Source organism: Foliimonas ilicis, from assembly GCF_039939195.1.
GTDB classification, from domain to species: domain Bacteria; phylum Pseudomonadota; class Alphaproteobacteria; order Rhizobiales; family Rhizobiaceae; genus Foliimonas; species Foliimonas ilicis.
Genome location: NZ_JBDUUH010000005.1, coordinates 287,667 through 345,337 on the forward strand (window position 1 = coordinate 287,667; position 57,671 = coordinate 345,337).

The 57,671-nt window shown below is 58.4% G+C and carries 50 protein-coding genes (2 of these 50 cut by a window edge); 29 read left to right on the forward strand and 21 right to left on the reverse strand.

What is annotated here, in order from left to right:
• The 6 genes from ABFT80_RS13670 to ABFT80_RS13695 form a co-directional block, all read left to right on the forward strand.
• A protein-coding gene (locus ABFT80_RS13670) for a 5-oxoprolinase subunit C family protein (RefSeq protein ID WP_347972476.1) crosses the window boundary here: on the forward strand, positions 1-60 show its end. The gene continues 912 nt to the left of window position 1, outside the view; the window shows 60 of its 972 coding nt (coding positions 913-972); its start codon lies beyond the left edge, outside the window; it ends in the stop codon at positions 58-60.
• A gap of 251 nt (positions 61-311) precedes the next feature.
• On the forward strand, positions 312-1,064 hold the full coding sequence (locus ABFT80_RS13675) for an ABC transporter ATP-binding protein (RefSeq protein WP_347972477.1): 753 nt from the start codon (positions 312-314) through the stop codon (positions 1,062-1,064).
• On the forward strand, positions 1,061-1,795 hold the full coding sequence (locus tag ABFT80_RS13680) for an ABC transporter ATP-binding protein (protein WP_347972478.1): 735 nt from the start codon (positions 1,061-1,063) through the stop codon (positions 1,793-1,795). Before ABFT80_RS13675 ends, ABFT80_RS13680 begins: the two co-directional genes overlap by 4 nt.
• A 1-nt stretch (position 1,796) precedes the next feature.
• Positions 1,797-2,702: a branched-chain amino acid ABC transporter permease gene (locus ABFT80_RS13685; RefSeq protein ID WP_347972479.1), complete on the forward strand. Its 906-nt coding sequence runs from the start codon at positions 1,797-1,799 to the stop codon at positions 2,700-2,702.
• A 3-nt stretch (positions 2,703-2,705) separates the two neighbouring features.
• Positions 2,706-3,794 carry a branched-chain amino acid ABC transporter permease gene (locus tag ABFT80_RS13690; RefSeq protein WP_347972480.1) on the forward strand — a complete coding sequence of 363 codons (1,089 nt, stop codon included), beginning with the start codon at positions 2,706-2,708 and terminating at the stop codon, positions 3,792-3,794.
• Positions 3,795-3,836: 42 nt separating this feature from the next.
• Positions 3,837-5,030: an ABC transporter substrate-binding protein gene (locus ABFT80_RS13695; protein ID WP_347972481.1), complete on the forward strand. Its 1,194-nt coding sequence runs from the start codon at positions 3,837-3,839 to the stop codon at positions 5,028-5,030.
• A 105-nt stretch (positions 5,031-5,135) separates the two neighbouring features.
• Here ABFT80_RS13695 and ABFT80_RS13700 read toward each other — a convergent pair whose 3' ends face one another.
• The 9 genes from ABFT80_RS13700 to ABFT80_RS13740 form a co-directional block, all read right to left on the reverse strand.
• Positions 5,136-5,801, reverse strand: a complete 666-nt coding sequence (locus ABFT80_RS13700; RefSeq protein ID WP_347972482.1) for a nuclear transport factor 2 family protein — start codon at positions 5,799-5,801, stop codon at positions 5,136-5,138.
• Complete coding sequence (locus ABFT80_RS13705) at positions 5,798-7,180, reverse strand: aspartate aminotransferase family protein (protein ID WP_347972483.1); 1,383 nt, start codon at positions 7,178-7,180, stop codon at positions 5,798-5,800. Before ABFT80_RS13705 ends, ABFT80_RS13700 begins: the two co-directional genes overlap by 4 nt.
• A 34-nt stretch (positions 7,181-7,214) precedes the next feature.
• A complete protein-coding gene (locus ABFT80_RS13710; RefSeq protein WP_347972484.1) occupies positions 7,215-7,934 on the reverse strand; it encodes a LamB/YcsF family protein in 720 nt (239 codons plus the stop codon).
• 12 nt (positions 7,935-7,946) lie between these two features.
• Positions 7,947-10,295 carry a xanthine dehydrogenase family protein molybdopterin-binding subunit gene (locus ABFT80_RS13715; RefSeq protein WP_347972485.1) on the reverse strand — a complete coding sequence of 783 codons (2,349 nt, stop codon included), beginning with the start codon at positions 10,293-10,295 and terminating at the stop codon, positions 7,947-7,949.
• Positions 10,288-10,785, reverse strand: coding sequence for a (2Fe-2S)-binding protein (locus tag ABFT80_RS13720; protein ID WP_347972486.1), 498 nt, complete (start codon positions 10,783-10,785; stop codon positions 10,288-10,290). The genes ABFT80_RS13715 and ABFT80_RS13720 overlap by 8 nt, the downstream gene beginning before the upstream one ends.
• On the reverse strand, positions 10,782-11,636 hold the full coding sequence (locus tag ABFT80_RS13725) for an FAD binding domain-containing protein (protein ID WP_347972487.1): 855 nt from the start codon (positions 11,634-11,636) through the stop codon (positions 10,782-10,784). The genes ABFT80_RS13720 and ABFT80_RS13725 overlap by 4 nt, the downstream gene beginning before the upstream one ends.
• A 171-nt stretch (positions 11,637-11,807) precedes the next feature.
• Positions 11,808-13,775 carry a hydantoinase B/oxoprolinase family protein gene (locus ABFT80_RS13730; RefSeq protein WP_347972488.1) on the reverse strand — a complete coding sequence of 656 codons (1,968 nt, stop codon included), beginning with the start codon at positions 13,773-13,775 and terminating at the stop codon, positions 11,808-11,810.
• Between the two features lie 3 nt (positions 13,776-13,778).
• On the reverse strand, positions 13,779-15,806 hold the full coding sequence (locus tag ABFT80_RS13735) for a hydantoinase/oxoprolinase family protein (RefSeq protein ID WP_347972489.1): 2,028 nt from the start codon (positions 15,804-15,806) through the stop codon (positions 13,779-13,781).
• Between the two features lie 112 nt (positions 15,807-15,918).
• Positions 15,919-16,899 (reverse strand): AraC-like ligand-binding domain-containing protein, encoded by a 981-nt coding sequence (locus ABFT80_RS13740; RefSeq protein ID WP_347972490.1) that lies wholly within the window; start codon positions 16,897-16,899, stop codon positions 15,919-15,921.
• Between the two features lie 349 nt (positions 16,900-17,248).
• On the opposite strand from ABFT80_RS13740, the gene ABFT80_RS13745 reads away from it, so the two are divergent.
• From ABFT80_RS13745 to ABFT80_RS13835, 19 genes are all read left to right on the forward strand, one after another.
• Positions 17,249-17,941 carry a GntR family transcriptional regulator gene (locus ABFT80_RS13745; RefSeq protein WP_347972491.1) on the forward strand — a complete coding sequence of 231 codons (693 nt, stop codon included), beginning with the start codon at positions 17,249-17,251 and terminating at the stop codon, positions 17,939-17,941.
• Positions 17,942-18,100: 159 nt separating this feature from the next.
• The gene (locus ABFT80_RS13750; RefSeq protein WP_347972492.1) at positions 18,101-18,703 is read left to right on the forward strand and encodes an amino acid synthesis family protein; all 603 of its coding nucleotides are present in this window, start codon (positions 18,101-18,103) and stop codon (positions 18,701-18,703) included.
• Positions 18,704-18,714: 11 nt separating this feature from the next.
• On the forward strand, positions 18,715-19,548 hold the full coding sequence (locus ABFT80_RS13755) for an alpha/beta fold hydrolase (RefSeq protein ID WP_347972493.1): 834 nt from the start codon (positions 18,715-18,717) through the stop codon (positions 19,546-19,548).
• Complete coding sequence (locus ABFT80_RS13760; protein ID WP_347972494.1) at positions 19,545-20,480, forward strand: flavin reductase family protein; 936 nt, start codon at positions 19,545-19,547, stop codon at positions 20,478-20,480. The genes ABFT80_RS13755 and ABFT80_RS13760 overlap by 4 nt, the downstream gene beginning before the upstream one ends.
• Positions 20,477-21,517 (forward strand): LLM class flavin-dependent oxidoreductase, encoded by a 1,041-nt coding sequence (locus ABFT80_RS13765; RefSeq protein ID WP_347972495.1) that lies wholly within the window; start codon positions 20,477-20,479, stop codon positions 21,515-21,517. The genes ABFT80_RS13760 and ABFT80_RS13765 overlap by 4 nt, the downstream gene beginning before the upstream one ends.
• A 5-nt stretch (positions 21,518-21,522) precedes the next feature.
• Entirely contained in the window at positions 21,523-22,989 is a 1,467-nt protein-coding gene (locus ABFT80_RS13770) for an aldehyde dehydrogenase (RefSeq protein WP_347972496.1), read from the forward strand.
• A 103-nt stretch (positions 22,990-23,092) separates the two neighbouring features.
• The gene (locus ABFT80_RS13775; protein WP_347972497.1) at positions 23,093-24,103 is read left to right on the forward strand and encodes an ABC transporter substrate-binding protein; all 1,011 of its coding nucleotides are present in this window, start codon (positions 23,093-23,095) and stop codon (positions 24,101-24,103) included.
• Between the two features lie 58 nt (positions 24,104-24,161).
• Entirely contained in the window at positions 24,162-25,034 is an 873-nt protein-coding gene (locus ABFT80_RS13780; protein ID WP_347972498.1) for an ABC transporter permease, read from the forward strand.
• A 1-nt stretch (position 25,035) separates the two neighbouring features.
• Positions 25,036-25,836, forward strand: coding sequence for an ABC transporter permease (locus ABFT80_RS13785; protein ID WP_347972499.1), 801 nt, complete (start codon positions 25,036-25,038; stop codon positions 25,834-25,836).
• The gene (locus ABFT80_RS13790; RefSeq protein ID WP_347972500.1) at positions 25,833-26,912 is read left to right on the forward strand and encodes an ABC transporter ATP-binding protein; all 1,080 of its coding nucleotides are present in this window, start codon (positions 25,833-25,835) and stop codon (positions 26,910-26,912) included. Before ABFT80_RS13785 ends, ABFT80_RS13790 begins: the two co-directional genes overlap by 4 nt.
• A gap of 300 nt (positions 26,913-27,212) precedes the next feature.
• Positions 27,213-28,424 (forward strand): MFS transporter, encoded by a 1,212-nt coding sequence (locus ABFT80_RS13795; RefSeq protein ID WP_347972501.1) that lies wholly within the window; start codon positions 27,213-27,215, stop codon positions 28,422-28,424.
• Between the two features lie 201 nt (positions 28,425-28,625).
• Positions 28,626-29,723, forward strand: coding sequence for an Ldh family oxidoreductase (locus ABFT80_RS13800; protein WP_347972502.1), 1,098 nt, complete (start codon positions 28,626-28,628; stop codon positions 29,721-29,723).
• Positions 29,724-29,748: 25 nt separating this feature from the next.
• A complete protein-coding gene (locus ABFT80_RS13805; protein ID WP_347972503.1) occupies positions 29,749-30,417 on the forward strand; it encodes a GntR family transcriptional regulator in 669 nt (222 codons plus the stop codon).
• A gap of 40 nt (positions 30,418-30,457) precedes the next feature.
• Complete coding sequence (locus tag ABFT80_RS13810; protein ID WP_347972504.1) at positions 30,458-31,630, forward strand: mandelate racemase/muconate lactonizing enzyme family protein; 1,173 nt, start codon at positions 30,458-30,460, stop codon at positions 31,628-31,630.
• Between the two features lie 85 nt (positions 31,631-31,715).
• Positions 31,716-32,696, forward strand: a complete 981-nt coding sequence (locus ABFT80_RS13815; protein ID WP_347972505.1) for a tripartite tricarboxylate transporter substrate binding protein — start codon at positions 31,716-31,718, stop codon at positions 32,694-32,696.
• A gap of 61 nt (positions 32,697-32,757) precedes the next feature.
• The gene (locus ABFT80_RS13820; protein ID WP_347972506.1) at positions 32,758-33,225 is read left to right on the forward strand and encodes a tripartite tricarboxylate transporter TctB family protein; all 468 of its coding nucleotides are present in this window, start codon (positions 32,758-32,760) and stop codon (positions 33,223-33,225) included.
• A gap of 29 nt (positions 33,226-33,254) precedes the next feature.
• Positions 33,255-34,763, forward strand: coding sequence for a tripartite tricarboxylate transporter permease (locus ABFT80_RS13825; RefSeq protein ID WP_347972507.1), 1,509 nt, complete (start codon positions 33,255-33,257; stop codon positions 34,761-34,763).
• A gap of 22 nt (positions 34,764-34,785) precedes the next feature.
• Positions 34,786-35,988: an L-2-hydroxyglutarate oxidase gene (gene lhgO / locus ABFT80_RS13830; RefSeq protein ID WP_347972508.1), complete on the forward strand. Its 1,203-nt coding sequence runs from the start codon at positions 34,786-34,788 to the stop codon at positions 35,986-35,988.
• Between the two features lie 64 nt (positions 35,989-36,052).
• On the forward strand, positions 36,053-36,928 hold the full coding sequence (locus tag ABFT80_RS13835) for a LysR family transcriptional regulator (RefSeq protein WP_347972509.1): 876 nt from the start codon (positions 36,053-36,055) through the stop codon (positions 36,926-36,928).
• A 48-nt stretch (positions 36,929-36,976) separates the two neighbouring features.
• Here the strand turns inward: ABFT80_RS13835 and ABFT80_RS13840 are convergent, their stop codons facing one another.
• The 5 genes from ABFT80_RS13840 to ABFT80_RS13860 all read right to left on the reverse strand — a co-directional run bounded on the left by ABFT80_RS13840 (position 36,977) and on the right by ABFT80_RS13860 (position 43,530).
• The gene (locus tag ABFT80_RS13840; protein WP_347972510.1) at positions 36,977-38,095 is read right to left on the reverse strand and encodes an ABC transporter ATP-binding protein; all 1,119 of its coding nucleotides are present in this window, start codon (positions 38,093-38,095) and stop codon (positions 36,977-36,979) included.
• 55 nt (positions 38,096-38,150) lie between these two features.
• The gene (gene bglA / locus ABFT80_RS13845) at positions 38,151-39,836 is read right to left on the reverse strand and encodes a beta-galactosidase BglA (RefSeq protein ID WP_455189931.1); all 1,686 of its coding nucleotides are present in this window, start codon (positions 39,834-39,836) and stop codon (positions 38,151-38,153) included.
• A complete protein-coding gene (locus ABFT80_RS13850) occupies positions 39,836-40,990 on the reverse strand; it encodes a carbohydrate ABC transporter permease (protein WP_347972511.1) in 1,155 nt (384 codons plus the stop codon). The genes bglA and ABFT80_RS13850 overlap by 1 nt, the downstream gene beginning before the upstream one ends.
• A 1-nt stretch (position 40,991) precedes the next feature.
• Positions 40,992-42,005 carry a carbohydrate ABC transporter permease gene (locus tag ABFT80_RS13855; protein WP_347972512.1) on the reverse strand — a complete coding sequence of 338 codons (1,014 nt, stop codon included), beginning with the start codon at positions 42,003-42,005 and terminating at the stop codon, positions 40,992-40,994.
• Between the two features lie 169 nt (positions 42,006-42,174).
• Entirely contained in the window at positions 42,175-43,530 is a 1,356-nt protein-coding gene (locus ABFT80_RS13860; RefSeq protein ID WP_347972513.1) for an ABC transporter substrate-binding protein, read from the reverse strand.
• 332 nt (positions 43,531-43,862) lie between these two features.
• Here ABFT80_RS13860 and ABFT80_RS13865 point away from each other — a divergent pair, with 332 nt between their 5' ends.
• Complete coding sequence (locus ABFT80_RS13865) at positions 43,863-44,891, forward strand: substrate-binding domain-containing protein (protein WP_347972514.1); 1,029 nt, start codon at positions 43,863-43,865, stop codon at positions 44,889-44,891.
• Positions 44,892-45,213: 322 nt separating this feature from the next.
• Complete coding sequence (locus tag ABFT80_RS13870; RefSeq protein WP_347972515.1) at positions 45,214-46,188, forward strand: SdiA-regulated domain-containing protein; 975 nt, start codon at positions 45,214-45,216, stop codon at positions 46,186-46,188.
• Positions 46,189-46,835: 647 nt separating this feature from the next.
• Here ABFT80_RS13870 and ABFT80_RS13875 read toward each other — a convergent pair.
• The 3 genes from ABFT80_RS13875 to ABFT80_RS13885 form a co-directional block, all read right to left on the reverse strand.
• Positions 46,836-47,147: an Atu4866 domain-containing protein gene (locus ABFT80_RS13875; RefSeq protein ID WP_347972516.1), complete on the reverse strand. Its 312-nt coding sequence runs from the start codon at positions 47,145-47,147 to the stop codon at positions 46,836-46,838.
• A 62-nt stretch (positions 47,148-47,209) separates the two neighbouring features.
• The gene (locus tag ABFT80_RS13880; protein WP_455189932.1) at positions 47,210-47,746 is read right to left on the reverse strand and encodes a nuclear transport factor 2 family protein; all 537 of its coding nucleotides are present in this window, start codon (positions 47,744-47,746) and stop codon (positions 47,210-47,212) included.
• Positions 47,747-47,805: 59 nt separating this feature from the next.
• The gene (locus tag ABFT80_RS13885) at positions 47,806-48,528 is read right to left on the reverse strand and encodes an SDR family oxidoreductase (protein ID WP_347972517.1); all 723 of its coding nucleotides are present in this window, start codon (positions 48,526-48,528) and stop codon (positions 47,806-47,808) included.
• Positions 48,529-48,625: 97 nt separating this feature from the next.
• Here ABFT80_RS13885 and ABFT80_RS13890 point away from each other — a divergent pair, with 97 nt between their 5' ends.
• Both ABFT80_RS13890 and ABFT80_RS13895 read left to right on the forward strand, forming a co-directional pair.
• A complete protein-coding gene (locus tag ABFT80_RS13890) occupies positions 48,626-49,513 on the forward strand; it encodes a LysR family transcriptional regulator (protein ID WP_347972518.1) in 888 nt (295 codons plus the stop codon).
• A gap of 183 nt (positions 49,514-49,696) precedes the next feature.
• Positions 49,697-50,836, forward strand: a complete 1,140-nt coding sequence (locus ABFT80_RS13895; RefSeq protein WP_347972519.1) for a polysaccharide biosynthesis/export family protein — start codon at positions 49,697-49,699, stop codon at positions 50,834-50,836.
• On the opposite strand, the gene ABFT80_RS13900 is transcribed toward ABFT80_RS13895, so the two are convergent.
• The 4 genes in view from ABFT80_RS13900 to tssL are tightly spaced (at most 11 nt apart) and all read right to left on the reverse strand, a layout consistent with a single transcriptional unit that may run on beyond the window.
• Entirely contained in the window at positions 50,833-51,747 is a 915-nt protein-coding gene (locus ABFT80_RS13900) for a protein kinase domain-containing protein (RefSeq protein WP_347972520.1), read from the reverse strand. The genes ABFT80_RS13895 and ABFT80_RS13900 overlap by 4 nt on opposite strands.
• Positions 51,744-53,123 carry a type VI secretion system-associated protein TagF gene (tagF, locus tag ABFT80_RS13905; RefSeq protein ID WP_347972521.1) on the reverse strand — a complete coding sequence of 460 codons (1,380 nt, stop codon included), beginning with the start codon at positions 53,121-53,123 and terminating at the stop codon, positions 51,744-51,746. The genes ABFT80_RS13900 and tagF overlap by 4 nt, the downstream gene beginning before the upstream one ends.
• Positions 53,124-53,134: 11 nt before the next feature.
• Positions 53,135-56,629: a type VI secretion system membrane subunit TssM gene (gene tssM / locus ABFT80_RS13910; protein WP_347972522.1), complete on the reverse strand. Its 3,495-nt coding sequence runs from the start codon at positions 56,627-56,629 to the stop codon at positions 53,135-53,137.
• A protein-coding gene (gene tssL, locus ABFT80_RS13915) for a type VI secretion system protein TssL, long form (RefSeq protein WP_347972523.1) crosses the window boundary here: on the reverse strand, positions 56,626-57,671 show its 3' portion. It continues 469 nt past the right edge of the window; 1,046 of the gene's 1,515 nt are visible here — the last part of the coding sequence; its start codon lies beyond the right edge, outside the window — the gene reads right to left on this strand; the stop codon is at positions 56,626-56,628. The genes tssM and tssL overlap by 4 nt, the downstream gene beginning before the upstream one ends.

Consider the following 57,671-nt stretch of genomic DNA (forward strand, 5'->3'; position numbering starts at 1 on the left):
GCGGCTCGTGCGGAGGGCAACGCGACATTGGTTCGCGCTGAAGAGTATCTGGCCGGTTGATACCGGCCAGGGGACTGCCGGCAGAGGAGCCGGAAGGGAGGGGATCGGTCGGCCAAAACCGGCCCCAGCGTGCCAGAAGACAAAATCCGGCGCGCGAAACGACAAGACGATGCCAGAAAATGGCGTGAATTTGGCCATCCGAGCGATCCGCTAGAGATTGCCGGAACCGACAGGGGAAGACACTCGCAACTTGGCCGGCCGCAAGGCCGGACGCTGCGCGCCTTTCCGTCGGCAACAAGAAGGAAAGGGACATGAGTCATCTGAGCGCGGAGAACGTCTCGGTGGCATTTGCAGGGCTAAAAGCCCTGTCGGCTGTCGATCTCCGAATTATGCCGGGCCGCATCAGTGGCCTCATCGGTCCGAACGGCGCGGGCAAAACCACACTCGTCAATGTAATGACGGGTTTCCAGACGCCGACGGAAGGCGCCGTGAAGCTCGGTGAAGAGCACCTGACCGGCCTCAAGCCTCATCAGGTCAGGCGGCGCGGCATTGCGCGAACCTTTCAGGGCGGTCGCCTTTTCCGCGATCTGCCAGTGGTGGATAACCTCGAAGTGACAGGCGTGGGGCTCGGAATGAGCCGGCGTGCCGCCATTGCCGAGGCTGAAGCGATGCTCGACTGGATCGGCATTACTTCCCTCGGTTCGCGTATCGCGGGAACCTTGCCCTATACGGACGAGCGGCGGGTGGCTATCGGCCGTGCTCTTATGGGCCGGCCCGCTTACATCCTGCTCGACGAACCTGCGGCTGGTATGAGCGGACCGGAATCGAAGGAGCTTTCGGCACTCATTCGCCGTATCGCCACCGATCTCGGCTGCGGCGTCCTGCTCATCGAGCACAATGTCGGGCTCGTGCTCGGCCTTTGCGAACATATTGTCGTGCTCGATTCGGGAGCCATTATCGAGGAAGGCACGCCGGGGTCGATCCGCGACAGCGAGAAGGTGCGCCACGCCTATATGGGCACGGCCGCGGATACTGATCTGCCGGTGCTGGAGGTGATGGAATGAGCCTGCTTGCCCTTTCCGACATCACCATCCGCTACAGTAGGCTCACCGCCGTCCGTGATGTTTCCTTCTCTATGGATGAAGGAGAAATCCTGTTCATTACCGGTCCGAATGGAGCCGGAAAATCGTCGCTTCTGCGAGCGATCGCCGGTGTCACCCCGGTGGCGGGCGGGCGGATTGATCTCGCCGGTCAGGAGATAACCAGTCAGCCGCCGGAAAACATCGCACGGCTTGGCTTTTCCATGGTGCCGGAGGGTCGCGAAGTCTTCGGCTCTCTGACCATCGAGGAAAATCTTATGATTGGGACCGGCATGCATGCCCGTGATCGCGGCTGGCGTGTGCGTGCGGCTGCCGAATTGGAAGCCGTCTACGCGACCTTCCCGATCCTGAAAGACCGACGCAATGGACAGGCAGGACTCCTTTCGGGCGGTCAGCAGCAGATGCTGGTGATCGGCCGCGCGCTGATGACCAATCCGAAGCTTATAGCCATCGACGAGCCTTCGCTTGGTCTTGCTCCAAACATTACCGACCAGGTCTATGAGCGGCTGATCGCGCTGCGCGCCCAACGCCAGCTCACGCTGCTCATCGTCGAGCAGAGTTCGGCCCGCGCAATGATGGTGGGCGGGCGGATGATCCTGATGCGCGGCGGTCAGATCGTGCTCGACGGCGATGCCCGCACGCTGGGTAACGGCGAGGCTATCCAGGCTGCCTATTTCGGCTACGAGGACCACTGAGATGCTTCAGATTCTGTTCGACGCACTTTCGCTCGGTTCGCTATATGCGCTCGGCGCGCTCGGCATCGCCCTTATCTTCGGCGTCATGCGGCTGGTGAACTTCGCCCATGGCGATGTCATTGCCTTCTGCGTCTTCGCCTTGTTGTGGCCGTCCACGAACGCAATGGCCATTGTCTTTGCCGGTCAATTGCCCTGGTATCTACTGGTACCCTTCGTCCTCCTATGCGGGGCGGGTCTGTCGGTACTTTGTGAAATCGTCGTCTTCCGCCGGTTCCGAAAGGCAAATCCGGCGACAATGATGATCATCTCCTTCGCACTTGGCTTCGTCATTCGCTACTTCCTGCTGATGCTGTACAGCAGCCGGCCGAAATCCATCTCGCTGTTGCCAAAACTTTCTCAGCCCGTCGAAATCTTCGGCGCCCGGCTGCCGCTCCTTCAGCTGATAACGATCGTCGCCACCATGGCCATCCTGATCGGTCTGACGCTGTTCCTGCGTCAGACGCGTTTCGGCCTGGAAATGCGGGCGGCGGCGGAAAACTTCTCGATGGCGCGCATGCTCGGCGTTCGTGCCAACCGGGTGATCATGGGCGCGTTCGCGCTGTCTGGTGCACTTGCAGGTGCCATCGCACTGATCTTCGGCAGCCAGACCGGGACTGCCGATATCCAGATGGGCGCCTCGATCATGCTGATGGCTTTCATAGCCACTGTCATCGGCGGTCTGGGCAGCCTTGGAGGGGCGGTACTTGCAGGCTTCCTGCTGGGTGCAGCTTCGGTGGTCATGCAAGTTACGCTGCCTGTCGATGCCCGGCCTTTCCGCGATGCCTTCGTTTATGGAGCCGTCATTCTCGTGCTCCTCTTCCGTCCTCAGGGGCTCATTGCCGCCCGCGGCACCAAGGAAAGGGTCTGACCCATGTCCGCTGTTTATTCCGTATCGGGAACTCCGCTCGCCAGCGGTGTGGCGGCTACTAAAAAGCCGGCGCGTTTCTCGCTGGCGCGCCGCACGATCATAACGCCGGTCCTGCTCTCGCTCCTGCTGATCGCCATTACTTTGATCACCGTGATGACGGGATCACGCCCCTTCAACCAGACTGTGATCGACGTTCTTGTCCGCGTCATCTTCGTCGTGGGGCTCTACATCTTCATCGGCAACTCGGGTGTGCTCAGCTTCGGGCATATCGGCTTCACCTGCCTTGGTGCCTATGCCGCCGCCTGGCTGACCATAAACCCCATCATGAAAAGCAGTGCATTGCCGGGGTTACCCGAATGGCTGCTACAGACGCGGCTTCCTTATTGGCAGGCAGCGGTTCTTGCCTCGCTCTTTGCCGGTGTGGCGGCACTGATATTCGGCAGGGTATTGATGCGGCTTTCCGGCATCGCCGCATCGATTGCCACCTTTGCCGTCCTTGCGATGATCAATACCATCTATTCCAACTGGGACAGCGTTACAGGCGGAACTTCATCGGTCGTCGGCATTCCCATCATCCGCACGATCTGGCCATATCTGATCGGTGCCGTCGTCGCCATCTTCATTGCCTGGGCACATGCAATTTCGCGCTCCGGCCTTGCGCTGCGTGCGGCACGCGACGAACCCATCGCAGCGTCGGCATCGGGCGTCGACATTCCCAAGGAACGGCTCGTTGCCTTTGTGGTTTCGGGTGCGGTGATGGGTTTGGGCGGCGCGCTCATGGCGCACTCAATCGGTGTCGTTACACCCGACACCTTCTATCTCAGCCTGACTTTCACAACCCTTTCCATGCTGGTCGTCGGCGGTATGGGCAGTCTCTCAGGCGGAGTGATCGGCGTCGTGCTTCTGTCCGCTCTCATCCAGGCCTTGCGCTGGCTTGAGGCGGGCGTGCCGATAGGCGAGTCGACTTTCGCAATGCCGAAGGGGCTTCAGGAAATAGCCCTCGGCATCATCATGATCGTGATTCTCGCGCTTCGCCCATCCGGCCTCATGGGCAATCGCGAAGTCACCTTACCCCGCAGAAACCGTGGCTAACCGGCGGCCGGAAGCCGCCCGGATATCAACAAGGAGAAGTCAATGGCGTACAAGTTGAGAATTGCGACGACAGCTTTGGCTGTATTGTCGATTGCGTACCCTGCACTGGCCGATGACGACAGGATCGTCGTTGGTTTCGCCACGGCGGAATCGGGTTTCATGGAAGCTTATGACAAGCCCGCCCAGGAAGCGGCAATGATCCGCATCGAGGAGATCAACGCAGCGGGTGGTCTGCTCGGCAAGCAGATCGAGGTGGTCAAGGCCGACACCAAGTCCGACCGCGCCGAAGGTGCCAAGGCCGGTCTTTCGGTGCTCGACGAGGGTGCGGATATTGTGGTCGTGTCATGCGACTATGACTTCGGGTCCCCGGCGGCACTGGCGGCCGAGGACGCAGGGCAGGTCTCTTTCTTCCTCTGCGCGGAATCGATCAAGGCCGGTATCCAGGGTGTTGGCCCGCACAGCTTCTCGGCTTCGGTTCTGGCACCGGTTCAAGGTGCGACCATGGCCGAATGGGCCTTCAAGGAGAAGGGCGCAAAGGATTTCTACCGCCTGCTCGACACCTGGACGGTTTACAACAAAGGTATCTGCGACGGCTTCGATTGGATGATGCCGAAGCTCGAGGCCCAGGGTGCAAAGCTTGTCGGTGAAGACACCTTCAAGAACGAGGACGCGTCCATCGCCGCGCAGATCACCCGCATCAAGTCTCTGCCGAAGGAGCCCGATGCGATCATGTTATGCACCATGATGCCGGGCGCTGTTTCGGCCATCAAGCAGCTTCGCGCCGCTGGTATCAACTCAATGATCCTGAACGGCTCGGGCGTCGATGGCAGCTACTGGCTTTCTGCGGTGCCAGACCTGTCGAATTTCTTCGTTCCTGTTCAGGGTTCGATCTATGGCGACGATCCAAGTGCCGACGTCAACAAGTTCAATGCCACCTATAAAGCAAAGACCGGCGCCGATCCGTCCAGCCAGTATGTTTATCCCGGTTACGTCATGATTGATGTCTGGGCCAAGGCGGTTGAACGCGCAGGCACCACAGAGGCCGACGCGGTTGTGGCGGAGCTGGAGAAGATGAAGGACGAGCCGACGCTGTTTGGTACCCGCACCTTTACGCCAGAGCTTCATCACCAGAACAAGGCACGCTACCTGATCGTCGAAACCAAGGCCGGAAAGCCCGGCGTGGTCGGCGAATGGACGCTTTCCGAGCCGGTACCGATGGAAGCCCTGCTGAAGTAAAGAACAGAAGAAGTGCAAAAAGGCCCGGTCATGTTGCCGGGCCTTTTTCTTTCTGTGGGCGGATTTTGGACTAAAGAGGCCACGTTTGGGCGATTGAGATATGCGCTACCCGCGCGCCTTGCGGTAGGAATCCTTCAGCGAGATAAGGTCGCCTGAAAAAGCGAAGATATCGCAGCCGTCGACTTCGACCCGCTGCCCCGCTGTCGTGGTGCCGACGAAGCGCCAGGACGAGAGGCCGGTGTCGCCTGACACGACGTGGCGCCCCTTGGTCCAGGTGGCTTCGGGGAAGGCATCGAACAACGCCGCATAGGCACCGCGCACGGCGTTGCGCTCCAAATACTTGCGCCCTTCCGCGTCAGGACCGGCAGAGCCGTGGAAGGCGCAATCCTCGGCCATGCAGTCCATCAGCGCGTCCACGTCGCGAGCATTCCATGCCGCCAGGAAACGGTCGAGAACCGCAAGCCTGCGCGCGGAGAGGTCGCTGTCCACTACCTCGACTTCGAGGAAAGCGAGAGGCGCATCGCCCGCATTGATGACATTATGGGCCACGCCAGTCCGCCGCGAATAGGGAACGCCTTGGGTGAGTGCTGCCTGTGATTGCGCGCCGTCAGGGCCTTCGAGACCGAGTTTTCCATTGGTAAGCGGCACGATGACGTAATCATGGCCGTGAATGTGCCATCCGGTCTCGGCCCCGGCGGCAAAGAGCCATTCGGTCACCCGGAAACGCTCGTCGTCGATATGGGTAACAGGTTCAGCTTTCGGGCGGCTCATTCCAATCCCTCCGCTGCAACGGCACCGGTCAGGCGATCGAGCGTCCGGCCCATGCGCGTAATGATCTCGCTCATATCATCTTCCGTCAGAATCAGTGGCGGGCAGAGCGCCAGCTGGTCGCCGATGGCACGGAAGATGAGGCCTTCCTCGTGTCCGATCCGTGACGCGATGGCACCGGCACGCCCAACTGTGGCGAAGGGGCGCTTGGTGGCCTTGTCGGCCACCAGTTCGACGGCTCCGATAAGACCCGTGCCACGCGCGTCGCCGACCAGCGGGTGATCGACAAAGGAACGGATACCGGACTGGAACGAAGCTTCAAGCCGGGCTGCGTTGCCGATCAGATCATGTTCCTCGAAAATGGCGAGGTTTTCCAGCGCCACCGCGGTTGCTACCGGATGGCCCGAGGCCGTGAAGCCGTGGCCGAAATTGCCGATGGTTGCTGTGTTATCGGCGATCGCCTGATAGATTTCTTCCGAAAACACCACTGCGGCCAGCGGCATGTAGGAAGAGGTGATCTGCTTGGACAGTGTCATGATATCGGGTGTGAAGCCGAATTTCTGGCAGCCGAACGGCGTGCCGAGACGGCCAAACCCACAGATCACCTCATCGGCGATCAGAATGATGTCGTTTGCCCGGCAGATTTTTTCAACACCTTCCCAATACCCAGCCGGCGGCGGCAGAACGCCGCCAGCAGCTATCAGCGGCTCTCCGATGAAGGCGGCGATGGTGTCCGCGCCTTCTTCCGCGATTACCGTTTCCAGTTCGGCAAGGAGGCGAGCGGTAAAGGCCGCTTCGTCCTCGCCTTCCATGCCGAACCGGTAGAAGTGCGGGCAGGTCAAATGCCGAACCGGGATCGCAGGCAGGTCGAAGTCGCGATGGTTGATCGGCAGGCCCGTCAGGCTGCCGGACGCGACGGTGATGCCATGATAGCCTTTGGTGCGAGCCAGGAATTTCTTCTTTTTGGGGCGGCCGAGGGCGTTGTTCATGAACCACATCATCTTGACGATGGTGTCGTTGGCTTCCGAGCCCGATGACGTGAAGAACACGCGCGTCAGGTTCTTGGGCGTCATCTCCACGAGCTTCTCGGCGAGCCGGATTGAGGGCTCATGCGCCTTCGAGGAAAAGGTGTGGTAGTAGGGCAGCTTGAGCATCTGCTGATAGGCGGCATCGGCCAACCGCTTTTCCGAGAAGCCGACTGCCACGGACCAGAGCCCCGCGAGACCCTCGATATATTCCTTACCGTGCTCGTCATAGACGCGGATGCCGTCGCCGCGGCTAATGACCAAGGGGCCGGTTTTCTCGTGCTGGCGCAAATTGGTATAGGGATGCATCGTGGTGGCGATGTCGGCTGCGGCGAGAGAGTTGGATAGCGTGTCCATGAAAGTCCTCAGCGGCTTGGGGAAATGATGTATCTCAGGAATGCGAGTCTATGACCCGTCGCATCAGCGCGGCGACATCGCGTGCGTTGGGCGGATCGGAGTGAATGCAGACGGTGCCGAAGGATATCGGGCGGATCGTGCCATCCGTCGTCACCAGTTCGTTGCGGGTAAGCGCTTGCGCCATACGCTCTTCGGCAAGCGGCAAATCGATGGCCGACTGGACGCGAGGGATGATCAGGCTGCCATCCGGCGCATAGGTGAGGTCGGGGAAGAATTCACCGACGAATTCCACGCCGAGTTCGCTGGCTGCTGTCTCGTGACAGGTTCCCGCCATGCCGAAAAGCGGTACGCCGAACGGCTTGACGGCTGCGGCAATGGCCCTGGCGGTGTCCATGTCGCGCGCGGCCATGCCGTAGACGATGCCATGCGGTTTCACATGGCTGAGCTGGCCGCCCTCGGCCACCAGCATCCCGGTCAGAGCGCCGATCTGGTATAGGAAGGCCGCAGTCAGTTCTTCCGGTTGCAGTTTCATTTCGCGCCGGCCAAACCCCTCGCGATCCGGGAGGGAAGGGTGCGCACCGACTTTCTTGCCATACGACAGCGCCAGCCGGACCGTCTTCAGCATCGTCCACGGGTCGGATGCGTGAAAGCCGCAGGCGATATTGGCGCAGTCGATATGCGGCATGATGCCTGCATCGTCGCCGAATCGCCAATTGCCGTAACTTTCCCCCATGTCGCAGTTCAGGGTGACCATCGTTTGCGTACCTCAGCCTAATGTGTTTGCTGCCCAGCGGGGGGCGATGTGCGGGAATTCTGGCTGTTGTTCGCGCTCATGGAGCAGCCGAAGTACGCGTGGCGGCGTCAGCGGCAACTGTCGCACCGGCTTGCCTATGGCGCGTGCCACCGCGCAAGCGATCGCTGCACCTACCGCCAGGATCGGTACCTCGCCCGCACCCTTGGTGCCGAGCGGTCCCATTGATGGAGCACCTTCATAGAGGTCGGCAACGACCGGAACCACGTCGCCAGCCAACGGCAGGCGATAGGTCTCGAAATTGTCTTGGGCGATGCGCCCGTCGGCTGTGATCGTCACCTCTTCGTGCAAGGCGTAGCCCAACCCTTGCACGACACCGCCCTGTATCTGGCCCATGATGGCACGCGGGTTGAGCGCGCGTCCGACATCCTGCACAACGCGATAAGCCAGCACCTCGACATGACCTGTGTCGGGATCGACCGCCACTTCCGCCTCGTGAACGACGAAGACCGGGATATCGAGTGCATCGATGAAATGGCCCATGGCGCAGCCGGACATTGCCGGAGTGTTCTTGGCCGTGAACGCTCCGCTGCCGGATATCGGACCGGTGGTGGCCTGCGCATGGGCAACGACAGCAGGAATCGCCACGCCAGAGCCGGGACGCCCCGAGATTTCCACCCGTCCATTATGCAGTATCAAATCGTCCGGCCGGACCTGCAGCATCTCACCAGCGTTCCGAAGCAGCTTCTCGCGGACTTCGGCGCAGGCGGCGACGCTGGCCGCACCAATGGATACTGTGGTGCGGCCACCGCCAACGCCCACATCGAGGCCGGCGGCGTCGGTATCGGCCTCGCGCACGATCACCTGGTCTGGCGTCATGCCAAGCTGTCCCGCTACGATCTGCGGCAGGGACTGCATCATCGTGCCTGAGCCGATCTCGACGCCTGACGTTACCAATGTCGCGCTGCCGTCGGCGTTCAGGTTCACCGTCGCAGCCGATGGCCCAACGAAGACGAACCATGTGCCGACAGTCGTGGCAGTACCGTAGAGCCTACCGTCGGCCTTGGCCTCCGAGGTGCCGGTCTTTGCCCGCAAGGTCTCCATGCGATCAAGCATCGGACCCAGAACGTCGGCCTCGAAGACCTGACCGGTGGCGCCGAGATCGCCGTCTTGGAGGACGTTTTTCTTGCGGAACTCCATCGGATCGATGCCAAGGGCATCACAGATTTCGTCGGTATGCCGCTCCAGCGCAAACGTGTTGTAGACACCGTTGCAGGCACGAAAAGCACCATTGGGCGGGGTGTTGGTGTAGATGGCGCGGCTGACAAGCCGGGTTGCGCCGACCCTGTAATTGCCGCCCAGCGTGTGCGCGGTCATCGTGGTCAGAAAGACCTGTTCGCCGCCATAGGCCCCGCAATCCATCAGAACGACTGCCTCGCGTCCGACGATTTCTCCCGCGGCGGTGATTGCTGAACGGATACGGATTTCCGCATTTTCGCGGCAGAGGCAGGTGGCCATTTCTTCCTGTCTGCTGTTTTCCAGCACCACCGTGCGCCCCGTCATCCTCGCCAGAAGTGCAGTGATCGGCTCGATGGAGGCATCGAATTTCAAGCCGAAGCCGCCGCCGACAGGCGGCACCGTGACCCGCACGCGGCCAGGCGGAAGCTGCATGACCTTTCCGGTAACATTGCGAACCGTCCAGGGCACTTGCGTTGAAGTCTGGATGTGAGCGCGTCCGTCTTCCCAGGAGCCGATGGCAACGCGCGGCTCGAAGGGGATGTGGCTTTGGCGCCCGACGATGAAGCTGCTCTCGATGATCCGAACGTCGGGACGGGCGAAGGCAGCATCGACGTCGCCACGAGAGGATTTGGCTTCCCAGGCAATGTTACCGGCACGAGCGCCGCCTTCGGTGATTATTTCATAGTTGCGCCAGTCTTCGTGAACGAGCCGAGTGTCCGGGTGCAGCGCTTCGGTCATGGTGAACACCGGTGCTAGCGGTTCGACCTCCAGCACGATTGCCGCAAGGGCTGCTCGCGCCTGCTCTTCCGTCTCGGCTGCGACGACGGCGATGGGTTCGCCGTGATAGCGGATCGTATCGATGGCAAGCAGCGGATGGTCGGCAATGCCGATGCCGTAGAGACCGGGTGCGTCGGCTCCGGTCGCTACCGCGCGGACGCCGGGACAGTCGTGTGCCGCCGAAACGTCGAGCCGCCGGATACGTCCTGCCGCCACCGTCGAGCGCAAAAGCACGGCGTGCAGCATGTCGGGGCGAACACGGTCGTTGGTGTACTTTGTCCTTCCGCGCAGCTTGTCCTGCGCATCGCGGCGGGGAAGATTCATCACAGTGGCAGACAGCTCAGACATTGATGACCCCTGCCGTCTCAGTGGTTTTGCGATGCTTGTCGAGACAGTCGACGACTGTATCGATGATCCGCTCGTAACCGGTGCAGCGGCAGATGTTACCGACCATGGCGGATCTGATTTCAGGACGGCCCGCGCCGGGATTGTCGCGCATGAAGGCTGAAAGGCTCATGACCATTCCCGGAAAACACATGCCGCATTGCACGGCATCCGCCGCCTCGAATGCGGCCTGAAGCGGATGCAATGCTTCGTTGCCGGAACTCAACCCTTCGATAGTGGTGACTTCACATCCGTCCACGAGACCGACCGGCTTCAGGCAGGAAGGCACGGCCTCGCCATCGACATGGACCGTGCAGGCGCCACAAAAGCCTTCGCGGCAGACAGCCTTCGTGCCCGTCAGGAAGCGTTCCTGCCGCAATATGTCGACGAGCGGTGTCATAGGATCGTTGCGAAAGCGATAGTCTTCGCCATTCAGCCGGAATGTCACCGTCATGCCAGATCCTCTGTCTTGAGAAGTGCGGCCATGCCGCGCTTGACCAGTACCGGAAGAACCTGACGCCGATACCAACCCTCAGCGTCCGTGCCGTCGCGCCCGTGAAAGTCGTTGTGTTCCGATGCCAGCTCGGCAACGTGCGCAGGATTGGGCGGAAAACCATTCGGCTCGGCAGCCACTGCTTCTTCCAGTGCGGTCCAGCGCCGCGCTACCTGTTCCACCGAGCCGACCGCGATACGAAACCGTTTGTCGTTACCTAGCGCGACAGAGACGATTGCAACCGGGTAGTCACCAGCCTTGCGAAGCGGCAGTCGGATATGGGCGCTTGCGATCAGGTCGCGGCGCAGATGAATCTTTGTCAGGATCGCATCAGTCAGTAAAGTCGGCCGGTCTCTCAGGAAGTCCGAAATGCCGATGAGCTTCGGGCCTTCGATAGTCTCTATCTCCACCATTGCTTCGCAGACAAGAAGGGCAGGGGCGAGGTCTGCGGCAGCAAAATCCAAGGTACAGAGGTTGCCGCCAACGGTCGCAACCCTGCGGATGCCGGGGTTGGCTGCGCCCTCGGCTGCTGCAACCAGAGCCTCGAAACCTGCAAGCCCTCGCAACATGCGGCCAAGGACCGCGTGAGTAACCGCAGCACCGATAACGGCATGGTCCGGGTCGATTTCGGCCTTGGATAAGGTCGGAATCCGGTGGAGCGTGACGACCGCCTCGGGAAGACCGACCCCGCGCCGGAGATCGCGCATCATCCATGTGCCGCCTGCAAGCACTGCCGCGCCCTGCTGGCGGGCGACCAATGCTTCGTCAATACTGCTGGCCACGGTGAATGATCGTTCCAGGCTTTGCGCCATTTTTGTTACCCCTCGGAAACTGCCATCTTCTTGTGGCACTGCAGCATTGTTGCTCCAGCTTTGGGATCTTGTGAAATAGTAGTTCTTGGAATGTGATATCAAAAAAACAGATAATTCCAGTTGATGGCGAGCGCCCGCATGATTTCGCGGCGCTCGCCCTTCGCCAGAGGGTCAGCCCCAGTGGGCGACAGTGCGCTTTTCATAACTTTCGCGGAACTGCGCCGTGGTTTTTGGGAGGACTTCGCCCGTCTCCCAGTCCAGGATCACGGCATAGTGCCGAACCACATCAAGGGTATTTATCTCGCCGGACAGGTATTTGCGTGCGACCTCGGCTGGATCCATCCGCGCTCGATCCTTGCGGGTTGCCCGAATGTCGGCACGACAGGCTTCGGTGGCCGCTGCGTCGATTTCATATTGGCAAAGATCGCGGTCGATTTCGAGGATCACTACGCCATAGTCGGTTTTTGCGCGTTCCAGAGAAACGTAATCGTCGATGACGTCCTCCATCACTTTGGCGGGATCGCGCTCCAGGGGATCGCCGAAGCCGCCACCGCCAGCCGTTGGCCGTGCGAACTCATCGCCGGTATGAACGGCATGGTCGGAGAACACGGAGCCGAGCCATGTCGCCGTGTCTTCTCCGGCCCGCTTGAGCGTTAGGCCGTGCGGCATGGAAGGCAGGCCGCCTTCGACGCCCCAGACCACGGCGCGCTCGCGGTCGCAGATATAGGACATGACGGCATTCTCCGCTTCGAGCAGCACGGAGGTCTTCTGCACGCCGACGCCGCCACGCCATTTGCCGGGGCCTGCCGAATCCTGCTTGATCTGGAACTCCGTGGTCCGTGTCGGGTTCACCCGCTCGTTGCCCTCGTTCGGCTGCGACATGAGGCCCGTGCCGAAGCAGGCGGTGGTGACGTCGGCACCATCCTTGCCATTGCGTCCGCCCCAGCCGCCGGGCAGCCATTCGTAGAACATGAAGATCGGCTTTTCGGGTTTGCGTGCATCGCGACCGCCCGCCAGCAGATATTCGAGGTTGAAAGCGCAGGCGATGGCGCGTTCGGGCATGATTTTGGACCACATTTCGAAGATCGCGTTCATGATCTTCTCGAATGGCATCAGGAACCCGGTCACCGCGACAGGCCATTCCGCGCTAACCACGCTGTTCTTCGGCGCGGTCACCTCGATCATGCGATAAAATCCGCTGTTGAGCGGAAGATCAGGGAAAAAGGTCTTCATGCCAGCGACCACCGCCGAGAAGGTCGCGCCCGGCGCGGAATTGTACATCGAGGCAATGGTCGAATGGCTTCCGGTGAAGTCGTAGTGGATCGTGTCGCCCTTGATCGTCATTTTGATTCGGATCGGGATCATTCCTTCGCCGGCGCCGAGATCCCGGTCGATGTAGTCGACCGTCTCCCAGGTGCCGTCGGGCAATTCGGCCAGACGCTTTCGCACGGCACGTTCGACGTAGTCCTGTACCTCCTCCATGCCACGCGTTACCTGATCGCGCCCGTATTTCTTGACGAGCCTCAGCAGTTCGCGCTCGGCCGCCTGTGTTGCCTGCGCCTGGGAATGGATGTCCCCGATGATCGATGCCGGATCGCGCGTATTGGCGGCGATCATGTTTGCCACGTCGGAGCAGAAGCGACCGCGTTGAAAAAGGCGTATCGGCGTGATCCGCAGGCCTTCACGGAACATGTCGCGGGCCGTAACGTCGAAAGAACCGGGCACGGAGCCACCGAGATCCGACCAATGACCGTTCGACTGCGAAAAGCCGATCAGCTTGTCCTCGTCGAAAATCGGCCGGACGAGCCGAACGTCGTTGAAATGCGTTCCGCCGGCATAAGGATCGTTGATGGCATAAACGTCGCCGGGCGCCATGTCGCCTTCGAAGACGCGGATGACGTCCTTGCAGGTGTTGTGCAGCGTGCCGACATGGACCGCGATGTCGTAATTGCCCTGGGCGACCGAATTTCCGTCGGCATCGTGCAGGGCATTGGAAAAGTCGCGATTGTAGATGACGAAGGAGTAGCAGGTACGCAGCATCTGCTCGGCCATCTGATCGACGGTGGTGATGAAGGAGTTCTTCAAAACCTCGAAAGTTACCGGATCGAGGCCGGCGGAGGGTTCAACCATCTTTGTCATGTCTCAGCCTTTCGTTCCAATGAGGATGTTGAGGAAACCGTCGACGGTCGCACTCATTCCCGGCGGAACCACTGTGGTGGAATCGAACTGTTCGACGATTGCGGGACCGGCAAAGGCCGCGCCCGCGCTCAGCCGCTCACGCTCATAGACCGCGGCATCATGGGCAACGCCGTCAAACCAGACGCTGCGGCGCCCAACCGGTTCGGGCTTGTGAGGCGAAACGTCGTATTTCGGTATCTCGGCTTTCGGAACAATGCCAACCGCCTTCACTGCAATGCGGAAGATGGAGACGGGCGCTTCTTCGCGACGGTAGTTGAACTCGCGCTCGTGCTCGTTGTGGAATGCCTCGATCAGAGAGCAGATGCTGTCGATCTGCGCGGGCGCAGAGACGGCAAGCGAACGCCACTGGCCCTGATACATCATCTCGACCGTGCGCTGCAGCGCCATGTCTTCCTGCGCCACGCCCTCATGGGCAAGGCGCTCGACGGCCTGTTCCTCCATTCGGACGAAGGCCTTCTGCATCTCGGCAGGTGAAACGGTTGAAGCGTCGGCCATGAAGCTTTCCGAGAAATCGTGCTGCACGTCGACGAGAAGACAGCCAAGCGCGGAGGTGACGCCCGGATTGAGCGGAACGATTACGGTCGGGATCGACAGTTCCTTGGCAACTGCAGCGCCATGCAAGGCACCAGCACCGCCGAAGGCGACGAGCGCGAAGTCGCGCGGATCATAGCCGCGGCTGATGGAAAGCAGTCGGACAGCATTGGCCATATTGGCGTTGGCCACGGCGATGATCGCCTCGGCTGCCTTGTGCGGTTCCATGCCGAAAGGAGTTGCCACGGTTTCCTGCACGGCCTCCGTCGCGAGGGCAGGGTCAAGCGTGATTTTGCCACCGGCAAGGCTGGTGCCGAGACGGCCAAGCATGACGTTGGCGTCGGTGTTCGTGGCCGTGCGGTTGCCGTTCTTGTAACAGGCGGGGCCAGGATAGGCACCGGCCGATTGTGGTCCATTGCGCAGGCTGCCGCCTTCGTCCTGCCAGGCGAGTGACCCGCCGCCCGCACCGATCGTCAGCACCTCGATCGAGGGGAAGCGGATCGGGTAACCATATTCGATGTACCAGTCCTTCGTAATGCGCGATTCGCCGTTCCAGGCGAGTGAAACGTCGGTGCTCGTGCCGCCCATATCGAAGCCGATCGAGTTGGGGAAACCGCAGAGATTACCGATGAAGCGGCTGGCGATCGCGCCTGCGGCAATGCCCGACCCGGCAAGCCGGGCGGAAAAATCCTTGACGCTTGCGGGTGTCATGACGCCGCCGCCCGAATGGAGCAGCAGCAGGTCGCGCTTGTAACCTGCAGCGGCAAGCTTTTCGCCCAAACGCGAGACATAATCGACCACGACCGGCGCGCAGACGGCGTTCGCCATTGTGGTAGAAAAGCGTTCGTGCTCAAAGATTTCCGGCATCACCTCGGACGAGACCGAGACCGGCACGTCGGGCATGACTTCCTTGAGGATATCGCGCATGCGGCGTTCGTTGGCGCCGTTGACGTAAGAGTTCATGAAGCAGACGGCGATGGACTTGACCTCGCGCTTTTTCAGCACGTCGGCCGCACGGCGGGCGTCTGCCTCGTTCAGCGTTTCGAGGATCGTACCTTCCGCATCGATCCGTTCCCGAACGGTCAGCCGATCGCGACGCGGGATGTATGGTTTGGCGACGTCCTTGTAGGTGTCCCAGAGGTCTTCCTTGTTGGCACGGCGGATTTCGACGACGTCACGAAACCCTTCGGTGCAGACCATGGCGGTGCGCGGCAGGCGGCGGGTAATCAGCGCATTGGTCGCGACCGTGGTGCCATGCGAGAACATCGTCACCTCCGACAGGTCGATGCGGCCTTGTTCCACACCATTCATGATTGCCTGCATAGGATCGTCGGGGGTGGACGCGGTCTTTTCGATGCGGATCGCGCCGCTGTCTTCGTCCATGATGCAAATGTCGGTAAAGGTTCCCCCGACATCTACGGCAACTCTGGTTCTGCTCATAATGTTTCCTTCGCAGGCTTGAAATGTTTCGGGCATGACCCGTCAGTCGCCGCCCCGGCGGGAACGGCGTTAATAAAATTCGATCGGGAAAGCGGCTAAGATGCCGCGCGCTTTAGTGTCGTCCGCGTAAGGTCGACGGGCGTCCTGCCCGGATGGCCGCCTCACGGCGGGTATCGGTGGGCGCGCAACCGAAACGCGACCGGTAGTGCTTGCAGAATTGCGACTGGTCGGCAAAACCCCAGCGATAGGCGATTTCGGCGATGCTGCTGGAGTTGGTCAACAGCATCAATTCCTCCGCGCAGCGGTCAAGGCGATTATCCCGGATAAAGCCGTTGATCGATTTGTTGCTGTCCTGGAAAAGTCCCTGCAGATAGCGCAGGGAAATTCCGCAGGCATCTGCCACGGCCTGTGGTCCAAGATCGAAACTCTTCAGATTGTCGCGGATATACTGCTCGGCACGGTGTAGATGACCAGCCCGGATCGGCGAGATGCTGCTGTCGAGCACGCGGTCATCGCTGACGATAGACAGGCACAACATTTCCAGAATGTGCCGGCCCGCCATCTCGCATGCGGCTTCACCGATATTGTCGGCATGGCCGATCGTGGTGCGGACCGTATCGATAAAGAGCGCGGCCACGCCTTGTGTGGCATCGAAGCTGAGTGCGCTGAGCCGCTCGGCCGATCCTATCCGCGCCCGCACGCTCGACGATGGCACCTTGAGAACCCAAAGCGCGTTCGGCTTGCCGTGCCAGAATTCGTAAGGGGCATCGCCGCGTTCGAGGAGGAAGCCGCCCGGCGCGCATTTCACGGTGCGCGACCCTTGTGAGAAATTCACCTCCGACATTTCCGGAATGGTGATAAGAAGACTTGCATCGCGTTCGTTGAGGAAATGGCGGCGGTGCCGGCGATAGCTGACGGCGTTGCAGCGCATTTTCGAAACGCTGACGGGGCCTAGCGAGAAGATTTCGAGCGACCCGGAAAATTCTCGACGATTTTGATATTCCGTGTCGAGCGGAAAATAAGCTTCGGTCACTGCGGCCTGCCAGGCGTCTCCGCCCGTGGGGCCGCCGATCGTATCGACGACGTATTTCATTCCCCGACCTTTCTATTTGGTCCCCGGTTTTCCCGGTGTTTTTTGCAGAGTACAGGAAATCGACGGCGCGTATTGTTCAAAAACGAATAAATTTATGTTGCTAGTAAGTCTGGTACGCGAACGCCAAGACGCTTGAATCGTCGGACTGAAAACTCAGATCAGCGTGTGCGGCAGCCCTGAAAAGCGGCAAGCGGAATTTATATGCGACCGGAAATTTGGGTGATCAGCATCAGCGTCGATGATCTGAACGCAATGCTGAAGTTTGATACGGCGGCGCGGCTATTGGCATGCCGTAATACCGTATGCCATAGTGTCTTCCCGGGGCGGGGTGTTTCGAAAGGTGTGACGGATGAGTATCAATTTGTCTGGAGAAGCGATCAAGGTTGAACGCCCTGCGAAAACCCTTCGCGAACTGACGCTGGACAAAATGCGCGAAGCTATTCTGAACGGTTATTTTCGACCGGGAGATCGCCTCGTGGAGCGCGATCTTTGCGGGCAACTCGGTGTCAGCCGCACCATAGTAAGAGAGGTGCTTCGCCATCTCGAATCGGAAGGTCTTGTCGCCAATCTGGCGAACAAGGGACCGATCGTGGCCACACTCAATTGGGACGAAGCCAAACAGATTTATGAAATCCGCGGTGCGCTTGAAGGAATGGCCGCGCGCCTCTGCGCCGAACAAAAAAATTCCGGGACTGCCGACGCCTTGGAAGCCCTGCTTCAGAATATACGTGCCGGCTACCGGGCAAAAGACATGGCAGCGGTTCTCCAGAATACGACAGCTTTCTATCAGACCCTCTTTGGCAGTGTAGGCCGCAAGGTCGCATGGGGTGTCGTCAGCCTGCTTACCGTGCGCATAAACCATTTGCGTTCCATGACGATCAAAACCGAGAACCGCGATGTGGAAGGGCCGGCGCAGATGCAGCGCATAGTCGATGCAATTCGTGCTGGCGATGGGGCCGCAGCGCATAAGGCCGCTATCGACCATGTGACGAGGGCCGCCACAATCGCTGAATCCCTGCTTTCCGAAGACCAGAAGCCCTGATCTTCAATCTCCCGGCTAAAATTTCGACACGCTGATTAATCCGCGAGGCGGCGGCTTGGTATCAAAAAATGCGCTGCCTAATGGCTGTCGCAAATCCGGCGCTTGACTCTGCAATATTATGGCATACCATAATATGAAATGTACAAAGAGTGAGCGATTATGACGATCCAAATCCGCAAGACATTGCTTCAGGTCGAGACCACATTGATCGAAGGCGGGCGTCAGGTGCCAGCGCCCTTGAAGCTTTTCTCCGCATTTGCCGTGGTCAAGAATCCTTGGGCAGGACGGGGTTTCGTTGAAAACCTGAAGCCGGAAATTCATGCCGCGGCACCGGTTCTGGGTGAACTGCTCACCAAAATGATCATCGACGCGGTTGGCTCAGGCGCACAGGTCGAAGCCTATGGGAAATCGGCTGTCGTCGGCCTTGACGGTGAGATCGAGCATGCTTCAGCGCTGATCCACACGCTGCGTTTCGGAAATCATTATCGCACGGCGGTCGGCGCGAAATCCTATCTGGCATTCTGTAATACGCGCGGTCCGGCGAATGCGCCGATCATGATCCCGCTCATGGACAAGAATGATGAAGGCCGCCGCTCTCATTATCTGACGATACAGACTGCCATTCCAGATGCACCTGCGGCGGATGAGATCGTCGTGGCGCTCGGCGCTTCAGTCGGCGGCAGGCCGCATCACCGTATCGGCGACCGCTATCAGGACCTTGAGGATCTCGGCCTGAACGTTTCCAATCCGGCCGGCGTGTAAAGGCTTTCGCTATGCATGCAGGCGAAATCAAGATTGTGGAAAGTGGGGGCTTCAAGCCTGACCGTCGCTTGACGGCCAGCGGAACAGCTTACTTCGAATCCGGTTTCGGGGAGCCGCTCATACTCATTCATGGGGTGGGTATGCGATTGGAGGCGTGGGGGCCTCAAATCGCTTCGCTGTCTTCGAAAAACCGCGTCATTGCGGTCGATATGCCGGGGCATGGTGAAAGCAAAAAACTCCCCACCGGCAGCCGTCTTGAAGATTTCGTAAGCTGGTTTTCCGTTTTTCTCGATGATCTGAATATTGAAAAGGCCAATGTCGCGGGCCATTCGATGGGCGCCCTGATCGCCGGTGGTGCTGCTGCCACTATGGGCGATCGCATTGCTCGCATTGCCTATCTCAACGGGGTCTATCGGCGCGACCCGGCGGCAAAGGCCGCAGTCCTGGCGCGTGCGGCTGCTATTCCTGTAAAAGGCGTCGATACGGAGGGGCCGCTCGAGCGTTGGTTCGGCGATGATGCGCACAGTGTCGTTGCCCGCGAGCTGACCCGTGAATGGCTGGGTTCGGTCGACCCGGAAGGCTATGCGACCGCTTACTCTGCCTTCGCCAATGGCGACAAAACCTATGCGGATCGCTGGCCGGATGTGACCGCACCGGCACTTTTCCTGACCGGCTCGGACGACCCGAACTCGACGCCGCTGATGGCTAAAGAGATGGCTGCGGCTGCGCCTAATGGTTGGGCGTGCATTGTCGAGGGCCAGAGGCACATGGTCAATCTGACTGCGCCGGAAACCGTCAACGAACTGATGATCCAATGGCTGAGAATCCGGGAGGAGCCGGCATGACAAAAGCGGCGATAGACCCGCGAGCCTTGCGTGATGCGTTTGGTGCATTTCCTACGGGCGTGACGGTTGTGACGACGCGTGACGGGGAAGGAAGCCCCGTCGGATTTACGGCCAATTCTTTCACCTCCGTTTCGCTCGATCCGCCATTGCTGCTGGTATGTCTGGCCAAAACATCGCGCAATTTTGCAACGATGACCGAAGCGCCGAGATTTGCGATAAACATTCTGTCTGAAACGCAGAAGGACGTGTCGAATACGTTTGCAAGACCGGTCGAGGACAGGTTCGCCGCCGTGGATTGGTCCGATGCGCCAGATGGTTCGCCGGTTTTCAGCAAGGTAGCCGCGTGGTTCGAATGTTCGATGGAGGAGGTGATCGAGGCGGGCGATCACGTCATCCTGCTCGGACGTGTCGAGGCGTTCGCCAATGCCGGTCTGAACGGCTTGGGTTATGCACGCGGCGGCTATTTCATTCCCACACTCACCGGAAAGGCGGTTTCGGCTGCCGCAGAAGGCAATATCGAACTGGGTGCCGTGCTTGAGCGCCAGGGCGAGGTTTTCCTGGTTGGTGATGACAAGCTTTCCTTGCCTGCATGTCAGATCGAGGACGGCAATCCAACGGAAGCTCTGCAGAAATACCTTCAGGATCTGACCGGATTGCCGGTCGCCGTGGGCTTTCTCTATTCCGTCTACGAAGGCAAGGGTGACGGGCTTCAACACATCATATATCGCGCCGTTGCTGGAGACGGCGAGCCAAGGAGCGGGCACTTCATGAAGCCTGAAGATGTTCCCGCATCAAAACTTACGACATCGGCGACGGCTGACATCCTCAACAGGTTCGGTCTGGAAAGCTCGATCGGAAATTTCGGCGTCTATTTCGGTGACGACATGTCCGGCAAGGTTCATTCGATTTCCACGAGGGGCGCTGCCTTATGAAATTTTCCCTTTTCGCCCATATGGAACGTCTCGATGCGTCTCAGAACCACAAGACGCTCTATGACGAGTTCGTTACCCTTTGTGAAATCGCCGACAAGGGTGGGATGCACGCGATCTGGACCGGCGAACATCACGGCATGGATTTCACCATCGCGCCCAATCCCTTTGTCACCATCGCCGATCTTGCCCGCCGCACGAAAAACGTAAGGCTCGGCACGGGCACGGTGATCGCGCCTTTCTGGCATCCGATCAAGCTCGCTGGCGAAGCTGCGATGGCCGATCTTATCTGTGATGGACGCTTGGATATCGGCATCGCGCGTGGTGCCTATGCTTTTGAGTACGAGCGCTTGCTGCCCGGACTGGACGCATGGGGCGCGGGTCAGCGAATGCGCGAATTGATCCCCGCGATAAAAGGCATATGGGCGGGCGACTACGCCCATAATGGCGAGTTCTACAAGTTTCCATCGACCACCTCCGCGCCGAAACCGTTGCAAGATCCGTACCCGCCGATCTGGGTGGCAGCGCGCGATCCCAATTCCCATGAGTTCGCCGTCGCCAATGATTGCAACGTGCAGGTCACGCCGCTCTGGCAGGGTGATGAGGAAGTCGAAACTCTGATGTCGCGTTTCAACGACGCATGTTCCAAACATGTGGAGAAGAAGCGCCCGAAGATCATGCTTCTGCGCCATACCTATGTCGGTTCCGACGAGGCGGACATTGCCCGCGCAGCCCATGAGATGAGCGTCTACTACAATTACTTCTTCGCCTGGTTCAAAAACGAGAAGCCCATCCATCAAGGTCTGATCGAGCGCATTCCCGAGGCCGACATTGCCGAAAATGCGATGCTTTCGGGCGACGCGATGCGCAAGAACAATGTCGTTGGAAATGCCGATGAGGTTATCTCGCGCCTGAAGACCTACGAGACGATGGGCTACGACGAATATTCGTTCTGGATCGACACCGGTATGAGTTTCGAGCGGAAGAAAGCCTCGCTCGAGCGCTTCATTTCCGACGTCATGCCGGCATTTGCGGAGTAGGGCGAATGCGCAGCTTTCAGTGCTATATTGATGGCCATTTCGACAACGGTGAAGCGCGCTTCTCAAGTATCGATCCGGCGACCGGCGAGATTTGGGCCGAGATGCCGGAAAGCCGGGAAGGCGATGTTGACCGGGCTGTTCAGGCCGCGCATCGGGCGCTTTATTCAGATGATGCCTGGTCGAAGCTGACGGCCACCCAACGCGGAAAGCTGTTGTACAGGCTTGCCGATCTGGTTGCCGAAAACGCGCAAAAGCTCGCCGAACTTGAAACGCGCGATACAGGCAAGATCATCCGCGAAACCAGTGCACAGATTGCCTATGTCGCAGATTATTATCGCTATTATGCCGGTCTGGCCGACAAGATAGAAGGCGCATACCTGCCGATAGATAAGCCCGACATGGAAGTCTGGCTGCGACGCGAGCCTGTCGGTGTTGTCGCGGCGATCGTGCCATGGAACAGCCAGCTTTTTCTAGCCGCGGTGAAGATCGGGCCTGCACTGGCTGCTGGCTGCACCGTCGTAGTCAAGGCCTCGGAAGATGGCCCCGCACCGCTGCTTGAGTTCGCCCGGCTGTTTCATGAGGCAGGGTTTCCGGCAGGCGTCGTCAATGTCCTTACCGGCTTTGGCCAGACATGCGGCAATGCGCTGACCACGCATTCGAAGGTGGCTCATATCGCGTTCACCGGCGGACCAGAGACGGCGCGCCATATCGTCCGCAATTCCGCTGAAAACTTGGCATCGACATCGCTTGAACTCGGCGGGAAATCGCCGATTATCGTGTTTGCCGACGCTGACCTTGAAAGTGCTGCCAACGCGCAGGTCGCGGGCATCTTCGCGGCGACTGGCCAAAGCTGCGTTGCCGGTTCGCGGTTGATAATAGAAAGCAGCGTCAAGGACCGTTTTCTCGAAATTCTGAAGACGAAGGCGGAAGCAATCCGCATCGGCTCGCCTCTCGATCGAGAGACGGAAGTCGGTCCGTTGGCGACCGACCGGCAGCGCAAGCACATACAGGCGCTCGTCGCCGCCTCGGTCGAAGCGGGCGCGCGCATTGTCACTGGCGGTGATGCCCTGGAGGGCAAGGGCTATTTTTATCGCCCCACGATACTGGATTGCGATGGTATTCGCTCTCCTTCGATGGAGAAGGAGTTCTTCGGCCCGGTTCTTTCGGTCGTTTCCTTCAAGACGGAAGCCGAGGCAATCGCGCTGGCCAACGATACGGTCTTTGGGCTCGCATCGGGCGTATTCACCCAGAATCTGACGCGTGCGCACCGGCTGATGAAGGCAATCCGGGCAGGCATCGTCTGGGTCAATACCTACCGGGCTGTATCGCCGATCGCGCCATTCGGCGGTTTCGGCCTTTCGGGTGACGGTCGCGAGGGCGGACTTGCCGCCGCGCTCGATTACACGCGCACGAAGACCGTTTGGCTTCGAACCTCCGATGATCCGATTCCCGATCCTTTCGTGATGAGGTGATGCGGATGGCTCGAACGTGACGAACGAGCCGGCGGTTATTCGAGGAGGATCACCGCCGCCAATTTTATGAACGACCAACAATGTTTAAACGGGAGGAACGACTATGAAAGGCACACTTATTGCCGCAGCGCTGGCAGCCGCATTCGGTGTATCGGGGCAGGCGATTGCCGCGGATATGGTTTTTACGAGTTGGGGCGGCACCACCCAGGATGTGCAGAAGGCCGAATGGGCCGATAAATTCGCTGAAAAGGAAGGCATCAACGTCGTTCAGGACGGGCCAACCGACTATGGCAAGATCAAAGCCATGGTCGATGCAGGCCGCGTGAACTGGGATGTCGTAGATGTTGAGGGCGACTATGCGGTTCAGGCCGGAAAGAACGGCCTTCTTGAAAAGCTCGACTTCTCCGTGATCGACAAGAGCAAGCTCGATCCGCGTTTCGTCACGGACTATTCGGTCGGCAGTTTTTATTATTCATTCGTCATCGGCTGCAACAAGGACGCGGTGGCGGAATGCCCCAAGACCTGGGCTGACCTTTTCGACACGCAGAAATTTCCCGGCAAACGCACTTTCTACAAATGGTCGGCACCCGGCGTGATCGAAGCCGCTCTGCTCGCCGACGGCGTGGCTCCGGATAAGCTCTATCCGCTCGATCTCGACCGTGCGTTCAAAAAGCTCGACACCATCAAGTCCGACATCATCTGGTGGTCCGGCGGCGCGCAATCTCAGCAATTGCTGGCTTCGGCGGAAGCCTCGTTCGGTTCGTTCTGGAATGGCCGCCTGACCGCGCTGGCCGAGACGGGGGTGACGGTCGAAACGTCGTGGGAGCAGAACATTACGGCTGCTGATGTGCTGGTCGTACCGAAAGGTGCTCCCAACAAGGACGCCGCGATGAAATTCATCGCTTATGCTACATCGCCCGAAGCGCAGGCAGCGATGGCGGTGGGTACTGGCTATGCACCGACCAATCTCGACTCTCCGGCGAAGATGGACCCGGAAATTGCAAAAACGCTTCCCGATCAGCAGAAGGCCACTCAGGTCGATGCCGATATGAACTACTGGGCCGAGCATCGCGACGAGATCGGCAGCCGCTGGTACTCCTGGCAGGCGCAGTAATTCCAGCTTGCGCGGGAAACACAGGTTTCCCGCGCCACTTCTCCGGAAAGGGCGCGGCATGGTTTCGCTGACCGAAAACACAAGCATTCCAAAACAAACGAAAAATGGTTTTCGATTTGGCGCCTTCGGGGCAACGCTTCCGGCGCTGTTCGTCGTTATCGTCTTTTTCGTTTTGCCTGTTGCAGCGCTTCTTGCCAGGAGCGTGCTCGAACCCGCTCCGGGACTGGGTAATTATGTCGAGTTGCTTGGCAGTTCGACCTATTTGAAGATCCTCTACAATACTTTCGTGGTATCGGCTCTGGTGACCATCGTCTCGCTGCTGATCGGTTTTCCGGTGGCGTGGGCGCTGGCGATCATGCCGCGGCCAACGGCCTCCATTGTGTTCGCCATTCTTCTCCTGTCCATGTGGACCAATCTGCTCGCGCGGACCTATGCATGGATGGTGCTTTTGCAGCGCACCGGGGTCATCAACAAGACGCTGATGGGGCTCGGCATTATCGATACGCCATTGCCATTGGTGAACAATCTGACCGGCGTCACGATCGGCATGACCTACATCATGCTGCCTTTCATCGTCATTCCGCTTTATGGCGTGATCCGCAAAATCGACCCGGCAATTTTGCAAGCCGCCGCCTTATGCGGCGCGACACGCTGGCAGGCGCTCACGCGCATTCTCATTCCGCTGGCAGCTCCAGGTATGGTCGCCGGTGCCTTGATGGTCTTTGTCATGTCGCTGGGCTATTTCGTGACGCCAGCTCTGCTAGGCGGAACCTCGAATATGATGCTTGCCGAGCTTATCGCGCAGCTTATTCAGTCGCTCGTCAATTGGGGCCTGGGTGGTGCCGCGGCGTTCGTACTGCTGGTCGTGACCCTTGCGCTCTACGCGCTGCAGCTTCGCCTGTTCGGTGCAGCCGCAGCCGGGGGGCGCTGACATGTTGCTGAATTTCAACAGCCTCGGTAGCTGGAAATGGGCGCTGCTGTTCATAACCGCTCTGGTCGCAGCCTTTCTCATTTTGCCGATCATCTTCATTGCCGCGCTTTCCTTCGGCTCGTCGCAATGGCTGATCTTTCCGCCGCCCGGCTGGACGTTCAAATGGTATCGCGATCTCTTCGCCGATCCGCGTTGGCTCGAGGCCGCGTGGACCAGTTTTCGCATCGCGATCATGGTGACCGTTCTTTCGGTGGTAATCGGGCTTATCGCCTCTTTTGGATTGGTTCGTGGACGCTTCCGTGGGCGCGAAGCGCTTCGTGCGCTCTTTATGACGCCGATGATCTTGCCGGTCGTGGTTCTCGCGGTCGCGCTCTACGCCTTCTTTCTGAAGATCGGCTTGAACGGTACGACGGTCGGCTTCGTCATGGCCCATCTGGTTCTGGCGCTTCCATTCTCCATTCTGGCGCTTACCGGCGCGCTTGAAGGGTTCGACCGATCGATAGAAGACGCGGCCGTGCTTTGCGGTGCTAGCCCGCTCGAGGCGAAGCTCAGGATCACGCTTCCCTCTATCAGTCACGGACTGTTCTCGGCGGCGATCTTCTCGTTTCTCACCTCCTGGGATGAAGTCGTTCTGGCAATTTTCATGGCCAGCCCCACGCTCCAGACCCTGCCCGTCAAGATATGGGCGACGTTGCGGCAAGATTTGACGCCAGTCATCGCCGCTGCATCGACCCTGCTCATCGCCGTGACCATCCTTCTGATGCTTCTGGTCGCGGCAGTGCGAAAAGGAATGAAGACATGACGACGCCATTTCTCCAGATTCGGGGCATAAAAAAGCAATATGGCGCTGTCACCGCCGTCCAGAACGTCAATCTCGACGTCGCCAAGGGCGAGTTCATGACGTTTCTCGGGCCATCGGGTTCCGGCAAGAGCACGACGCTTTATGTGCTTGCCGGTTTCGAACGTCCGACCGAGGGAGACATCCTGCTGAACGGGGAAAGTCTGATTTCCATACCTTCCCACAAACGCAACATTGGCATGGTGTTTCAGCGATACACGCTCTTTCCGCATCTGTCGGTCGGCGAAAACATTGCCTTTCCGCTCAAGGTACGGCGCAAATCTCAAGCTGAAGTGGCTGAGCGCGTACGCGAAATGCTGCGGCTTGTGCGTCTCGAAGGCTTTGAAGATCGCAAACCCGCCGAAATGTCGGGCGGCCAGCAGCAACGCGTGGCGCTTGCCCGCGCCCTTGCATACGATCCGCCGGTGCTTCTGATGGACGAACCGCTTTCCGCGCTCGACAAGAAACTTCGCGAGGAAATCCAATATGAAATCCGTCGCATCCATCAGCAGACTGAAGTCACGATCCTTTATGTTACTCATGATCAGGAAGAGGCATTGCGGCTATCGGACAGGATTGCCGTATTCTCCAAAGGCGTGATCGACCAGATCGGCACAGGCCCCGAACTTTATGCCAATCCCACGACCCGCTTTGTCGCGGAATTCGTCGGCGATAGCGATTTCCTGTCCTGCCGGTTGATTTCCGCCGGTAATGGAAAAGCGAAAATCGCGCTCTCCGACGATATCGTATTTTCTGACATTCCAATCCACGGATCAGCGAAGGAAGGCACACCGGCATCGCTGATGCTACGTCCCGAACGGCTCAAGCTGACAAAAGTAGCACCTTCCGGCGCGGCTCTATCTGCTGTGGTCAACGACATCACGTTTCTTGGAAACAACGTTCACGTCGTTGCAGAAACGTTCAAAGGCGAGGAACTCTCGGTGCGTCTTCCCTTCGGTCACGACGCGATTTCTGGTCTGGGACGCGGCGATAAGATTTGGCTGAACTTCGATGCGAATGCCGCGCATGTCTTCTGCTGATCGTTCGCATCGCGCGGAGGCGCGACCGGCTATTCGTCAAGGCTGATTTGATTGCGGCCAAGAGTTCGATCTCCTCAAGGCTGGCATCACATCTTCCCAACCCGCAGTCACTGTGACGATTGACATCGATGTCCGCCCCGGCGCCGTGTGGATTGTCGAACATTCCCCTGTAAGCAACTCGAAGTTCAAGATTCGACAATTGCGATGTCGGAATTGTCGCCCCTCATGCGTCCTAGCAGCATAGCCGCGGTGATGTGACCGGAGAAACCGGCAAGAGCGGCGCAAAAGCGAGAGACTGACATGACCAATTCCTATCGTTGGGTCATCGTCGCTGCAGGCGGCCTGTTGGGGTGCGTTGCGATCGGCGCGATGTTTTCGCTGCCGGTTTTCCTGCGACCGATGGCAGAAGAGACCGGCTGGTCGACAACCGGTATTTCCACCGCCATGACATTCGGCTTTCTGGCCATGGCGCTGGCCAGCATGGTGTGGGGCAGTCTGTCTGACCGCTTTGGCCCGCGCCCCGTGGTGCTGACGGGATCGGTCGCGCTTGCCGCGAGCCTCGCGCTCGCCAGTCAAGCGGGATCGCTGGTCCAGTTCCAGCTTGTCTTCGGTGTTCTGGTAGGCGCTGCAACTGCCGCGATGTTTGCGCCGATGATGGCCTGCGTTACCGGCTGGTTCGACACGCAGCGCAGTCTCGCCGTATCGCTGGTCTCCGCCGGCATGGGCATGGCGCCGATGACTATGGCGCCGCTGGCGGCCTGGCTGGTGACGGCTTATGATTGGCGGACCTCTATGCTGATCATAGCCGGAATTGCTGCCGTGATCATGATCCCGACATCACTTTTGCTGCGCCGCCCGCCAGCACTGGAACATGGCAATGAGGCGGCAATGGCCGACGAACCGCGATCGGACATGACAGTGAAACAGGCGGTGCGCTCGCCGCAGTTCATCGTGCTGATGCTGGCCAATTTCTTTTGCTGTGCCACCCATTCCGGACCGATCTTCCATACTGTGAGCTATGCTGTGACATGCGGCATTCCAATGATCGCTGCCGTCTCGATCTACAGTGTCGAGGGGCTGGCCGGGATGTTCGGGCGCATCGGCTTCGGCATCATGGGCGATCGGTTCGGCGCACAGCGCGTGCTGGTGCTGGGACTGCTGGCGCAGGCCTTTGGCGTGCTCGCTTATGTCTTTGCCAGTCAACTCGGCGAATTCTACGCCGTGGCGATTATGGTCGGCTTTATCTATGCCGGAGTGATGCCGCTTTACGCGGTGATCGTGCGCGAGAATTTTCCGCTCAGGATGATGGGAACCATCATCGGCGGGACTGCGATGGCCGGCAGCCTTGGCATGTCGACCGGTCCGCTGGTGGGTGGTCTGATCTACGACCAGTTTGCCAGCTACGCATGGCTCTATATCGGCTCGTGGGGCATGGGAATTGCCGCGATGCTGATCGCCATGACGTTCCGGCCATTCGCAAAAGAGGAGCGCGGGCTGGCGGCAGCGGAGTAAAACTTTCCAGTCCTGAACGTCTCGCTGAACACATCCATCAGTCAGAATCTGCCCTGACCTTACTGGATGCTTCGTTCAAAAATCGCCCTTAGAAAGATATAAAAACTACCTTCTAAACAAACTAAAAATGAGATTGTTTTTGGTTTCGTGATTTGTTGGAATTCGTGTCGCAATTGGCGTTTGGATGTTTCCAGGAAAGCTATGAGACACGATTTTGCGATCCATAAAGGTCAAGCCGCAAACATTCTGCGTTCGTGGGGCATGCCTGCAGCCAAGGCAGAGAAAACAGCGGACGTTCTTGCATGGGCCGATCTTCACGGGCTGGAAAGCCATGGTATCGCGCTTCTCGTCGAGTATGATGAGAGGCGTCGCACCAAACCGATCAACTTTCAGTCGGCACCCAGGATCGTCAAAGAAACGCCCGTCAGTGCTCTAATCGATGGAGATGGCGGTCTGGGGCATGATCCCGCAATCTTTGCCACGCAAACGGCAATTGCAAAGGCCAAGAATTGCGGTCTCGCTGTGGTGTCGGTCCGCAATTCGGGTCATTTCGGTGCGCTGGGCTACTACACGAAAATGGCGGCGGACAACGATCTTATCGGAATGGCGTCTACCAGTGTCTTTGGCAAGCGGGTGCCGCCAACAGGCGGAACCGCTGCCCGCTTCGGTACGGATCCATGGTCTTTTGCGGCTCCCGGAGAGCCTGAGCGACCTTTTCTTCTCGATATGGCCACAACGACGGTTGCCTCGGGAAAAGTACGAAACAAAATCGTAGAGGGCCAGCTTATGCCGCCGGGTTGGGGGCTGGACAGCAAAGGCCTCGCGACCCTTGATCCCAAGGCAGTGATGGAGGGCGGTTTCCTTTCATCTCTTGGCGGAACCGCTGAAAGCGGCGGCCATAAAGGCTACGGCCTGGCCGTAATGGTAAATATCCTTTCGTCCTGCCTGTCAGGATCGACGCTGATCACGGACGCAAATCATTCGAAGCAGCCATGGGGGTTGGATGTCGGACACTTCTTCATGGCCATCGATCCGTCGATGTTCCGCGAGGTAGAAGATTTTCGGCAAGATGTGGGGCGTCTTTGCAACGACTTGCGCGCTACCCCCTCGGCCGATCCGCTGAAGCCCGTCATGGTCGCGGGCGATCCCGAACGACAGGTTCGCGCGGATCGAGAAAAGAACGGTGTTCCTATCGGGGCGGGCCTTCACCGCAGGCTCTTCGGAATTGCGAAAGAAAGCGGTGCGGAATGGGTGCTTGCAAATACAGATTTTCCTAATAAGTTAACTGTTAACAGTTAACTGAAAACACAGGGCCGATACCAAGATGACGGGCTTCTTATCTGCAAAACCGGTCGAGCGAAATGAAGGGCTCACTTCGCGCGTTTACTCGGAGATCGAGCGAATGATCGTTGCCGGAGATATCGAACCAGGCAGCCGGTTGAACGAGGCAGTGCTGGCGGAACAGATGCTTGTAAGCCGAGGGCCGGTTCGGGAAGCCACACGGGCGCTGGTTAAGGCCGGACTTTTGGTGTCTGTGCCAGCGAAGGGTGTTTTCGTTCGCGAGATGTCCGACAAGGAAATCGCGGAGAACTACGATGTGCGCGCGATGCTGACTGGCATGATTTGCGAACAGGCTGCAGCACGCCGCGGGGACGGAGACATCGCAGTTCTAAGACAAATGATCGAGGATATGGAAGTGGCGATCGAGGCAAACGAAATCGCCCGCTATTATGAAGTGAATGTCGAGTTTCACGATCTTATCGGCCACATTTCGGGTCATTCGTGCGCGCACCGGATTTACAACGATCTGATCCGCGAAACGCATTCACTGCGGCGCTCCCTGTCCTCTCCCGATTTTACCAATGCTGAGCATCGCATTCTGGTGGATGCGATTGAGGCACGCGATGGGGATTTGTCGCGCCAACTCGGATTCGACCACGTCATTCACGGCAAGAAGCGATGGAAAGCGTCACTCGACCGCAAGGGAGCGTGATCCAAGTCGAATGATTTCATCAGTTTATGGAGGAAACTAAGTGAAAATTGCAAATATTACAGCCAGCCTTCACAGGCACGAAATCGATCTGCCGGGCATCGGAGAGTCCATCGAATCCAGAATGTTCGTCTTTGTCGAGGTGGAGACCGACACGGGAATAAAGGGCATGGGCTGTACGGGTCAGTTCCTGCCCTGGTCGACCATGCCATGCATCGAGGATCATATTTTTCCGCTGATCAAAGGCATGGATGTTTTCCATACCGAGGCGATCCATTCGAAAATCTGGAAGCAGCTCAACAACCGCTCCTATACCGGTGTGATTTCAAACGCGCTGTCTGCCGTCGATATTGCGCTTTGGGATATCCAGGGAAAGATCGTCGGAAAACCGATTTCGGAACTTCTGGGCGGTTACTCGAAGGAAGCCTACACCTACGCGACGTTTGGTTATCCATTCTTTGACGAACAGCAGATCGCCGACTATGCGAAGAAGTTTCTGGCGGACGGCCACACCATGCTGAAGATGGTCGTGGGTGGCGAGCCGACGAGAACCTGGAAAGACGATGTGCGCCGCGTTCAGGCCGCGCGCGATGCAATCGGGCCGGATGTCGATCTGATGATCGACGCCAATTGCTGGTTCAACCCGCACGATGCCTTCATGCTTGCCAAGGCGGTTCAAGACTGCAATCTCAAATGGTTCGAGGAACCCATTCAGCAGAATGACGCGCGCGCGCTTGCCGATCTGCGCTCACGCGTGCAGGTGCCTATCGCTGCCGGGCAAATGGAAGGCAATCGGTGGCGCTTTCGCGAACTGGTCATGCATCACGCGGTGGACGTCCTGCAGCCGAACGTTCTTTACAATGGCGGCTATACCGAGGCGCTCAAGGCGGCTCACATGGCGCAGGCATTCAACTTGCCTCTGGCCAATGGCGGCGGGTGGCCGATCTTCAACATGCACCTGCTCGCTGGCGTCATGAATGGCGGCCCGGTCGAATTCCATTACGGAATGTGGATGACCGGAAAGCATTTCTTCGACGGCACACCAGATCCCGTGAACGGAAAGATGACCATTCCGGATGCGCCGGGCCTCGGCTTCACGCCCAAATACGATGAACTCAAGGATGCTCGGGTCAAAGACCCGAAAGGGAGCCAGTTCACGGGCCGCGACGCCCACGGCTACCTGCTGCGCGAAACGATCATGGCCAAAAGCGCCTGATTGCAAAACGCCCGATCCGACAGAGGAGCGGTCATAAGACCGGTCGGAACGGGCGTTCAATCTTAATCAACAGGGAGGAGCAGAAATGATAAACGCGACATTTTCGAAACCGTTTTCGCATTTGCGACTGTTCGGCATTGGTGCAGCGCTCGCTGCGGCCTTCGCCGTCACACCAGCGTCGGCAGAATATCCTGACCGAAACATCAGCATGATCATACCTTTCGGTGCCGGTGGCGGCAGCGATACTTTGGCGCGCACGATTGCCAACATTATTGCTGAAATGGACCTTTTGCCGGTTAAAATCCTGCCTGAAAACAGGCCGGGCGGATCCGGTGCCGTTGGCTACAGCTCCGTCGCAAAAGAGAAGGGCAATCCGAACTATATTGCCACGGTCAGCGTCAGCTTCTTCACAACGCCGCTTCTGGGCGGATCGCCGGTAAGCTACAAGGATTTCACGCCGCTCGCGTCGATTGCACAATCACCCTACATACTCGCCGTTCCGACCTCCAGCGAATACAAGACGCTTGACGATCTCAAGAAGTCACCGCGCCTCACGACAGGCACAGTTGGCGTTGTCTCGGATGCGGCACTTCTTGCCAAAATGACTGCCAATGCACTCGGTATCCAGATCGACTCCGTTCCTTTCGACGGTGAGGGCGAGGTCATGGCCGCGATTTTGGGAGGCCACGTCAACATCGCCTACCTCAATCCCTCGGAGGTGATGGAGCAGATCAAGGCTGGTACGTTGCGTCCGCTGGCCATCAGTTCGGCAGAGCGGTCTTCTGCTTTTCCTGACGTGCCGACCTTCAAGGAACTCGGCCACGAACAGATCGTCCATACCCAGTTGCGCGGCCTTGTCATGCCGGCTGGCGTGGACCCGGAGATCGTAAAGTACTGGGAGCAGGTTCTGCAAAAAGTTGGAACCAGCGAACAGTGGAAGACCCAATATATCGACCGCTTCCACGACATTCCGGATTTTACGGACGCCGCAGGTTTCTCGGACGCCATCCAGCGGACGAATGCCCGCTATGAAGAGATGATGAAAGAGCTCGGCATTATCAAATAGTTAGATGCCTGTACGGCACCCGAATTGATCGGGTGCCGCTCTTTTTTCGGCGGAGGTAACCATGACCATACATGCGCTCGATAAAGTCGTCGCCGCACTGCTTATCCTGTTCGGCCTATGGCTCGTTTACACAGGTTTTGGCTATGGCGTCATGCAAGGAACGACGCCCGGTGCGGGGCTCTTTCCAATCATAATGGGCACAGCAATTGCGATACTGAGCACCGTTAATCTCGCACGTGCCCTGTCCGGCATCGAAGTGCTGCCTGCGGGAATGTCGCGTCGCGAACTCATCAAGGCAGCGGGCGTCGTGCTGACGCTGATCGTTTCGATTTTGCTCACGCCTTTCATCGGAATGACCATCGCTGTGATGCTCGCAATGGCAGCTATAGGACTGATCTTGCGCGCGAAACCAGATACGGCGTTTCTCATACGTCTAGGACTGGTTTCAGTCCTCACACCGATCGTCTGTTTCTTCCTGTTCGACAGGCTTCTCGGCATTCCGATCCCGTCAGGTCCACTCGGATTCTGATCAGCTAACAAAAAAGGGGAGAAAGCGTCATGGATGTTCTTGCGCTTCTTTGGGACGGAATTGTTGCAGCCTCTGCACCCAGCGTTTTTGCCTGTACGATATTGGGTGCAGTGGTCGGATTGCTCATAGGCGCGCTGCCTGGCCTGGGCCCCACCGCGGGGGTGGCAATCATGCTGCCGGTCGCAGCAGGTTTTGGTGGCGTGGCTGCAATCGCATGCCTCGGCGGTGTCTATTACGGGTCGATGTTTGGCGGTGCGATAACCTCGATCCTTCTTGGCATTCCCGGCGATGCACCCTCCGTAATGACGGTGCTGGACGGTTATCCGCTCGCGCAGAAAGGCGAGGCTGGTCGAGCGCTTGGCACCAGTGTCTTTGCTTCTTTTGTCGGCGGGGTTCTTGGCATCGCAGGGTTGGTTGCCTTGTCGATACCCGTTTCGAAATTCGCACTGGCATTCGGACCGACGGAAATGACAGCGATGATGTGTCTGGCGTTGTCTCTACTTAGCGTTTTGGGTGGCCGTAATGCGATAAAAGGGTTCGTGGCACTCGCCATCGGGTTTAGTCTGGGCATGGTTGGTCTGGATCCGATAGCGGGATCGGCCCGCTATACGTTCGGAACCATGGATCTTTTTGACGGCCTCGATTTTTCGATAATCGCGGTTGGCCTTTTCGGTCTTTGCGCAATCTTCACCTCGCTGGAAGTCAAGGTGGACAAGCCGCTCGCTCGTTACAGTTTTGCATCGTTGCTTCCAAGAGCGTCGGACGCTTTCAAAACGCGGTGGCAATTGCTGCAGGGTTCCGTACTCGGCTTCTTCGTCGGCGTTCTTCCAGGTGTAGGCGCGACTGCTGCGACCATGCTGTCATACGCGCTGGCCAAGCGCCTGTCGCACACCCCCGAAGCTTATGGCACCGGCATTGTGGAAGGTGTTGCAGCGCCGGAAGCAGCCAACAATTCCGCGTCCTACGGCTCAATGATCCCGCTTTTCACCCTGGGCATTCCTGGTTCAGCGACAACCGCCGTGATGATGGGTGGACTGTTGATGATAGGCCTTCAGCCCGGACCACTTTTATTCGTGGAAAATCCGGAGTTCGTATGGTCTGTTTTCGGAAGCTTTGCGATCGGCAATCTGGCTCTCGTCTTCCTGACGCTGCTGTTGACCCCGCTCCTGGCCAGCGCGTTGTTCATCTCGACGGCCATTCTGTACCCGATCGTTATTGCGATCGTGGTTTTCGGGGTATTCGCCATCGACTACTCGATGTTCAGCGTTCTTCTGGCCGTCATTGCAGGGGCTGTCGGGCTGGTGCTTTTGAAGCTCGATTATCCGGCCGTTCCGCTGGTTCTGGGACTGGTACTTGGACCACTGCTGGAACGAAATATCCGGCGCACGCTCATACAATCGCAAGGTGATCTCCTTGTATTCATAGAACGGCCCATAGCGCTTACTCTGTTCATCGCCACGATCCTGGTTCTGCTTATCCCAATATTCCTGAAGCTGGCTGGCCGAAAGAAAATTGCGGCGGATGAGGCCGAAATCTAGGCAGAAGTCGGAAATTAACGCGATGATTTACGAATATTGCATAGTCGGTGGCGGGATCATCGGACTGGCGACGGCTGCCGAGATCACCGCGCGCGATCCCGCTGCCCGCATTGTACTTATCGAGAAAGAAACGGGGTTCGGTCAGCACCAGACCGGACACAATAGCGGGGTGATACATGCGGGCATTTATTATGTACCTGGATCGCTGAAAGCCCGGCTTTGCCGTGAAGGTGCAGAGGCAACCAAACGCTTCGCTGATGAGAATAAGATATCCTATGAAGTATGCGGCAAGCTCCTCGTTGCCACGAACGTAATTGAAATGGAGCGGATGGAGGCTCTTAAAAGTCGCGCGCGCGAAAATGGCATCGGCTTTGAAGATGTAAGCGCGGCGAAATTGCGCGAGATAGAGCCTAATATTGCCGGTCTAGGCGCTTTGCTGGTCTCTTCGACAGGCATCATCGACTACAAGCAGGTATGCCGCGCCTTTTCAGAGCAATTGAAAGAAAAAAACGTAACCCTGGTCACAAACGCAAAAGTCACGAATATCTCCGAAGATCTGACCGGCGTCAGTATTGCGACTGACCGCGCAGGTGATTTTCGCGCAAGCAAATTGATCGTTTGTGCAGGATTGCAATCGGACCGGTTGGCTCGGCTCGCAGGGCTAAACCCCACGCATCAGATCGTACCATTTCGAGGAGAGTACTTTACTTTACCGCAGTCGAAATCCGGCATCGTGAAACACCTGATCTACCCTATCCCGGACCCTGACCTCCCTTTCCTCGGAATACATCTGACGCGAATGATCGATGGACGCGTCACAGTGGGTCCAAATGCTGTTTTGGGATTCCATCGCGAGGGCTATCCGAAGGGCAGCGTAAACATTGGCGACGTCATTCAGATGGCTTCTTTCGGTGGATTCTGGAAGATGGCGCGCAAGAACCTTGGATCGGGTATCGACGAGTTTCGCAACTCGCTTTTCCGCAAAGGCTACCTCGAGCAGTGCAGGAAATACTGTCCGTCGCTTGAATTGTCGGATCTGCGCACGCCGGGCGCTGGTATTCGTGCGCAGGCCATCATGAATGACGGTACGCTTGTCCATGACTTCCTTTTCCTCGACAGCGCGCGGCAGCTTCACGTCTGCAATGCGCCATCGCCGGCAGCAACTTCGGCTATGCCGATTGCGAAAATGATCGTGGATCGTATGGAGGCCCGCGCGGAGGCGTAAAGTTCGCCTCAACAAGGAACTAAATATAGCTTTCATAAAATAAAGACGTTACATTTTCTATCTTATGGAAACCCGATTTCTTGAAACTTTTCTGCTGGTTGCCGAAAACGGCTCGCTCGCTGAAGCGGCGCGGCGGCTCAACATTACCCCGGCTGCTGTTGCGCAGCGTATGCAGGCCCTGGAAGACGAACTGGGAAAGCCTTTGCTCATCAGAGCGGGAAGGTCGGTCCAGCCAACCGATGCGGGGCATGCGATTCTGGATCAGTGCCGGCGCATTCTTGGCGAAGTTCGCCATCTGCGTAGTTTTGCCCAAAACGATGCTCTCTCAGGAGAATTGAGGATTGGCGCGATTACCACAGCGCTGACGGGGATTTTGCCGAGTGCGCTCAGGCACTTGGTGGATACTGTGCCCGCCGTGGAAGTTTTTGTCCTGCCGGGTACATCGCCGGACCTCTACCAAGCGCTCGAAGGCGGGAAGATAGATGCCGCAATTCTTGTGCGGCCTCCTTTTACCATACCCAAATCGCTCGATTGGTGCACGCTGCGCTCCGAACCGTTGATCTTGCTCGCTCCTGAAGAGCTGGGCGAGGAGGATCCTTTGTCATTGCTGAAATCGCGTCCTTTCGTTCGGTATGACCGCAACAATTGGGGTGGCAGGCTGGCAGATAGCTGGCTTCTGCAGCGACGGATCCGTCCGCGCGAATGGCTGGAGCTGGATTCGCTGGAAGCGATTTCCGTCATGGTCAGCCATGGCCTTGGTGTATCGATCCTGCCGGATTGGGCCAGGCCCTGGCCAGAAGGATTATCCGTGGCCAGAATTGCGTTGCCGGGTCCGCAGCAGCAGCGTGAGATTGGTTTGCTTTGGCCTCGCAGCGCACCATCCGGCCGGCTGATCACAGTGCTTCTTGATGCGCTGCAACCCACCACTACAGTCAGGTAAGGTCGCGTTTTTTGCAATAGCCTGAGCGATGTGGGATGTTTTTCCTGCCTATTCGGCAGCGACAGCCAGGCGCTCGCGCTCATAAGAAAGCCCTGCGCTATCGAAGATATGGAGATTGCCGGGATCAGCGCTGAAACGCACGGTCGAGCCGCGTTCGATCGCCGCATTGCCCGGCATCTTGGCTACGAGGGGTTCGCCTTCGCGGCCAATCTCCACATAGAGAAGCTGGACCTCGCCGAGCTGCTCGATATAGTCGACAGTCCCCTCGAACAACACGCCTCCATCCGCATCACTGGCGATGATCAGGTCTTCGGGCCGTACCCCGAAACTTACACTTTCCCCGACTGCTGACTCCGGTGTCTGGATGGGGACATGCGCGATCACATCTCCGGCAAGCCGGACCGCGGTCGGTCCGCCCGCCCTCTCGATCGTTGCTGGCAAAATATTCATGGCAGGCGAACCAATGAACTGGGCGACGAACAAATTGCCGGGCTTGCAATAAAGATCCATGGGGGTGCCGACCTGCTCGATATGCCCGTCTTTCAGCACGACGATGCGATCTGCCAGCGTCATCGCTTCGATTTGGTCGTGGGTGACATAGACCATCGTCGTGTTCGGCATCGACTCCTTGAGTTTGGCGATTTCGAGCCGGGTCGCTACGCGCAGTGCGGCATCGAGATTGGACAGCGGTTCGTCGAACAGGAAGACTTTCGGGTTGCGTACGATGGCCCGGCCGATGGCGACGCGCTGCCGCTGGCCGCCGGAAAGCGCCTTTGGCAGACGGTGAAGATATTGGGTCAGTTGCAGGATATCTGCGGCCTGGTTTACACGCTCATCGATCTCGGACTTGCTGGCCCTTGCGATCTTCATGCCGAAGGCCATGTTGTCGTAGACCGTCATGTGCGGATAGAGCGCATAGGATTGGAACACCATGGCGATGCCGCGCTTGGACGGCGGCACGTCATTGACCACCTCGCCATCTATTTCGAGGGTTCCGCCGGTGATCTCCTCCAGTCCCGCTATGCTGCGCAGGAGCGTGGACTTTCCACAGCCCGACGGCCCGACGAAGACGATGAACTCGCCTGATTTGATGTCGAGATCGATGCCGTGAAGAATCTCCAGACTGCCATAGGCCTTCCTGACATCCTTGAGCAGTAGATCAGCCATGTTTTCCTCCCATTGGCGCCGTGTCGGTTGTTTTCCGTTCGGCGTTCGGTGTCGTTCAGGCAATCCTTCCGAACCAGGCGCCGTAGGCGCCCAGCATGATCTTTCCGTCCGTGGCCGTGCCATCGAAGCCATGGCCCGACACGGATACGGCGCTGATGCCTTCGCCCAGCGCAACGCTCCCGGCACCGTCGCCGAGATTGAACGCGCAGAGGATCTGCTCGTTGTTGTGTTTGCGCGTGAAAGCGACGATGTCGCCATCGGTTTCGACGAAATCGACCGAACCCTTCGACAATGCCGGGTGCGTTGCGCGGAACGCCAGCATGCGCCGGTAATGTTCGAGCACGGACTCCTCATCGCCCGTCTGCGTGTTGACGGATAGCGTGACATGCTCGACCGGCACCGGTAGCCATGGTTTGGCGGCGGAGAAACCGGCGTTAATCGAGTTCGATTCCCATACCATTGGGGTGCGGCACCCGTCGCGGCCTTTGAATTCGGGCCAGAAGCGGATGCCATAGGGATCGCGCAAATCCTCAAAAGCAAGATCGGCCTCCGGCAGACCCAACTCCTCCCCCTGATAAATACAGACCGAACCGCGAAGCGACATCAGGAGTGCCGAGATCACCTTGAGATAGGCATTGCGGTCCTTGTCGCTGGTTGCCCAGCGTGAGGCATGGCGCATCACGTCGTGATTGGAAAAGGCCCAGCATGACCAGCCGTCGCTGGCAACCTGACCGAATGTTTCGAGTACCTTGCGTACGCGCTGTGCGCTGATCCTGTCGGGAGACAGGAAGTCGAACGAGTAGCACATATGTACGCGGTCATCGCCCGACGTGTAATCGGCCACCACCTGCAGGCCGCGCTGCGCGTCGCCGACTTCGCCAACGGCTGCTGCTGCCGGATACTCGTCGAGGAGCGCGCGGAAGCGGCAAAGGAACGCGATGTTTTCTGGTTGGCTCTTGTCATAAACATGATCCTGCCAGTTGTATGGATTGACCGCTGGTGCGGTCGAATAGTCGCGATCTTCGACGGCGAGCGGGGGATTGTTCTCCAGCCCAAGCGAGTGGAAGTAGAAATTGATCGTATCGAGGCGGAAGCCATCGACGCCGCGCTCCAGCCAGAAACGCGTCACGTCCAGCAATGCGTCCTGAACCTCTAAATTGTGGAAGTTGAGGTCTGGCTGCTCGGCAAGGAAATTGTGCATGTAATATTGCTGGCGACGCGCGTCCCATGCCCATGCCGAGCCGCCGAAAATGGACAACCAGTTGTTTGGCGGCGTACCATCAGGCTTAGGGTCGGCCCAGACATACCAGTCGGCCTTCGCATTGTCGCGGGAGGACCGGCTTTCCTTGAACCAGGGGTGCACGTCCGATGTATGCGACAGCACAAGGTCGATCATCACCTTGAGATTCAGGCGATGTGCCTCCGCCACAACGGCGTCGAAATCCTCGAGCGTGCCGAACAGAGGATCGACATCGCAATAATCCGAGACATCATAGCCAAAATCCGCCATCGGAGATTTGAAGAAGGGCGAAATCCAGATGGCATCCACGCCCAGCTCGGCTATGTGCGGCAACCGCATCAGAATCCCACGCAGATCACCCACGCCATCGCCGTTCGAATCCTGGAAGGAACGCGGATAGATTTGGTAGATCACCGCGCCGCGCCACCAATCACGATCCGCCTGCAAAGCGGGCTCTATACCCTGAACGTCCTTTCGAAGAACCGCAGTCTGCATTTCCATCAACCACCCTTGACCGAGCCCGCGAGGAGGCCGCGGACAAAATAACGTTGCAACGAAAAGAACACGATCAACGGCACGATGATCGTGATGAAGGCCGATGTCGTCAGGATTTCCCAATCGCCGCCGCGCGAACCGAGCAGAGCGTTGAGCTTGCCTGTCAGCACAAGCTGGTTCGAGCCAGAACCGAGGAAGACCATGGCGACGAGCAGGTCGTTCCAGACCCAGAGAAACTGGAAGATAGCGAAAGACGCGAGCACCGGGAACGAAAGCGGTAGCACGATCTTGACGAAGATTTCGAAATCGCTGGCGCCGTCGATGCGCGCCGATTCCATGATTTCGCGCGGCAGGCCTGCGATGTAGCTGCGCAGGAGATATATCGCGAATGGCAATCCGAACCCGGTGTGAGCGAGCCATATGCCGAGATAGGTCTTTGCCGGCACGCCGAAGAATGCGCCGACGCCGTTATAGAGTTTGAGAAGTGGAATAAGCGACATCTGCAATGGCACGACGAGCAGCCCGATAATCACTGCGATCAGGATCGCGCGACCGGGAAATTTCATCCATGCCAGCGCATAAGCTGCGAAAGCCGCGATCAGGATCGGGATGATGGTCGCTGGGATGGTCACGGTCAACGAGTTGATGAAGGAACGGCCGATGCCTTCGGAGAAGAGCACGGTCCGATAGTTCTCGGTGGTGAAGCTGGCGAGCGTCGAGGCTTCGAAGAAGACGCGCTGACCGCGATTACCCTCAAAAGCGACCGGTGAGATATTTTCGTAGCTGCCGTCCTCATTGACCTGCAGCGTTTCACCGTCACGCAATTCGGCAATTGACCCGGCTTCATGTTCCGTCGGCGCCTGGATGCGGGTGCCGTAGGAAATGATCCGTCTTGTGTCGCTGTCTTCGAAGAGCGAGCCCGAGATGACGAATGCACCGTCTCGCTCGACTTGTGCATCAGCGCCTGCCGTCCGGCCCTGGCCGGTTTGAGCCGATGTGGTCATCGCAGTCCACCAACCGGACACTGCGATCTGGTCGCGATCGCGCAGCGACGAGACGAGAATGCCCAAGATCGGGATCGTCCAAACTATGACGATCAGCAGCACGGCGAGGTGAATGCCCCAGCGCTGGAAGAAGGATTGTCCGGCTCTTGCGGCCATCTCAATGATCTCCCGTTTCGCGCGTCGCGTTGCGGATGTTCCAGATCATGATCGGGATGACGGCCAGCATGATGATCAGCGCAATGGTCGCGCCGCGTCCGAAATCGCCTCCGCCGCGGAACATCCAGTCGAACATGAGGTTGGCCAGAACCTGGCTGTTCCACTGGCCATTGGTCATCGTCAGCACGATATCGAAGACTTTGAGAACGAGGATCGTGATCGTCGTCCACACCACTGCGATCGTGCCCCATATCTGTGGCACCATGATCTTCCAGAATATCTGGAAACCGTTTGCGCCATCTATGGTGGCGGCTTCGATCGTCTCCTCCGGAATGCCGCGCAGCGCTGCCGACAGGATCACCATTGCGAAACCTGTCTGGATCCAGATCAGGATAATCATCAAAAAGAAGTTGTTCCAGAACGGTATCGATATCCACACCTGCGGATCGCCGCCGAACCATTGCGCGATAGCGTTGAAGACGCCGATCTGAGTCTGTCCCGCGCCCCGATACTCGTAGATGAATTTCCAGATCACGCTGGCACCCACGAAAGAGATGGCGAGTGGCATGAAGACGAACATTTTGGCGATGTTGCCCCACCAGATGCGATCGGTCAGGACAGCGATGATGAGGCCGAGGAAAGTACACGCCGCCGGTACCACGGCCAGCCAGAGGAAATTGTTGAAGATCGCCTGCCTGAACTCGCGATCGCCCAGCGCCCATTCATAGTTGGCGGTGCCGACAAAGTTCTGCCCGCTACGGTCCATGAAGGAGAGCCGCACGGTTTCGATGACGGGGTAGATCAGATAGACGGTCAGGATGATCAGGGCAGGGCCCAGGAACAGCCAGGGCCGGATCAGGCCCTGGCGGCGCAGATTGTCGATCGCGGCAGCCCCGCTCACCCCGCGTGACGGGAACACGATGTCGACCAGCTTGTTGGCGCCCCAAAAATAGGCGACGCAACCGAAGACCCCGAACACGACCGTAAGGATCGCGGAAACTATCTGGCCCGTCATTCCTTCCTCCCTCGATAGCTAACCGCCTTGCGGTGCGTGAGTTCAAGACCTGAGTGCACGGGCAACGCGCTCGATCGAAATCCATAATGTCGCGCCGCATTCCGGTTGTTCGCCCGCCCGCTCCACTGTGGAGAAGGCGGGCGAGGGCGGCGCTTGGGAGATTTCGCCGCTACTTGATTGAATCCCAGCTTTGCTGAATTTCGTCGGCAACCTGCTTGGCCGGTTTGCCGCCAACGAGATCGACCATGCCTTTCCAGAATGCGCCCGCGCCGATCTTGCCCGGCATCAGATCCGAACCATCGAAGCGGAACGTGGTCGCCTCGGCGAGGATTTGGCCCTGCTTCTTGAGCGCATCGTTGGCATAGGCCTCAGCATTGACGCCTTTGTGCGGGGTCACGAAACCGGACTGCGCCATCCATAGTTCATGTGCCAACGGCATTTTGAGGAACTCGATGAACGCACGTGCTGCATCGGAATCCTTCGTGATCATCGCGAGCGTTCCGGCGCCGAGCACAGGCTTGCCAAGATCCTTATCCGCATAGGCCGGCATGTAGAAGAAGTCGGCATCAACACCCAGTTCGGTGCCTTCGGGGAAGAACGACGGAATGAACGACGCCTGATGATGCATGTAGCATTTTGGCGGAATGCCGAAGAGGCCCTTCGGGCTATCGCGGAAATCGGTTGCCGAAACGGCTGCCGCACCGCCATCGACATTCTCGTCCTTGGTGGCGATCGATGCAAAGATTTCGAGAGCCTCAACCACCTTCGGATCGTTGAACGGGATTTCGTTCGTGGTCCATTGATCATAGACGGAGGGTTCGTTGATCCGCAGCATTATATCTTCGACCCAATCGGTCGCAGGCCATCCGGTCGCGCCGCCCGAGCCAAGTCCGATGCACCACGGCACGCCGCCGTCAGCGACGATTTTCTCTTGAAGTGCCAGGAGGTCTTCCATCGATTCTGGAATTTCGTAGCCGGCATCCTCGAAATTATCCGGTGAATACCAGACAAGGGATTTGACGTCGGCCTTGTAGGGGAGGGCGAAGAATTGTGGCTTGCCGTCCTTATCGTTGTAGGTGCCCAGATCGACCCAGGATTCACCGGCACCGTAATTCTGAGCGACCCACGCCTGAGTTTCGTCGCCCAGCGGTGTGAGCAGACCCTTCGAGGCGAGGTCTTGGATCAAGCCGGGCTGCGGCAGGATCGCGATGTTGGGCGGACTGCCGGCCTGCGTGTCGATGACGATCTGCTGCTCGTAATTCTCGGACGACGAATAATTGACTGTCGCGCCGGTCGCCTCGCGGAAATATTCCAGGATGCTCTGAGCGAGCTCCTCGTCCGGCCCTCGCCACGGACCGAATACGGTCAGTGTCTGGCCCGACAGGTCTGTCTTCTGCAGCGTTTCGTAATCTGACCAGGTGAAGCGCGCATCCTCGCCGGGCGCGAATTTTAGTTCCGCGGAAGCGGGGGCCGAATAAAGCGAAAGCGTGGTGAGCATGACGCCCACCATCAGGGTCCTTTTCATGAACTCCTCCCGTTCAAAGTCTCTGTGTCGAATGCGCACCCTCCATCCGCACTCGTCGCCGCTGCCGGAGAACCGCTATTCCGCGATTTCCCAAAGCGCTTTGGCTGGTTGGTATCTTCGCCACCGAACAACATCGAAGTCAAGGGCGGTTCTTCTTGAACGATTTAGAGGCTGTTCATTTTGCGATGCAGCATGGCTTTGCGGTAATGCAGCATAATTTTCAGCTTCCGCCGCATCGCTTGGGTGCTAAGGTCAGATGTCCGAAGCACGTGATAGTCCGGCACGATTTGGTATAAGACTCAAAGCGCTTTGGGGTTTGAGGAGACGAACGAGTGAATCTGAAGCAGCTCTCCCAAATGCTGGAACTCTCGCAGACGACGGTCAGTCGAGCGCTGAACGGCTACCCGGAAGTTGCCGAAGATACGCGCCGCCGCGTGATGGATGCGGCCAAGCGGCACGGCTATCGGCCGAATCCCAGTGCGCGCCGGCTGGCGACCGGCAAGGCTGGCATGATCGGCTATATCATGCCGACTGGCGCCTCCGTCGATATTGACCCTCATTTCGTCGAGTTTCTGTCCGGGTTGGGTGATTATGCGCGGGCACATGAGCTCGATCTCTCGCTTAGCCCGACCACGATCGACGATGAGGAGATGACCTATCGTCGCGTTATCGCCAACAAACAGGTCGATGCTATCTATGTGTCTGCGCCGCGCCCGAAGGACAGGCGCGTGACGCTGCTCAAGCAGCTCGGCGTACCCTTCATCGTGCACGGGCGCTCAGAAGGCCTCGATTTCAACTATCCTTTTCTCGATATCGATAATGAGGGTGCGTTCCACGATGCGGCGCGGCTGTTGCTTCAGCTCGGACACCGCCGCATCGCGCTCATAAACGGCAATGGCGAACAGACCTTCGCGATCCATCGGGAGCAGGGGGTTCGCCGCGCGCTTACCGCGCAAGGTGTGACGCTCGCGCCCGCCCTTGTACGGTCGCTGCCGATGACCGAGGAGAATGGCTACCGCGCCACCCGCGCCTTTCTGGAAGGTGCGGTGCGCCCGACCGCCATCATCTGTTCCAGTCTGCTGACCACTTTGGGTGCGACGCGCGCGCTTCGTGATGCCGGTCTTTCGGTGCCTGACGACGTCTCTTTGATCTCGCACGACGACGTCTTTCCCTTCCTCAAGCCGGAAAGCTTTCCGGTGCCGCTTTCCACGACGCGATCCTCGATCCGTGCGGCTGGTGCGCGGATCGCTGAGCGGCTGGCTGCCCGCATTGCGGGACTCGAGGAGGAGATGTGCGGTGAGGTCTGGCCGGTCGATCTTGTCGTCCGCGGCTCGGTTGCGCAGGTTTCTGGCGCAGTTTGAACGAAAATCGTCGCCGCCTCAGGCTGTGCTTGAAGCCTGGCGCATCGACTAGAACATCAATCGACCACACTCAGCCCCGAAAGCGATGATGCTGGCGGAATTCGCCGGGCAAATCATCTCAATCCGCAACTTGCCGGACCAAGGTCCTGACAGTTGCCATCAACGCCCTCAAAGGGCACAAGCAATCAATGGACTCCATTGCTGAGCGAGGAACCGCGGGGCTCATAGTTAAGGCCATTCGTGTTTGAGATCAGATATTTACACGTGACCCAAAAAGTTGCTGCAATTTAAGCAGATTAGATGCCCAGACCACAGGTTTCAGATGATTGACAAGGCTCAAGTTTCCACCGTCACGCCTCGGACAGCGTCTCGCTCGCGGCGGATTGCCTGGGCTATCGCCGCGCTTCTGGCGATAGGATTCGGCGCAGTCTGGCATTTTGGATTGGTTGGCCTCGCATTGCATGCAAGTGCAATGCTTGGTGCTTCAGACGAACGCAAAGACAAAAATCTCTGGCTACCATATTACACTGCAACGATTGACGCTTTGCAGATAGAAGGCCTGTCAGACAATGTCTCAGGTCTAACCTTCAACGCAGAGACGGGCACACTCTTTACCGTGGTGAATCGGCCCCCGGAAATCGTTGAACTTTCGCCCGAAGGAGCTGTCCTTAGGCGAATTCGGCTCCGTGGCGCGGCAGATACCGAGGGCATTGCCCACGTTGCTGGAAACAGGTTTATCGTCATCGACGAGAAGAAAAACCGTTTCATCTGGATCGACATTGATCCGGAAGCCAGCGAGATCGATATAGGTGCCGCACCATTCTTTACCCTGGATATTGAAACCTTCCCCAACATGGGCCTCGAAGGCGTCTCTTGGGACCAACGCAACGCAAACTTGATACTCACAAAGGAAATGTGGCCGATCAAGGTGCTCATCGTTTCCGGGCTCGACAAGGCGATGGAGGGCGAAGGTTTGGGTATTACGGTGAAGGAATGGCATCCGGATCTGCTCACCGGACATGCATCAGGAGACCTTTCTTCCGTGACAGTTCATGACCCGACTGGCAACATTGTCCTGCTCAGTGATCTAACGTCAGTTGTGACAGAATATTCATCTGAAGGGGAAGCGATCAGCCTCCTGCCGCTATGGGGCGGATGGAGCGGCCTTCGGGAAAGTATACCGCAGGCAGAGGGCGTTGCAATCGGTTCTGATGGTGCGATTTACATCGTCTCCGAGCCGAACCTGTTTTATCGTTTCGAACGCAAGGAAAGAGCGTCGTGGGCGACGGCGCCCTGAATGGAGGCTCGCATCTGTGCAGACCAAGGTCGCCTGGCGCTCTGGCTGTAACAAGCCAGTATAAAATCCAGAGAGCCGCTCAATGGCGGCTCTCTTTGTTGCGCTATAGGCGCTCTGTATCGCGAGCGAATTTCATGAAACTATTGAACGACCGGCGTTGAGTTCAGCGCCAATGCATCATTACAGGCTATAGCTAAAGCGCTGTTAGGTTTGTCAGCGCCAAGCGGTGTTGCCCAACCAGATTTTTCTATTATGCCGCGACGACCATATGAGGTTGCTGCCTGCAACGATGCGAGTACTTCTAACGAATCCGGAGCGCTCTTGGATTGAGCCACGCAATATGGGGTCATGGCGGTAACCACTGCGGTAACGCTGGCGGCGTCCGCCATTCGTTGAGCGGTTCCGCCTGTCACCCATCCACCCCAGTTGAAACCTACAATAGCGAGCGCAACAGCGCCTAGACCCGCACCGTATAGCGCCGGGGATACCCACTCTGGAATTTTCATTATTTTGTCCGATCTTATCAGACAGACGCGCCTGATTGCGCGCATGTACGTCAACCTATCACGTAACTATGTCTGGAAGTAATAATTCGGCACACGCCCGTAGATGCTGCTTAAACCGATGTTCCTGATCGGCGTGAGTTTCTACTGCCGATAAAGGACCATGCCTGCGTGATAGAGCACACCGTCGATGAAATCGCCATCGGCGGTAAAGCCGGTATCATCCCAATATTCGATATGGTTGCCGGTTACCTCATAGCGCCCTTCATAGGCACGTTCGCGGGTGCCGCGCGCTTCAACGTAGCGGTTGTTCGGTAGCAATTCGTGACGGATGCGACCGTCTTCGGTGACCCACATGCCGACATAGGGATGATCAATTTTCACGTCCGTTTCCTCGGCTGTGGCCACCTGCCCGAGCAGGACGACCGCTAAAAGCGTTGTCAAAGATTTCTGCATTTTCTTTCTCCTGATCGCTGGAGTGGCGGCAGCACCAGAAGGGCACTGCCGCATAAATCGGGCTAATTCGAGCGAGGCTCATTGTTGTCGATAACCTCTTGATATGCGGCGAGGTCAAGGAAGGCCTCAGCCTCGGTCACGACGCCATCTGTCATCTGGAAAATCCAGACAAACTGGTTGGCGTAAGGTGCGCCGGAAGTCGTCGTGGCCGATCCATCGAAGCGAACGATCACCGTGTCACCTGCTGCCCAGACGTCATGAACCTTTGGAACAAGCGGAGTAGAAAGGCGGCTGATAAGGGGGAGAGATCCCTGCTCGACGAAATCTTCCATGCCGGTATAGGTGCGGGCCACCGGTCCAGAACCCCGGATGGTCCAGCTTATATTCGGAGCCAGAAGCTCGGCAAAGACATTGCCGCCTTCAACCCAGTTGTCGAATGCCTGCCGGACGATCGCTTCGTTTCGGGTGGTGACATCTGTCTCCTGGGTGGGCGCAGGCATTATGCATGTTTCTTGGGCGCTCGCCGGTGCCATACCCGCGGTCAAGGTAATGGCGATCAGCAACGTGCAGGCAGATTGCGTCATGCGGGAAAATGTCATCTTTCGATTCCTTTTGTGGTGGGTCGGAGGGGGAATGGTTGGGTTTGCCAGCCGGAGCATCACTGAGGCGACGCCGTCGGTCGGATGGTGATCTCGGTCGTATCGACGCTGTCGGGCGCCTCGATCACCTGTCGCACCGCCAATGCGATGTCGGCGGGCTGAAGCGCGATTGCGCGATATTCGTCCATCACGGCCATCGTTTCTTCATGGGTGATGGTCGATGCCAGGTCGCTTTCGACAACACCAGGATTAACGCAGGTGACGCGGATATTCGTGCTTTCCTGGCGCAGCCCATCGGAAATGGCGCGCACTGCAAACTTTGTGGCGCAATATACCGCCGCTGTAGGCACGACCTGCAGCGCACCGATCGAACCAATGTTGATGATCTGACCACTGCCTTGCTGCTCCATGGTGGGCAGAACCGCGCCGATGCCCCAGAGCACGCCCTTGATGTTTACATCGACCATCCGTTCCCACTCATCCTGCTTTCCGGCGGAAATTGGCGACAGGGGCATCACGCCCGCATTGTTCACCAGAACGTCGATGCGCCCCCAGAGGTCGAGAGCTGCTTGCGCGAAATCAGCCATGGAAGCCCGGTCAGTGACGTCCAGAACATGGGCTTCCGCAATGCCGCCTGCCTCGCGAAGTTCGGCTGCGATGGCCTCGACGCGCTCTAGCCGACGTGCGCCTAGCAGCACCTTTGCGCCATGGGCCGCAAGCTCGCGGGCGATGCCTTCGCCGATCCCGCCTGAGGCGCCTGTAATCAGAATAATCTTGTCCATGAACTCTTCCTTTCGTGATGCTGACGAAAAGGTGGACGTTTCTGGCTGTCGCCGGTATCCCTTCAATTGTGGACTGGATGGTTAGCAAGATTTGACAATGAACATCGACATGAACCTGTTGCCTCTGTTTCAGGCTGTCGCGGAGGAAGACAATTTCCGTGCCGCAGCCGATCGGCTTGGGGTGACGCGCTCGGCCGTGAGCCAAGGCATCCGGCGGCTTGAAGACGGCATCGGCACAGCGCTGGTAACGCGCACCACGCGCTCGGTCCGCTTGACCGAGGCAGGAGAGAAGTTGCGCGAGGCCCTGTCCCAACCCATGTCGGACATTACGGCGGCGCTGGAGCATCTGGCGGCGGAAGATCAACCACGCGGGCTTTTGAGACTGGCCGTAACTTCGATTGCAGAAGGCTTTCTATCGGGACCGTTCCTCACCCGTTTTGCCGAGGCAAATCCGGAAGTGACCATCGATGTGGTGGTAACCGACGAGGAGTTCGACATAGTAGCGGCGGGGTTTGATGCAGGTATCAGGCTGGGCGAGGTGATCGAGCAAGACATGATCGCCGTGCCGATGGGCGGCGAACAGCGCGAGGCGGTCGTGGCTGCGCCCGCCTATCTGGCAAAGCATGGCGGGCCGTCCCATCCGCGCGACCTGGTTCACCATCGCTGCATCGGCTGGCGCCCCGCGCCGAATGTCGCTCCCCATCGCTGGGAGTTCGCAGAAAAAGGCGTCGAGTTCGACGTCGCAGTCGAACCGCAGATCACGACAAACGATCTTCGCCTGATGTTGCGCACCGCACTTTGCGGGGCCGGGATAACTTTCGCCCCGCGCGAGACATTCCACCTTTATGTGGAGAGGGGCGAACTTGTCTGGCTGCTGGAAGACTTCCTGCCGCCTTTTCCGGGGTTCTATCTCTACTATCCGCAACGCCGGAATATGGCGCCAAAGCTCCGCGCTTTGGTCGAACATGTGCGCCGCTGGACCTGACGATTGAATACAGTCGCGCCGATGTTATTGCCGTCGATGCGTCTTCACCATGCCATGGTTGCAGATAAGCCACATACCACAACCTAAAGACCCCTATTGTGTACCTTTTCACAAAACTAACATTGTCTGAAATGTGGCGGCTGGTATCTCTTTTTCACCCGAAAATCACCAAAAGGAAACGTGATGCGGAAACTGGTGCCGATTGCCTTTATCGCCGTTATCAGCGCGTGCGCCAGCCCGTCTGATGGTCCCAGTGCGACCAACATCCGCAACGCCTCTCTTCCCAACTCCAACGAGAAAATTCCGGTCGTCGAATTGTCCGATGCGCCGATGAGCGCAATGGGCGCGACAACGCTTTCATACTCTCCCAACGATGCGGGCCTTAGTGAATTTCGCTCTGGCGGGTTTGTCGATACGCGACTGCGCCGTGGCGACGTGATTGAGGTTACGATCCTCGATACGGGCGAGGAGGGGATGTTTTCCTCGACCGACAGCAAGACGCTCAATCTCGGCCGTTTCACGGTTGATAATGGCGGTTTCGTAACCATGCCATTCGTCGGCAAGCAGCGCGTTCTGGAATCCTCGCCCGACGCGCTTCAGACGCAGATCGTCAATGGTTTGCGTGGCTCTGCGGTTAATCCGCAAGCGGTGGTTACGGTCGTCGAGAAGCCAACGAGCGGCATAACGGTCAATGGCGATGTGCGCGCTGCCGGGCGCTTTCCGCTGACCGCGCGCAAAGAGCGCGTGCTGGATGCGATTGCGCTTGCGGGCGGTGCGTCCAAGGCTCCGGGTGCGGCGACGGTAACGCTCGTTCGCGGCAAGCAGCGCGCAACCGCGCCACTCGACCGGGTGCTGCGCGAAGATCGTCAGAACGTTTATCTTCTGCCCGACGATCAGCTCTTCATCCAGGGCGATGCGCCGAGCTTCACGGCTTTTGGAGCATTCAAGAGCGTTGGTGAATTTGAGTTCGAAACCGGAAAGCTGACGCTTGCTCAGGCGCTTGGACGTGCCGGCGGTCTGCTCGATGACCGGGCCGATGCGCGCAATTTCTATGTCTTCCGCAATCAGGCTGTTCACACGGATGCGGCCTATGCATCGGCGGGCAAGAACCCCGGCATGCCGTTCATTACAACCAAACCGGTCATCTATCGCGTCAATCTGAAAGACGTGTCAAATTTCGGTCTGATGCAGCAATTCAAGATACAGGACGGCGATATGCTCTATGCGAGCAATGCCGGGCTGGTGGATGCTGCAAAGCTAATCACAGTCTTCCAGAAAAGCGCTGCCACAGCGGCAGCACCGCTTCCGGGTGGCGGGAGCTAAACCACGATTCCGCGCAAGGTTTTCAGCGCGGAATTCGCGCTGTCGGGGCGATCTGCGGGATTTTCCCGAGCGAGCCGTGTGGCCAGTGCAGCCATTCGCGATACGGATGCATCCGTATCGCTGCATCGCTCAAGCATAAGTCTCATGATGAGGCCGCAGGCATAAAGATCGGTACGCATGTTGAGCGGCGCTCTATCGCGCTGTTCGGGAGCCAGAAATTCGGTGTGTCCGGCGAACCCGATATCGAGATCGCTATGCTGCTGCCCGGCCCCCAGCGCAAAGCCGAAATCGGCAATCTTCAAACTTGCCAATTCACCGCCTGACAACAGAAGATTGTCAGGCGCGAGATCGCAATGGATCAGGTGGCGCGAATGAAGAAATGTCAAGCCCGACAAAAGCGCATCCATTGCTTGCCCAATTTCGGTTGCGCTGAATGATCCATCACTGAGACGCTGCGATAGGCTGCTTTCCGCCCATTCAAAAATCAGGGCCGGTCGCCCGTCATCCAGTCGAAGCATCATTTGCGGCGCATGCAGATTGTCGTGCTTCAAAGGCAGGGCGATGTGCGCCTCACGCAACAGAAGGCGTCGTGCGATTTCGTCGTCTGCGTGGTCGGGATGAAGCGTTTTCAGTGCGTGATTTGTCTGAAGATCGCGATGGCGAATGCGATAGATTTCCGTTCGTGCACTGACATGAACGCGCTCCTCCATCGTGAAACTGTTGGCGATGAATTCGCGATTGTTCTCGTTCAGGCGCGACAGCCCTTTATCGAGAGCGTCTCGTACCCGATCGATCAACATAGTGGTTTCATCGGTTTCGCGCTTTACGGTGCCATTATATTGCAACGCCTGCCAAAGCGCTTCGAACCGCTTCGCGATGTCGTCGAAATCGCCGGACCCGCCCGCGTTCATTCCGGCTGAATACCGACCACGATTGCACTGAGATTCTCGCGCGAATTGGCGATGAGCGCGTCTTGAACGAGCGCTTCCGCCGCCTGATCGACCGGTGTGTCGATCAAAATTTCCGCAATGCTTCGTTCATCCAGAGCGCGTGCGAGAGCGTAGCTGCAAAGTAAAAAGCGGTCCCCGCTTTGCAAATTGTCAGTCACGGTTTCAGGCATCAATTGCGCACGTACTCCGATGCCGCGGGAAAGCGTCCTTCGAAGTCCAACCTCGACGTGGTCGCGCGTCAGGCAGCGCATCATGCCGTCCCGAACTAGATAACATCGTGCGTCGCCGGCCCAGACGATCGCGAACGCGTCGTCCACGATTGCCAGCGCCGCTACACTGGCAGCGGGAGCTTCGCGTCCGTTCGATGCGTAACTCGATTGCAGCAAACCATGCGCCCGGCCGAACTTGCCTTTTACCTCCTGTACGAGAGAGTCCAGAAGATCGGTTGGCGAAATGTCGGCCAGCGTATTGGTCGTAATTTTCGCGGCCTCGACCGCTGCGATGCTGTCGCCCATCCCGTCGGCAATTGCCAGAATGCACGGGCTTTCCGAAACGAGCAGCGCATCGGCATTAACGGCAAGACGTGTGCCGGGATGGGTCGAATAGCTGCGCTCGATGGAGAATTTTTGAATCGGTTCGGGCGCGGCTATGACGGGCGGGGCGGATTCGACTTTTGGCGGTGAAGGCTCTGTCACAGGCGGCGCGACATGCACCGGAAAATCCCGGATGAGTTTCACGAAATCGTCGGTTTTAGGCGCACCGGCCGTCTTGAAGCCTTTGGCTTGCCCCGTATCGAAATCCGGCCGCCACCAAAGCGAAATCGACTCACCGGCAGTGCGTGGCGCGTCGTTCTTCGCTGGGGGCCGGGCGTGGGGCAGGCGCAGGCGCTTTATGCCAGCGGTAAAGGACGCAACTTCGAACTCGCGGGTCAGGGATGTTTCGGCCAGCGCTTCGGCGGCTATGAACCAGTTCTCATCGAAACAAAGCTGCCGCGGATGATCCCGGAAGCTGGTCAGATGTGCTGCGATCACCAATGGGAAGCTGCGCCCGACACGGTCTGTACTCGGCAGCACGACGCCGACGACCGTAGTTGGTCCCCAGAGCCCGCGCTCGATAACGAACCTCCATGGTGGCATGGCCTTGAAGTGCCGAGGCCACTCTTTTCCGAACGTCTGCTCGCTTGCCTGAATGCCTGCCTGTATCCAGCCGTCGAGAAAGTTCTGGAACGTCCTTCCAAGGGCCGTCGAGATGAAATCGCCATGGGTCGGAACCTTGCCGAAAAAGCCGATCCGGTCAGCTTCTGGGGCGGTCGTTTCGGGAGCGTGGCGTTCGTTCATCGCGCGGCGCTTCAGAACTGGTTCGGACAGGCGAAATCGGACAACGCCTGGAGCCTGAACGGATTGAGAACCGATCCGAATTGGATGTCGAACTCGGCAGTGTGACCGCGATCTTCAAAACGCGCCCGGAACAGATCGTCACTCTCAACCGTAACGTCAGCCTTATCGAATAGACGGAAAGGTGACCAATCTCCGGTTTCGGTCAGAGTCTGCTGAAATCCGCCCGGATAGAACATGACGTGAGAACTTTTCTTGGGCTCGCTGCTTGGCCACTCGAATGACTTCGAGAGCACCCGTCCCGGAACATAAACAAGAGGCTCCTCGTCGATTCTCATCGCAACGGCAGTGGCTGAATCGCTGAGTGAAACCGGCTTCACATTTATCGAGATGGAAGGAGTCTCACTGCCCGCCGGGAAGAAGGCGCGGTTTATCTTGTCGGCGTTTTCGAATTGTGAGATCGCCTCACTCGGAATGCCTTCGGCGCCGAACGTCCCGCGCCAGCCCCATGGGCTCGAACCGGTATCGACGAAGGCTTCGAGTCTGTCTTTGAAGAAGGTTTTGAACAGGCCGCTCGGTCCGAAAAGCCGTACGAAATCACTCATCGCGACATCGCGTGTTGAGTTCCGGTCGAAAGGATAACGTCCAGTCATGATGCTGGAGCACAGCCGCGCGCCATCGGCAGCCCAGAGGTCGTTGATGCGCGTCCGGGCAGTCTTCACCGCAAGCGAACCGATATCGGCTGCAACGCCTGCCATCCAGGTATCGACTGGTGCGGGCAAGCGACGGGCTTCCTGCAACAGATTCTGGTTGGCATCTGTCAACTGGCTGTCCACGTCGAAGACCTTTGCGACTTCTGCCGTCGAAGTCGTGGCGCGTGAGAGCTGGCTATAGACCTTTTGCAGGATCGGCGTGAGCGCCTTTATCTGCGAGCTTGGCGTCTCATCCGATTGCGTGGATGGATCTCCAGCCGCAGGCTCTACAAGCGCCTCACGAAGAAGGCCGAACGGATCCGGCGCATTCGCAGCGCTTGCAAGCGCTGAATTGGAAATGCCAGACGCGCTACTTTCTGCCGACGCAACCTCCGCGCTTAGCGGACGCAGGTCCGTTGCTGCCACGATCGCCTTTGAAACAGCCTCGACCGGGCCGGGCTCGGTAGCAAGTATGCGCGTCGTTTCAGTGGCATCGGCGAGCGTCTGCGAAGGGCGCACGCGCATGTCGCTCAGCAACCCGTTCCAACGCTGTTCGAAATTGTCGAAGTAGAGTTGCAGGGCTGCCTGCGCGACGGTTTCGACCGTTGTGCCGGCAGGGTTCGGCTGGTTGCCGCGTACCCAATGTTCATCGAGTGCCTCACGCGCCGCATCCGTCACATTTGGAAGCACGACGGTCCGGTATCCATTGCCGGTGAAAAGTCCGGGTATGCCCTCCCGAAGCGGGGCCTTCGAGGTACGCTCGAAAGCCTGGTCTCCAAGCGCGCCAAGCGCGTCGGCAGGCACAAAAGGGGATAACAAGCGCGCGGCACGGTAATTGCCCAGTATGTCATAGGCTCTTGCGGCGACGCTCTGATCAGCAATCGCCGCGCGCGCTTTGACGATCAATGCATCATCGAGGTCGATTGCGGGCAGTGCGCCGCCCGCCATCATCTCGACATGGCTGGTCAAGGCGCTCCGCGCGGCAGCACGGCCTTCGCCCGGATAAAGCGTCGCGAACATGTCCTCGGCTTTCAGCGATACGAATTCGCCATCGACCTGTCCGAGACCGCCAAGCATTCCGTAAAGCTTCAGTGCGTCGAATGTCTTGCTGACATTTTCGGTGTCTTCCATATCCTTTTGAAGTTGCACCAGAAGGCGCGGCAACAGCAAAGCGTTCAAGGCGCGCTGATATGCATCGCGCTGGCGGCTGGCGATCTTGCTTTCCTGATCGAGTCCGAAACTCACCGGCCAGACGCGCGTTTCGCGAAAGCCTGTCGTCACGCCGCGCAGATTGTCGAGAGCGGGGAGAATACGCAGGAAATCAGCGTCGGAAACATCGCGAACCGGCACGCCACGAATGAGTTGTTCGTAGGCGTCGATCCGCTCATCAGCCTTTGCAAGCGCGCTGGAGTTTTGGAAATAGGTTGCCGTCCAACTCGCCAGCACCAGCAAGAACATAGCAGCGGCGGCGCCATAGGCGACCTGACGCAATATCATCTGACGCCGCGAAAGACGTTTGTCCCGCGCGACAAGAGACGCCTCGCCGAAGATCACATCCTTGAAAAGACGTGACAGGAAATAGCTGCGGCGCATGCGCGGTGCCGAGGCTTTCGCCGCTGCTGGCTCCATGTCTTCGGACTGTGTGCCGGATGCGAAATAAACGCCGCGCAGCAGAGGGGATTCGACGAGCTTCGAGCCTGCGCAAAGCTCGGTTAGCATTTCATGCAACCGCTCTTTGAGTGACGCGAGCTCGGCGGGGAAGCGGAAAATACGCCCGCGCAGTTCGGCGTCCGGCTCCTGCTGCAGACGCTCGATCAGCATTGCGCCGACGCGTTCCTGAAGAAGAGCAAACTCTTCCAGAAAGCGATCCGGCAGATTGTCGGATTTGTAGCTTTCCTCAAGGCCGAACGTCGTGCCCCATACCTGATCGCGGTCGGTCTTGTTGAAACCGTCGAAGAACTCCACGAAACCAGTCAGCAGATCCGCTTTCGTCAGCACGAGGTAGACCGGCACGCGGGCCTGAAGATACTCGTCGAGTTCCGAGAGCCGTTGGCGGATTGCGCGCACTTCCTCAAGCTGCGCCGCGTGATCGCGCGTCATCAGATCGCCGATCGAGAGCGTCACCAGAACGCCGTTTACGGGCTGCGAGCGGCGGTACTTCTTGAGCAGTCCGAGAAAGCCCTCCCATCCCGCTTTCGATGCACCGTTCAGATCGTCCTGTGTCGTGTAGCGTCCTGCAGTGTCTATCAGGATCGCTTCATCGGTGAACCACCAATTACAGTTTCGCGTGCCACCGATACCCTGAACCGAATTCGTACCGAGTGCATCGCCGAGCGGGAATTTCAGGCCGGAATTGGTAAGTGCTGTCGTTTTGCCGGAGCCCGGCGCGCCGAAAATCACGTACCATGGCAGTTCGTAGACATAGCCGAAGCGTTTTTTGGTGATGCGGCGAAGCAGCGCCAGCGCTTCTTTCAGGCGACTGTGGATTTCGCCAACTTCCGCCTGTTGGCTTGCCGCCGCATCCGCTGCCGCGTCATTTTCGATGCTTTCCATCAATGCCTTGTCGCGTTTGCGTGCGCGAAGGATGGAAACGGCGAGATACACGATCCAGCAAAGGATGATGATGCAGATAAGCGTCAGGCGGGCGCTGCCGCTGGCCAGCGGCTTGAAATCGCCATAGGCGAGCAGATAGCCGTAAAACCAGATGACGACGCAGATCGCCACAACCCAGATGACGGAAAGGAACCGCGCGCCGAGGAAGCCCGCATAAGACTCGACATAAGAACGCAGCGTGTAGAAATAACTTAGCGGATTCACGGCGAAACCCCTCCTGCTTCGGGCGTCGCAGAACCGTCCAGATCATTGGCGCGGTTGGATGGCGTTATGCCTGCGTCATTCAGTGTTTCGCTGGGATCGGTCAGCACCAGGATTTCGGTTCGGCGGTTTGCCTCGCGCCCTTCTGGTGTGTCGTTTCCGGCCAAAGGATCACTGTCGGCGCGCCCTTCCGTCAGGATGGCGCCGGGGCCGGTATAGGAAGTCAGAATTTCACCCACTGCCCGCGCCCGTGCCTCCGAAAGATGCCAGTTGGAAGGAAATTGCACCGTGCGGATCGGTACATTGTCGGTGTAGCCGACAACGACCGCGCGGAATCTTTCGGACGCCAGTGCGGCCCCGATGCGTTCGAGAAGGCCGCGGAACTCGGCGCTCACATCGGCGCTGCCAACGTCGAACAAACCGGAATTGTTGATGCGGATGAGCAATCGGCCATCGGCATCGGAAAGCGAAACGAGCCTCTTTTCGACCTCCGGCTGAAGGAAGGAAAGCAGGTTCTGCAAGCGGCTCGGCGGTGCGGGTTTTACCTCCACGGGTTCAGGTTCCACGACAGGTGGTTGCGGAACTTCTGCGACCGGTGCTGGTGGAGCCGCCTGCACAAGAACGCTCGGCGTTTCGCGTGGCGGCAGGCTGGCCAGCCTTTCGAATGTGCCATCGGATGCGCGGTTGAGCGAGAATGTGAAAAACAGATAACCGAGCGCGAAAAACAGCACGAGCGCGGAAAGCAGGGTCCAGAGCGCCACCGCAGTCCGCAACGGCTTGTGCTTGGCCGAAACACCGCGCCAATGCGGGGAAAGCTCCCGCTCGAATACGCCATATTGGCCGAGCAGCGTCTTGTAGAGACTGTCGCGGATGCGGCCGAGTTCCAGCGTGCCGCGCGGTGAGACGCGGGTGCGGCCCTCGAAGGCCAACGAAAGGCAAAGATAGATCAGCAACAGCAGATCTTTGTTTGCGCCGGGGCTTTGGTGGAAGTGATCCAGCAGATCGAACACCCGGTCGCCGCCCGTCACATCCATATGGAAGGTCG

Bases quoted from the DNA above. Each gene is read 5' to 3' on its own strand.
- ABFT80_RS13675 (WP_347972477.1), top strand. From the start codon at position 312: ATGAGTCATCTGAGCGCGGAGAACGTCTCGGTGGCATTTGCAGGGCTA.
- ABFT80_RS13680 (WP_347972478.1), top strand. From the start codon at position 1,061: ATGAGCCTGCTTGCCCTTTCCGACATCACCATCCGCTACAGTAGGCTC.
- ABFT80_RS13685 (WP_347972479.1), top strand. From the start codon at position 1,797: ATGCTTCAGATTCTGTTCGACGCACTTTCGCTCGGTTCGCTATATGCG.
- ABFT80_RS13690 (WP_347972480.1), top strand. From the start codon at position 2,706: ATGTCCGCTGTTTATTCCGTATCGGGAACTCCGCTCGCCAGCGGTGTG.
- ABFT80_RS13695 (WP_347972481.1), top strand. From the start codon at position 3,837: ATGGCGTACAAGTTGAGAATTGCGACGACAGCTTTGGCTGTATTGTCG.
- ABFT80_RS13700 (WP_347972482.1), bottom strand. From the start codon at position 5,801: ATGAGCCGCCCGAAAGCTGAACCTGTTACCCATATCGACGACGAGCGT.
- ABFT80_RS13705 (WP_347972483.1), bottom strand. From the start codon at position 7,180: ATGGACACGCTATCCAACTCTCTCGCCGCAGCCGACATCGCCACCACG.
- ABFT80_RS13710 (WP_347972484.1), bottom strand. From the start codon at position 7,934: ATGGTCACCCTGAACTGCGACATGGGGGAAAGTTACGGCAATTGGCGA.
- ABFT80_RS13715 (WP_347972485.1), bottom strand. From the start codon at position 10,295: ATGTCTGAGCTGTCTGCCACTGTGATGAATCTTCCCCGCCGCGATGCG.
- ABFT80_RS13720 (WP_347972486.1), bottom strand. From the start codon at position 10,785: ATGACGGTGACATTCCGGCTGAATGGCGAAGACTATCGCTTTCGCAAC.
- ABFT80_RS13725 (WP_347972487.1), bottom strand. From the start codon at position 11,636: ATGGCGCAAAGCCTGGAACGATCATTCACCGTGGCCAGCAGTATTGAC.
- ABFT80_RS13730 (WP_347972488.1), bottom strand. From the start codon at position 13,775: ATGACAAAGATGGTTGAACCCTCCGCCGGCCTCGATCCGGTAACTTTC.
- ABFT80_RS13735 (WP_347972489.1), bottom strand. From the start codon at position 15,806: ATGAGCAGAACCAGAGTTGCCGTAGATGTCGGGGGAACCTTTACCGAC.
- ABFT80_RS13740 (WP_347972490.1), bottom strand. From the start codon at position 16,899: ATGAAATACGTCGTCGATACGATCGGCGGCCCCACGGGCGGAGACGCC.
- ABFT80_RS13745 (WP_347972491.1), top strand. From the start codon at position 17,249: ATGAGTATCAATTTGTCTGGAGAAGCGATCAAGGTTGAACGCCCTGCG.
- ABFT80_RS13750 (WP_347972492.1), top strand. From the start codon at position 18,101: ATGACGATCCAAATCCGCAAGACATTGCTTCAGGTCGAGACCACATTG.
- ABFT80_RS13755 (WP_347972493.1), top strand. From the start codon at position 18,715: ATGCATGCAGGCGAAATCAAGATTGTGGAAAGTGGGGGCTTCAAGCCT.
- ABFT80_RS13760 (WP_347972494.1), top strand. From the start codon at position 19,545: ATGACAAAAGCGGCGATAGACCCGCGAGCCTTGCGTGATGCGTTTGGT.
- ABFT80_RS13765 (WP_347972495.1), top strand. From the start codon at position 20,477: ATGAAATTTTCCCTTTTCGCCCATATGGAACGTCTCGATGCGTCTCAG.
- ABFT80_RS13770 (WP_347972496.1), top strand. From the start codon at position 21,523: ATGCGCAGCTTTCAGTGCTATATTGATGGCCATTTCGACAACGGTGAA.
- ABFT80_RS13775 (WP_347972497.1), top strand. From the start codon at position 23,093: ATGAAAGGCACACTTATTGCCGCAGCGCTGGCAGCCGCATTCGGTGTA.
- ABFT80_RS13780 (WP_347972498.1), top strand. From the start codon at position 24,162: ATGGTTTCGCTGACCGAAAACACAAGCATTCCAAAACAAACGAAAAAT.
- ABFT80_RS13785 (WP_347972499.1), top strand. From the start codon at position 25,036: ATGTTGCTGAATTTCAACAGCCTCGGTAGCTGGAAATGGGCGCTGCTG.
- ABFT80_RS13790 (WP_347972500.1), top strand. From the start codon at position 25,833: ATGACGACGCCATTTCTCCAGATTCGGGGCATAAAAAAGCAATATGGC.
- ABFT80_RS13795 (WP_347972501.1), top strand. From the start codon at position 27,213: ATGACCAATTCCTATCGTTGGGTCATCGTCGCTGCAGGCGGCCTGTTG.
- ABFT80_RS13800 (WP_347972502.1), top strand. From the start codon at position 28,626: ATGAGACACGATTTTGCGATCCATAAAGGTCAAGCCGCAAACATTCTG.
- ABFT80_RS13805 (WP_347972503.1), top strand. From the start codon at position 29,749: ATGACGGGCTTCTTATCTGCAAAACCGGTCGAGCGAAATGAAGGGCTC.
- ABFT80_RS13815 (WP_347972505.1), top strand. From the start codon at position 31,716: ATGATAAACGCGACATTTTCGAAACCGTTTTCGCATTTGCGACTGTTC.
- ABFT80_RS13820 (WP_347972506.1), top strand. From the start codon at position 32,758: ATGACCATACATGCGCTCGATAAAGTCGTCGCCGCACTGCTTATCCTG.
- ABFT80_RS13825 (WP_347972507.1), top strand. From the start codon at position 33,255: ATGGATGTTCTTGCGCTTCTTTGGGACGGAATTGTTGCAGCCTCTGCA.
- lhgO (WP_347972508.1), top strand. From the start codon at position 34,786: ATGATTTACGAATATTGCATAGTCGGTGGCGGGATCATCGGACTGGCG.
- ABFT80_RS13835 (WP_347972509.1), top strand. From the start codon at position 36,053: ATGGAAACCCGATTTCTTGAAACTTTTCTGCTGGTTGCCGAAAACGGC.
- ABFT80_RS13840 (WP_347972510.1), bottom strand. From the start codon at position 38,095: ATGGCTGATCTACTGCTCAAGGATGTCAGGAAGGCCTATGGCAGTCTG.
- bglA (WP_455189931.1), bottom strand. From the start codon at position 39,836: ATGGAAATGCAGACTGCGGTTCTTCGAAAGGACGTTCAGGGTATAGAG.
- ABFT80_RS13850 (WP_347972511.1), bottom strand. From the start codon at position 40,990: ATGGCCGCAAGAGCCGGACAATCCTTCTTCCAGCGCTGGGGCATTCAC.
- ABFT80_RS13855 (WP_347972512.1), bottom strand. From the start codon at position 42,005: ATGACGGGCCAGATAGTTTCCGCGATCCTTACGGTCGTGTTCGGGGTC.
- ABFT80_RS13860 (WP_347972513.1), bottom strand. From the start codon at position 43,530: ATGAAAAGGACCCTGATGGTGGGCGTCATGCTCACCACGCTTTCGCTT.
- ABFT80_RS13870 (WP_347972515.1), top strand. From the start codon at position 45,214: ATGATTGACAAGGCTCAAGTTTCCACCGTCACGCCTCGGACAGCGTCT.
- ABFT80_RS13875 (WP_347972516.1), bottom strand. From the start codon at position 47,147: ATGCAGAAATCTTTGACAACGCTTTTAGCGGTCGTCCTGCTCGGGCAG.
- ABFT80_RS13880 (WP_455189932.1), bottom strand. From the start codon at position 47,746: ATGACATTTTCCCGCATGACGCAATCTGCCTGCACGTTGCTGATCGCC.
- ABFT80_RS13885 (WP_347972517.1), bottom strand. From the start codon at position 48,528: ATGGACAAGATTATTCTGATTACAGGCGCCTCAGGCGGGATCGGCGAA.
- ABFT80_RS13890 (WP_347972518.1), top strand. From the start codon at position 48,626: ATGAACATCGACATGAACCTGTTGCCTCTGTTTCAGGCTGTCGCGGAG.
- ABFT80_RS13895 (WP_347972519.1), top strand. From the start codon at position 49,697: ATGCGGAAACTGGTGCCGATTGCCTTTATCGCCGTTATCAGCGCGTGC.
- ABFT80_RS13900 (WP_347972520.1), bottom strand. From the start codon at position 51,747: ATGAACGCGGGCGGGTCCGGCGATTTCGACGACATCGCGAAGCGGTTC.
- tagF (WP_347972521.1), bottom strand. From the start codon at position 53,123: ATGAACGAACGCCACGCTCCCGAAACGACCGCCCCAGAAGCTGACCGG.